Origin of the sequence: Ktedonobacter racemifer DSM 44963, from assembly GCF_000178855.1 — a bacterium.
Classification (GTDB): domain Bacteria; phylum Chloroflexota; class Ktedonobacteria; order Ktedonobacterales; family Ktedonobacteraceae; genus Ktedonobacter; species Ktedonobacter racemifer.
Genome location: NZ_ADVG01000001.1, coordinates 2668853 through 2725969, shown reverse-complemented (window position 1 = coordinate 2725969; position 57117 = coordinate 2668853). Strand labels below are relative to the sequence as shown.

General features: G+C 53.9%; 49 protein-coding genes and 6 pseudogenes (2 of these 55 only partly in view). 34 read left to right on the top strand and 21 right to left on the bottom strand.

All coding sequences use genetic code 11. The features are described from left to right. The 3 genes from KRAC_RS61330 to KRAC_RS11760 all read left to right on the top strand — a co-directional run. Window positions 1-573: the final stretch of a LuxR C-terminal-related transcriptional regulator gene (locus KRAC_RS61330; RefSeq protein WP_007907160.1), read on the top strand. It extends 2487 nt beyond the left edge of the window; the window shows 573 of its 3060 coding nt (coding positions 2488-3060); the start codon falls outside the window, past its left edge; it ends in the stop codon at window positions 571-573. A 381-nt stretch (window positions 574-954) separates the two neighbouring features. Further along, window positions 955-1512 carry a hypothetical protein gene (locus KRAC_RS11765; RefSeq protein ID WP_169460879.1) on the top strand — a complete coding sequence of 186 codons (558 nt, stop codon included), beginning with the start codon at window positions 955-957 and terminating at the stop codon, window positions 1510-1512. Between the two features lie 165 nt (window positions 1513-1677). Then, window positions 1678-2844 carry an aminotransferase class I/II-fold pyridoxal phosphate-dependent enzyme gene (locus tag KRAC_RS11760; RefSeq protein ID WP_007907153.1) on the top strand — a complete coding sequence of 389 codons (1167 nt, stop codon included), beginning with the start codon at window positions 1678-1680 and terminating at the stop codon, window positions 2842-2844. A gap of 111 nt (window positions 2845-2955) precedes the next feature. Here KRAC_RS11760 and KRAC_RS11755 read toward each other — a convergent pair whose 3' ends face one another. The 3 genes from KRAC_RS11755 to folE all read right to left on the bottom strand — a co-directional run bounded on the left by KRAC_RS11755 (window position 2956) and on the right by folE (window position 5350). Further along, window positions 2956-3690: an SDR family NAD(P)-dependent oxidoreductase gene (locus KRAC_RS11755; protein WP_007907151.1), complete on the bottom strand. Its 735-nt coding sequence runs from the start codon at window positions 3688-3690 to the stop codon at window positions 2956-2958. A gap of 149 nt (window positions 3691-3839) precedes the next feature. Continuing rightward, window positions 3840-4703 (bottom strand): dihydrofolate reductase family protein, encoded by an 864-nt coding sequence (locus KRAC_RS11750; RefSeq protein ID WP_007907149.1) that lies wholly within the window; start codon window positions 4701-4703, stop codon window positions 3840-3842. After that, the gene (folE, locus tag KRAC_RS11745; RefSeq protein ID WP_007907148.1) at window positions 4700-5350 is read right to left on the bottom strand and encodes a GTP cyclohydrolase I; all 651 of its coding nucleotides are present in this window, start codon (window positions 5348-5350) and stop codon (window positions 4700-4702) included. The genes KRAC_RS11750 and folE overlap by 4 nt, the downstream gene beginning before the upstream one ends. Before the next feature lie 1694 nt (window positions 5351-7044). Here folE and KRAC_RS11740 point away from each other — a divergent pair. After that, window positions 7045-7242, top strand: a complete 198-nt coding sequence (locus KRAC_RS11740; protein WP_007907147.1) for a helix-turn-helix domain-containing protein — start codon at window positions 7045-7047, stop codon at window positions 7240-7242. Between the two features lie 178 nt (window positions 7243-7420). Here KRAC_RS11740 and htpG read toward each other — a convergent pair whose 3' ends face one another. After that, on the bottom strand, window positions 7421-9307 hold the full coding sequence (htpG, locus tag KRAC_RS11735; protein ID WP_007907146.1) for a molecular chaperone HtpG: 1887 nt from the start codon (window positions 9305-9307) through the stop codon (window positions 7421-7423). 437 nt (window positions 9308-9744) lie between these two features. Here htpG and KRAC_RS11730 point away from each other — a divergent pair, with 437 nt between their 5' ends. The 5 genes from KRAC_RS11730 to KRAC_RS11705 all read left to right on the top strand — a co-directional run bounded on the left by KRAC_RS11730 (window position 9745) and on the right by KRAC_RS11705 (window position 15764). Continuing rightward, complete coding sequence (locus tag KRAC_RS11730) at window positions 9745-11310, top strand: response regulator (protein ID WP_007907144.1); 1566 nt, start codon at window positions 9745-9747, stop codon at window positions 11308-11310. A 361-nt stretch (window positions 11311-11671) separates the two neighbouring features. Beyond that, window positions 11672-12055 carry a DUF485 domain-containing protein gene (locus KRAC_RS11720; RefSeq protein ID WP_007907141.1) on the top strand — a complete coding sequence of 128 codons (384 nt, stop codon included), beginning with the start codon at window positions 11672-11674 and terminating at the stop codon, window positions 12053-12055. Next, window positions 12052-13674, top strand: coding sequence for a solute symporter family protein (locus KRAC_RS11715; RefSeq protein ID WP_007907139.1), 1623 nt, complete (start codon window positions 12052-12054; stop codon window positions 13672-13674). The genes KRAC_RS11720 and KRAC_RS11715 overlap by 4 nt, the downstream gene beginning before the upstream one ends. Window positions 13675-13931: 257 nt before the next feature. Further along, entirely contained in the window at window positions 13932-15125 is a 1194-nt protein-coding gene (gene xylA / locus KRAC_RS11710) for a xylose isomerase (protein WP_007907138.1), read from the top strand. 378 nt (window positions 15126-15503) lie between these two features. Further along, window positions 15504-15764 carry a GtrA family protein gene (locus KRAC_RS11705; RefSeq protein WP_040442386.1) on the top strand — a complete coding sequence of 87 codons (261 nt, stop codon included), beginning with the start codon at window positions 15504-15506 and terminating at the stop codon, window positions 15762-15764. A 236-nt stretch (window positions 15765-16000) separates the two neighbouring features. Here the strand turns inward: KRAC_RS11705 and KRAC_RS11700 are convergent. The 4 genes and pseudogenes from KRAC_RS11700 to KRAC_RS11685 all read right to left on the bottom strand — a co-directional run. Beyond that, a pseudogene (locus KRAC_RS11700) lies at window positions 16001-16378 on the bottom strand (AAA family ATPase); the annotation flags it as partial. A 33-nt stretch (window positions 16379-16411) separates the two neighbouring features. Next, a complete protein-coding gene (gene iscB / locus KRAC_RS11695) occupies window positions 16412-17701 on the bottom strand; it encodes an RNA-guided endonuclease IscB (RefSeq protein WP_040442381.1) in 1290 nt (429 codons plus the stop codon). Window positions 17702-17911: 210 nt separating this feature from the next. Next, window positions 17912-18613, bottom strand: a pseudogene (locus KRAC_RS11690) (nuclease/transposase family protein); the annotation flags it as partial. 239 nt (window positions 18614-18852) lie between these two features. Next, window positions 18853-19455 (bottom strand): annotated as a pseudogene (locus KRAC_RS11685) (transposase); the annotation flags it as partial. 266 nt (window positions 19456-19721) lie between these two features. Here KRAC_RS11685 and KRAC_RS11680 point away from each other — a divergent pair. Both KRAC_RS11680 and KRAC_RS11675 read left to right on the top strand, forming a co-directional pair. Continuing rightward, a complete protein-coding gene (locus KRAC_RS11680) occupies window positions 19722-20273 on the top strand; it encodes a hypothetical protein (protein ID WP_007907131.1) in 552 nt (183 codons plus the stop codon). A 67-nt stretch (window positions 20274-20340) separates the two neighbouring features. Next, window positions 20341-21210 (top strand): transposase, encoded by an 870-nt coding sequence (locus tag KRAC_RS11675; RefSeq protein WP_040442374.1) that lies wholly within the window; start codon window positions 20341-20343, stop codon window positions 21208-21210. Window positions 21211-21398: 188 nt separating this feature from the next. On the opposite strand, the gene KRAC_RS11670 is transcribed toward KRAC_RS11675, so the two are convergent. Further along, window positions 21399-22433, bottom strand: coding sequence for a P-loop NTPase (locus KRAC_RS11670; protein ID WP_007907129.1), 1035 nt, complete (start codon window positions 22431-22433; stop codon window positions 21399-21401). 310 nt (window positions 22434-22743) lie between these two features. On the opposite strand from KRAC_RS11670, the gene KRAC_RS11665 reads away from it, so the two are divergent. From KRAC_RS11665 to KRAC_RS11650, 4 genes are all read left to right on the top strand, one after another. Continuing rightward, window positions 22744-23430, top strand: a complete 687-nt coding sequence (locus tag KRAC_RS11665; RefSeq protein WP_007907127.1) for a Crp/Fnr family transcriptional regulator — start codon at window positions 22744-22746, stop codon at window positions 23428-23430. A 239-nt stretch (window positions 23431-23669) separates the two neighbouring features. Further along, window positions 23670-24686 carry a decaprenyl-phosphate phosphoribosyltransferase gene (locus KRAC_RS11660; protein ID WP_007907125.1) on the top strand — a complete coding sequence of 339 codons (1017 nt, stop codon included), beginning with the start codon at window positions 23670-23672 and terminating at the stop codon, window positions 24684-24686. A 12-nt stretch (window positions 24687-24698) separates the two neighbouring features. Next, window positions 24699-25763: a lysylphosphatidylglycerol synthase transmembrane domain-containing protein gene (locus KRAC_RS11655; RefSeq protein ID WP_007907123.1), complete on the top strand. Its 1065-nt coding sequence runs from the start codon at window positions 24699-24701 to the stop codon at window positions 25761-25763. A gap of 6 nt (window positions 25764-25769) precedes the next feature. Beyond that, entirely contained in the window at window positions 25770-26546 is a 777-nt protein-coding gene (locus KRAC_RS11650; protein ID WP_007907121.1) for a polyprenol monophosphomannose synthase, read from the top strand. 51 nt (window positions 26547-26597) lie between these two features. Here the strand turns inward: KRAC_RS11650 and KRAC_RS11645 are convergent, their stop codons facing one another. Both KRAC_RS11645 and KRAC_RS11640 read right to left on the bottom strand, forming a co-directional pair. Then, a complete protein-coding gene (locus tag KRAC_RS11645; protein WP_007907119.1) occupies window positions 26598-27137 on the bottom strand; it encodes an NYN domain-containing protein in 540 nt (179 codons plus the stop codon). A gap of 18 nt (window positions 27138-27155) precedes the next feature. Beyond that, window positions 27156-27902 (bottom strand): hypothetical protein, encoded by a 747-nt coding sequence (locus KRAC_RS11640; protein WP_007907117.1) that lies wholly within the window; start codon window positions 27900-27902, stop codon window positions 27156-27158. 306 nt (window positions 27903-28208) lie between these two features. On the opposite strand from KRAC_RS11640, the pseudogene KRAC_RS61325 reads away from it, so the two are divergent. Next, a pseudogene (locus tag KRAC_RS61325) lies at window positions 28209-28769 on the top strand (IS607 family transposase). Between the two features lie 583 nt (window positions 28770-29352). Next, window positions 29353-29559, top strand: a pseudogene (locus KRAC_RS11625) (PAS domain S-box protein); the annotation flags it as partial. A 110-nt stretch (window positions 29560-29669) separates the two neighbouring features. Here the strand turns inward: KRAC_RS11625 and KRAC_RS11620 are convergent. Then, entirely contained in the window at window positions 29670-31331 is a 1662-nt protein-coding gene (locus KRAC_RS11620) for a CocE/NonD family hydrolase (protein WP_007907115.1), read from the bottom strand. Window positions 31332-31708: 377 nt separating this feature from the next. Here KRAC_RS11620 and KRAC_RS11615 point away from each other — a divergent pair, with 377 nt between their 5' ends. After that, a complete protein-coding gene (locus tag KRAC_RS11615; protein WP_007907113.1) occupies window positions 31709-32755 on the top strand; it encodes a proline racemase family protein in 1047 nt (348 codons plus the stop codon). Window positions 32756-32832: 77 nt separating this feature from the next. Beyond that, a complete protein-coding gene (locus KRAC_RS71120; RefSeq protein ID WP_157506391.1) occupies window positions 32833-33009 on the top strand; it encodes a hypothetical protein in 177 nt (58 codons plus the stop codon). Here KRAC_RS71120 and KRAC_RS11610 read toward each other — a convergent pair. Continuing rightward, window positions 33006-33953 carry an ornithine cyclodeaminase family protein gene (locus tag KRAC_RS11610; RefSeq protein ID WP_007907111.1) on the bottom strand — a complete coding sequence of 316 codons (948 nt, stop codon included), beginning with the start codon at window positions 33951-33953 and terminating at the stop codon, window positions 33006-33008. The genes KRAC_RS71120 and KRAC_RS11610 overlap by 4 nt on opposite strands. 417 nt (window positions 33954-34370) lie before the next feature. Between KRAC_RS11610 and KRAC_RS11605 the strand changes: the two genes are divergently transcribed. From KRAC_RS11605 to KRAC_RS71115, 3 genes are all read left to right on the top strand, one after another. Further along, window positions 34371-34919, top strand: a complete 549-nt coding sequence (locus tag KRAC_RS11605; RefSeq protein ID WP_007907109.1) for a DinB family protein — start codon at window positions 34371-34373, stop codon at window positions 34917-34919. A 15-nt stretch (window positions 34920-34934) separates the two neighbouring features. After that, complete coding sequence (locus KRAC_RS11600) at window positions 34935-35996, top strand: LLM class flavin-dependent oxidoreductase (RefSeq protein ID WP_007907107.1); 1062 nt, start codon at window positions 34935-34937, stop codon at window positions 35994-35996. A gap of 172 nt (window positions 35997-36168) precedes the next feature. Then, window positions 36169-36477: a hypothetical protein gene (locus KRAC_RS71115; protein WP_157506390.1), complete on the top strand. Its 309-nt coding sequence runs from the start codon at window positions 36169-36171 to the stop codon at window positions 36475-36477. Between the two features lie 139 nt (window positions 36478-36616). Here KRAC_RS71115 and KRAC_RS11595 read toward each other — a convergent pair whose 3' ends face one another. Next, complete coding sequence (locus KRAC_RS11595; RefSeq protein ID WP_007907105.1) at window positions 36617-37435, bottom strand: MBL fold metallo-hydrolase; 819 nt, start codon at window positions 37433-37435, stop codon at window positions 36617-36619. Window positions 37436-37571: 136 nt separating this feature from the next. After that, a complete protein-coding gene (locus KRAC_RS11590) occupies window positions 37572-37766 on the bottom strand; it encodes a TetR-like C-terminal domain-containing protein (protein WP_040442365.1) in 195 nt (64 codons plus the stop codon). A 257-nt stretch (window positions 37767-38023) separates the two neighbouring features. On the opposite strand from KRAC_RS11590, the gene KRAC_RS11585 reads away from it, so the two are divergent. After that, window positions 38024-38536 (top strand): maleylpyruvate isomerase N-terminal domain-containing protein, encoded by a 513-nt coding sequence (locus KRAC_RS11585; protein ID WP_007907103.1) that lies wholly within the window; start codon window positions 38024-38026, stop codon window positions 38534-38536. Window positions 38537-38876: 340 nt separating this feature from the next. On the opposite strand, the gene KRAC_RS11580 is transcribed toward KRAC_RS11585, so the two are convergent. After that, on the bottom strand, window positions 38877-39389 hold the full coding sequence (locus tag KRAC_RS11580) for a recombinase family protein (protein WP_244422031.1): 513 nt from the start codon (window positions 39387-39389) through the stop codon (window positions 38877-38879). A gap of 875 nt (window positions 39390-40264) precedes the next feature. Here KRAC_RS11580 and KRAC_RS11575 point away from each other — a divergent pair. The 7 genes from KRAC_RS11575 (at window position 40265) to KRAC_RS11545 (ending at window position 48496) form a co-directional block, all read left to right on the top strand. Then, window positions 40265-40912, top strand: coding sequence for a TetR/AcrR family transcriptional regulator (locus KRAC_RS11575; protein WP_007907102.1), 648 nt, complete (start codon window positions 40265-40267; stop codon window positions 40910-40912). A gap of 103 nt (window positions 40913-41015) precedes the next feature. Further along, window positions 41016-41570, top strand: a complete 555-nt coding sequence (locus KRAC_RS11570; protein WP_007907101.1) for a hypothetical protein — start codon at window positions 41016-41018, stop codon at window positions 41568-41570. A 49-nt stretch (window positions 41571-41619) separates the two neighbouring features. After that, window positions 41620-42027, top strand: a complete 408-nt coding sequence (locus KRAC_RS11565; RefSeq protein ID WP_007907100.1) for a PPOX class F420-dependent oxidoreductase — start codon at window positions 41620-41622, stop codon at window positions 42025-42027. 236 nt (window positions 42028-42263) lie between these two features. Further along, complete coding sequence (locus tag KRAC_RS11560) at window positions 42264-42596, top strand: cupin domain-containing protein (RefSeq protein ID WP_007907099.1); 333 nt, start codon at window positions 42264-42266, stop codon at window positions 42594-42596. 486 nt (window positions 42597-43082) lie between these two features. Next, on the top strand, window positions 43083-46145 hold the full coding sequence (locus KRAC_RS11555) for a Tn3 family transposase (protein ID WP_052568171.1): 3063 nt from the start codon (window positions 43083-43085) through the stop codon (window positions 46143-46145). 230 nt (window positions 46146-46375) lie between these two features. Then, a complete protein-coding gene (locus KRAC_RS11550; RefSeq protein ID WP_052568169.1) occupies window positions 46376-46642 on the top strand; it encodes a hypothetical protein in 267 nt (88 codons plus the stop codon). A gap of 429 nt (window positions 46643-47071) precedes the next feature. Beyond that, window positions 47072-48496: a hypothetical protein gene (locus KRAC_RS11545; protein ID WP_007907096.1), complete on the top strand. Its 1425-nt coding sequence runs from the start codon at window positions 47072-47074 to the stop codon at window positions 48494-48496. Window positions 48497-48732: 236 nt separating this feature from the next. Here the strand turns inward: KRAC_RS11545 and KRAC_RS11540 are convergent, their stop codons facing one another. From KRAC_RS11540 to KRAC_RS70200, 4 genes and pseudogenes are all read right to left on the bottom strand, one after another. After that, a complete protein-coding gene (locus KRAC_RS11540) occupies window positions 48733-49131 on the bottom strand; it encodes a DUF3224 domain-containing protein (RefSeq protein ID WP_007907094.1) in 399 nt (132 codons plus the stop codon). A 390-nt stretch (window positions 49132-49521) separates the two neighbouring features. Next, window positions 49522-49776, bottom strand: coding sequence for a hypothetical protein (locus KRAC_RS75855; RefSeq protein ID WP_052568168.1), 255 nt, complete (start codon window positions 49774-49776; stop codon window positions 49522-49524). A gap of 312 nt (window positions 49777-50088) precedes the next feature. Next, a pseudogene (locus KRAC_RS79455) lies at window positions 50089-50538 on the bottom strand (pentapeptide repeat-containing protein); the annotation flags it as partial. After that, window positions 50495-50995: a pentapeptide repeat-containing protein gene (locus tag KRAC_RS70200; protein ID WP_007907091.1), complete on the bottom strand. Its 501-nt coding sequence runs from the start codon at window positions 50993-50995 to the stop codon at window positions 50495-50497. The gene KRAC_RS70200 and the pseudogene KRAC_RS79455, both read right to left, overlap by 44 nt. 489 nt (window positions 50996-51484) lie before the next feature. On the opposite strand from KRAC_RS70200, the gene KRAC_RS11530 reads away from it, so the two are divergent. Beyond that, window positions 51485-51808 (top strand): GYD domain-containing protein, encoded by a 324-nt coding sequence (locus KRAC_RS11530; RefSeq protein WP_007907090.1) that lies wholly within the window; start codon window positions 51485-51487, stop codon window positions 51806-51808. Window positions 51809-52117: 309 nt separating this feature from the next. On the opposite strand, the gene KRAC_RS75845 is transcribed toward KRAC_RS11530, so the two are convergent. Then, a complete protein-coding gene (locus KRAC_RS75845; protein WP_244422153.1) occupies window positions 52118-53593 on the bottom strand; it encodes a hypothetical protein in 1476 nt (491 codons plus the stop codon). Here KRAC_RS75845 and KRAC_RS75840 point away from each other — a divergent pair. The 3 genes from KRAC_RS75840 to iscB (KRAC_RS11515) all read left to right on the top strand — a co-directional run. Then, window positions 53504-54025, top strand: coding sequence for a transposase (locus tag KRAC_RS75840; protein ID WP_244422029.1), 522 nt, complete (start codon window positions 53504-53506; stop codon window positions 54023-54025). The genes KRAC_RS75845 and KRAC_RS75840 overlap by 90 nt on opposite strands. Window positions 54026-54268: 243 nt before the next feature. Further along, entirely contained in the window at window positions 54269-55222 is a 954-nt protein-coding gene (locus tag KRAC_RS11520) for an EamA family transporter (protein WP_007907088.1), read from the top strand. Window positions 55223-55917: 695 nt separating this feature from the next. Beyond that, window positions 55918-57117 carry the 5' portion of an RNA-guided endonuclease IscB gene (gene iscB / locus KRAC_RS11515; protein WP_007907087.1) on the top strand. It continues 180 nt past the right edge of the window, so 1200 of the gene's 1380 nt are visible here — the first part of the coding sequence; the start codon lies at window positions 55918-55920; its stop codon lies beyond the right edge, outside the window.

Sequence of the window (57117 nt, the reverse complement as noted above, 5' to 3'; positions counted from 1 at the left end):
CTGTCCTTGCTTGCTGTAACGAGCTATGAGTATAAAACCTTCGTCGCGTATGCACTAGATGGCCTGGCGCTGGCGGTTGTGGGCCAGGGGTACCCAGCCTGGGCCGCGCGTCTATGGGGGGCGGCCCAGGCTGTGCGCCAGGGGGGGCGTAGCGTTCCGGCTATCCCCGCCACAATCCAGAGCATTTTTAGTGAATTTGTGCAGCAGGCGCGCGCTTTGCTTGGCGAGGAATCCTTTAAACTGGCTTTTGCTGAGGGGCTGACTATGACGCCTTCACAGGTCCTCCAGGCTCGCTCGCAGGCTCCTCTCTCCCTCTCTTCGGCTTCTATCCCCAACAACGAAGAGTCTCACACAGCAGCTCCAAACTCAACTGTCCTGGCTGGACTAACAACGCGCGAAATTGAGGTATTGCGTCTGCTGGCAACAGGGATGACGAGCGCCCAGATAGCAGAGAAGCTCGTCATTAGTATTCTCACTGTCAATACGCATGTACGCTCTATTTATAGCAAGCTTGGTGTGACCTCGCGTAGCGCCGCAACGCGTTACGCGCTTGAGCATAAACTCTTACCTTAATGACCCCTCTCGATAACCAGGTGCGAGGGCTTTACGCCGCGATTAACTAGTTAAGTATATAAGCTCTACAGAGTTTTGAGTAAGCCTGCTTTTTGAGGTCCCTCGCACCTCCTCTGACAATTACCCTGTTTTAGGGACGCCACATGGACTTACTTTGTCTTACACTGTAAACACTGTTTGTTATATATGTGTGCATGAGAATATTTGGTAAGGGACATGTCGGTGATGGATGGATTCCGTTCTTTGTGTAGTGTTCAAAGCCCTGGGCTGGCGTATGTAAAGGATGCAGAAATGCAAAGTCAACAAAAAGATAGAAACGCCTGTATTTTGAATACTTTATCTATTTCTGAGCTTGCCGATGCATGCAAGCGGGAGTTTGACATGGTTGGGGAAAGTGGTGCCGTCTCTTTTGATAAAGCAAGTCTCGCGCTCCTCCGCCTGGCGACGATACGCGATAGCAAACAGGCCTGGCTCGCGCTTGAATATGGCTTTTGCCAGAAGCTCGTCCTCTGCCTGCGTCAGCACCCACGCTTTCAGGAGGCGCTTCGTCTACAGTCAGAGCAAGAATACATTACGCGAGCCTTTGCCCATTTTCGGCAGACAACCGTCAGCAAACAGATGGAGTTTGCTTCGCTCAGTGCAGCGTTGCGTTGCCTGGCCGTCTGCCTCAATAGCGTTATTTTCGATATGCTCCGTTCTGCTCAGCAGTCTACACGTGAGCCACAACAGGTATTCTCATCACCAGCGGAAATCTGGCGCGTTCTCAGCCAGAAGCTGACGGAGGAGCGTGAACGTCGTCTCGCCTATCTCCTTTTCCAGTGCGGCCTCAAGCCCACTGAAATTGTTGAGCGTTGTGCGCACGAGTTCCGCGACCTCGCCGAGGTGCAGCGTCTGCGGATCAATATTCTGGATCGTCTCGCTACGATCTCCCTCCGTTAACCTATGTAGACAACTTTCTTTTCTTTGGGATGGTGCAAGAGAGCCGTCTGAACCGCTGGGGTCCCTACCGCGGTGACAGACGGCTCTCTTGTGTTCTCCGCGCTTGCCTCTCACATTGTGGAGTATAATAGGGGGAATAATTCTTTTGCGTTGTGGGAGGAACCTATGTCGACTGTCGCTCAACGTGTCGCCTCATTTGGCACAACCATTTTTACCGAGATCAACCAGCTTGCCCAGCAGCATTCAGCGCTCAACCTTGGTCAGGGGAAACCAGATTTTGATACGCCGCCAGAGATTGTGGAGGCGGTCGTACAGGCCCTGCGCGCGGGTAATCTCAACCAGTACGCGCCTGGTGATGGAACGCCCGCGCTACGCCAGGCGGTGGCCGATCATGCCGCGCGTTTCTATCAGGTCGAGGTCGATCCTCTGCGTGGCGTGGTAGTGACCTCGGGAGCGACAGAGGGTATTTTTGCGGCTATTCTGGGGCTGGTAGATCCGGGCGACGAGGTCATTGTGTTTGAACCATTTTATGACTCGTATGTCCCCAATATCCTGATGGCGCAGGCGGTACCAGTGTTTGTGCCTCTCCATCCCCCTCATTGGCAGTTTGATCCTGACGAACTGCGGGCCGCCTTCAGCAAGAAAACGCGTGCGGTGATCCTCAATACGCCCCACAATCCCACCGGGCATGTCTTCTCACGTGAGGAATTGAGCTTTATCGCGGAGCTGTGCCTTGAGTATGATGTAACGGTGATCGCCGATGAAGTCTATGAGCATCTGACGTTCGGTGAGGCCCAGCACCTTCCCATCGCCTCGTTACCAGGAATGTTTGAGCGGACCGTGACTGTGAGCAGTTCAGGCAAGCTCTTTAGCGCGACGGGCTGGAAGATTGGCTGGGTCTATGGTCACCCAGCGCTAATAGATGGCGTGGCGCGTGCGCACCAGTTTATTACCTTCTCGGTGCATCATCCAACCCAGGAGGCCATCGCCTTTGCGCTTAACCTCCCCAACGACTACTACCAGGATTTTCGCCAGCTCTATGCCGAGAAGCGTGATCTCTTGCGCTCGGCGCTGGATGCCGCTGGCCTGCGCTACACGGTACCAGATGGTACGTACTTTATCATGGCCGACTATAGCGCGCTCTTTTCTGGATCGTCCGTGGCGTTTACGCGCTACCTGATTCAGGAGGCGGGCGTTGCCTGTATCCCCCCGGATTCATTTTATAGCCCGGCGCATGCGCATCTCGGCCAGGGCTATGCGCGCTTTGCCTTCTGTAAGTCTGATGAGATGTTGCACCAGGTGCATGAACGCCTGCTTCGCCTCCGCCGCTAGCTAGAATAGCCCGACGCTGCTAAAGCACGCGTCTACATATCATGGTACGGGGCATTTCGCGCCATGATATGTAGACGCGTGCTTTAGCAGCGTTGCCCCTCACAGCTCTGGCTAGATACCCAGGCCCCGCACTGGTAGCAGGGTTCCAGTGACGCCGCTACCAGTGTCCGAGATCAGAAAGAGCGCGGCTTCGATAATCTGCTCTGGATGAACCCATTGCGTTCGCAGCTCTTCCTCGCTTGGATGCATCGCCTCCAGATTAGACTGCGTGATAATAAGGCCAGGGCCAAGCGCATTGACGCGAATGTTGTGCGCCTTGCCTTCCCTGGCAAGGGTTGCCGTTAAAGCGTCTACTCCTGCCTTGGCGCAGTTATAGGCGAGCATGTTTGGGCTTGCGCTCCAGACATCGCCCGCGCGGCTAAAGTTGAGGATGGTGCCTTTCCCTTGCTGTTGAAAGATGGGCCAGGCGGCTCGACAGCAGAGAAAGGTCGCGCGCAGGTTGTTCTTGAGTTCGCCCTCCCATTGCGCGAGCGAGAGTTGTTCAAAGGGGCCAAACTGTGTCAGACCACCTGCCAGGTTAATGAGGATGTCGATCTGCCCATAGGTATGCCGGGTCTGTGCGATGACTTTTTGTGCGCCAGTCTCGCCGGTCAGGTCCGCGGGAATGGCCAGGACCTCTGCTCCTTGTGCTCGTAGCTCTGTTGCTCGCGCCAGAACGCGCTGCTCGCTGCGCGCGCTTATGGTCAATCTCGCCCCCTCGCGTGCGCAGGCTTCGGCTAGCGCAAAGCCCATCTGCCCTTTCTGGCTGACTCCAGTAATGATAACGCTCTTCCCATCCAGGCGCATAGTCTTGTTTCCTTTCTGTTACCCTCTCGTATTCTCTTGTGCTTAAGAGACACATACAAAAGATATACCGCCCTCTCTCTATTCTACGGGACAGAGTATATCCAGGTCGCATAGAGGTGCTGTGGGCGTATGGCGTGATTTTATCGTTTCTATTCGCGTTCGCGAAAGGCGTAGCGCAGAAAGAGGTGGCTCCCAACGAGCCTGACGCTCTGGAGGGTGCTCCAGAGTGGGCGCTCAGGCGCAAAATGCGCTCCCATGACAACTGCGGGACGTTGATCGTTATGTATATGCCCGGCGAGCTGGGGGGCAAGTGTCAGGAAGAGTTCGTCTAGCTGGCCTTCGCTAAGAAAGGCGTTGAGCAGTTGGGGACCGCCCTCGGTCAAAAAGAGCTGCCCATGACAGGCCTGCTCAACAAGGGTGAGGATGTTTTGCGCACGAATGCTGCCTCCTTGCTGCGGTTGTACGCTTGCAAGTTGTACCCAGGAGGGGATTTTTTTGGTGCGCACACACTTCTCTCCCTCGGGCGTGGTAATGATCAGGACCGGGACCTCTCCTCGCTGAAATAGTCCCTGGTTCAGATCGATATTCCCGCTCGCGGTTATCAGGACGGTGAGTGGAGGTGCCGTTTTGCCCAGGGCCAGGCGCAGATCGCGGTATTCCTGGGCGAAGGCTGGATAAATATACTCCGCTGTCCAGCTATGCCCTGGCTCATCGCGTAGTGTGCCTGCGCCAACAATGATGGCGTCTGCGGTTGCGCGTAGTACTCCCATCAATGCATGATCCGAGGCTAAAAAACCACTGATTGGCCCGCCACCTGTATGCCCCTGCTCATTTAGGGAGACAACACCATCAATGGTCGAGACGAAGTTTCCAATGACATAGGGTGGTTGAGTCTTGAGCGGAAGGCGAAAGTCACCGAGCAGCGCCGCAAGAGACGCTGGCAGTGGAAGCTTATCGCCTCGCTCCTTGCTATAGAGGGGGACAAATGCCTCTGGATGTTTGTCTGTGCTCATGGGCGAATATTGGCGGTAGAGAAGAACTCAGAGCGAAGTTCAGCGTTATGCTCGTACTCACCTCTCCACGCGGTAGTGCGGGTCAAGGCTGAGCTTTCACGGACGCCGCGCATGGCCATACAGAGGTGATTGGCTTCCAGGTAGACGGCGACTCCCTGGGGCTGTAAGATCGCTTCAAGTGAACTGGCGATCTGTTGCGTGATGCGCTCCTGGACGGAGAAGCGTTTGGCGAAGACGCGTACCAGGCGCGTCAATTTAGAGAGGCCAATGATGTGCTCGTCCGCGATATAACCTACATATGCCTGGCCAAAGAAAGGAAATGCATGATGCTCACAGAGGGAGAAGAAGTGGATTGGTCCCTCAATAACCTGGCTTAAGTGGCTGTTGGTGCCGTTAGGATGCTCGGCTGGGAAGACTTTGATCAGTTTGGGATCGCCGTCATAGCCCTCGGTCGCGTCAAGCATGGCTTTAAGAAAACGCTTAGGCGTATCCTCTGTCCCTGGAGTCGAGACATTCATTCCCATCGCGTCGAATATTTCTGCCATATATCCTTCAAATGTGCGCATCTGCTCCACCGAGATATGGCGTTGTTTGAGTTCTATTGCATCTTCAAATTCAAGATCATCCAGGTCTATATTTAGCGTCATTCTAATCCTCTTTTCGCTCAGAGACGAGCCATTTCTTTTCCTACAGCCTCTAACGTTCTGACGGCCGATTTTATTCTCGCCTGCCTCCTCACCACGCCTCCTCTTCTTTTTATCGACAAGTCAGAAACGCTGTCTCAGTCTGCGCTAACCTCTGACGGTAGGCGCGAGCATAGCTTATTGCCCAGGTACGCGCTTTTGCACCTCTGTGGATTGTGCCGTACTTCACTGTATTCTTGACGCTCTCTTGCCTGTGCACGGGTAGGAGATTCGGCGGCGTATTCCTCTTCCATGCCCTTTCTAGGGAACACTTCCAATTGCTCTGATTGGTAACACTCTTGTATTATCACACATCAAAACAAGAATAGAGCGCCGCGAGCCGAGGCAAAGAGTAGAGAAGCACTGGAAATCCTTGCACCAGGCAAGAAGCCAAAAGTAAGGGTCTCACTACAAAATTCCTCTCTTACTGCCGATGTATTTTCCTAGACATCGAATGTGACAAGTTGCATTGACTCATGTCAGGCATGATTCTGTACTCCTACCGTTGTAAGCACGGCGGAATGTCATCTTTGCCATTCTGCGTCATGCTTCTGATGAGGCTTTTATATATATTCATTCGTGTTTGTAGGCAAGGTTGTGTAACGAGCTCTTTTCTTGTGTTAAGGCGAGTTGACCGTGCTTTTGCGGTATGAAACGAGATGAAAGCCGCCAGATGTTGCCAGTTGGTAATTTGTGCCAGGCTTTCACCAGTTGGCGCAGAAGGTTAGGCGTCTAAGAAGGCATGATTCCTGAACCTGCCGTGCTCTAAGGCTTCTCTTCATGCCAGCATAGCTTGCATGTGCCTCTAAGGTTCAGTGGTTATACCAGTAGTACTACTTGCTTGCTGATTACTGGACATCGTACGCTTGCTTCCGGTACATTTATAATGCTCGAGGGGGAGTAGAGATAAGAAAACCGCCTGCGATAGTACTTTCGGCCGTATGTCCTTCCTCGCTTACCAGGTTGCAGCGTGGATATGTGACCTTTCAGTCCTCAGGTTCGTCTAGAGTCGCATGTTTGATTTGTCTGTTTTCTTGTGCCTGGACCCATTTTATTTGTACAAAAGAGTAATCTGTGTCCTTTGCAGTAGGGAATAAATTTAACCGTAGAAACGTATTATATATGTGGAGAGCATAATCAGGTACGTAAAAAGCCTGGTACTGTTTTGGGTAGGAGTGCTTTTCCTGCGCTCATATTACGAATACCATGTGTTTTTCCTGTCATTGCACTCTGCTGTTGATAAGAGAACCCCTTGACAAGAACTCCAAGCACTGGTAAAGTTCAATTAATAGATTTCTACATCTAATAATCGTTTCTTCAGGCTAACCGGTATGAAGTGGGATTTTCGCTTTGCCTGGCTGGTCTCCCTCTAGAATGATGTCGCGCTCTTCAAAGTTTATAGTGGCGCCGTATCCCTTAGCGTCTTATAGCTTTGGTAATGTAGACGACAATTTGTAATGGCAGTAATCCCTCTGCCCTGGTTTCATTCTAGACTTACTCTTTACAAATCTTCTGCATTGTTATACAATGCAGTCGACCTGTTTTCTTGTGTATATATCATCGGTAAATTTCACTGCATGCCCCTGTGCCCCAGGGTTATTTGACCCTGATGTGGGTAATGCAGGCGTATCAAGTACAAAAGGAAGTGAGTAGTTTCCATGAGCAACAGTGAGCTTTTAACCGTTTCCGAGGTCGCCCGCATTCTTCGTGTCGATGATACCACCGTTCGCCGCTGGGTGAAACAAGGTGCGCTCGAGGCCGTCGTTCTGCCACACGTCAATGCTCGCCAGGCCTATCGCATTAAGCGTGAGACCTTGAATAAGGTTCTGGGTTCGAACGGTCAGATCATCGCCTAAGCCTGTTCGCGCGTTATTCGCGGCCAATTGGCTTACACACTTCCCTGGCTCTTCCAGATGCTTCTCTCGTCAATTAGTATCAGGGCCAGGGAAGCGTTTTTTTGGGGTCTCATACGAACAAAACGCGCCATGGCTGATCAGCCATGGCGCGTTTTGTTCGTATGATGCCAATCTCCGTTTACAAGCTGGCGAGCAGGTTGTTTAAGCGATTGACGAAATCGATAGGATCTTCGAGGGCTTCACCGCTGCTGAGCACTGATTGCTCAAAGAGCACGTTGGCCCAGTCGTTGAAGCGCTGCGTATCGCTCTCGCTCTTTATGCGGTTAATAATGGGATGCTGGGGATTGATCTCCAAAATCTGTTTGTCATGGGGCACCTTCTGTCCCGTTGCCTCCAGCAGGCGTTTCAAGCTTGGATCGATTCCGTACTGGTCAATAACCAGGCAGGCGGGCGAACTGGTCAGGCGTTGGGTAATGCGTACATCTTTGACCTTCTCTTGCAGGGTCTGTTTCAGGCGCTCCACCAGGCCTCTGGCCTCGTCGGCTGTTTTCTGCTGCTCTTCTTTCTCCTGCTCGTCGGTGAACTTGTCCAGGTCGATCTCACCCTTTGAGACGGATTGCAACTTTTTGCCTTCAAACTCGGAGAGTTCGCTGCCCAGGAAGTGATCCAGGGGATCGGAGAGCAAGAGGACCTCGACGCCTTTCTTCTTAAAGATCTCCAGCAGAGGACTATTTTTCGCTGCGGCATGGCTCTCGGCAACCAGGTAGTAGATGCTATCCTGCCCATCCTTCATCCTGCTGACATAGGCCTCCAGCGACACATCCTGGGTCTCGCTCTCTGTGAGGGTGCTGGAGAAGCGCTGAAGTTTGGCGAGGGTGTCGCGGTTGCCCCGATCTTCAAGCAGACCCTCCTTCATGACACGCCCAAACTCGCTCCAGAAGCTGGCATACTTCTCCGACTCATTTTTAGCCATATCCGTAAGCAGGCCCAGCACCTTCTTGGTCGCGTTTGAACGGATCTGGTCAATCTGGCGGTTCTGCTGCAAGATCTCACGCGAGACATTTAGGGGCAGGTCATTTGAGTCGATCACACCACGGATGAAGCGCAGGTAGCGCGGCATGAGTTTTTCAGCATCATCCATGATGAAGACGCGCCGAACGTAGAGTTTGACGCCGTGATGAAATTCGCGTGTATACAGGTCAAAGGGGGCATGTGCTGGAATATAGAGCAGGAGCGTATACTCCTGAGTGCCCTCCATTTTGCTGTGCAGGTAGGCCAGGGGATCGCCAAAGTCGTGGGCGACATGCTGATAGAACTCGTTGTATTCCTGCTCGGTGATCTCGTTCCTGGGGCGTGTCCAGAGCGCGGAAGCGCGGTTGACGACTTCTTCCTCTGGCTCCTTTCCCTCTTCCTGCTCCTCTTTCTGCATGATAATAGGGAGCATAATGTGGTCGGAGTATTTGCGGATGATCTCACGTAGGCGGGAGCCACTCAGAAATTCATCTTCGCCCTCGCGCAGGTGTAGTGTGACCTCTGTGCCGCGCGTGGCCTTCTCTACGTTCTCAATTGTGTACTCGCCCTGCCCCTCGGACTGCCAACGAACACCTTCATCGGCCGTTGCCCCCGCTCTGCGGGTTGTGAGGGTGATATTGTCGGCTACCACAAAGGTCGAATAGAAGCCAACGCCGAACTGACCGATCAGGTTGGCGTCTTTCTGCTTATCTCCCGTTAGCGATTTGAAGAACTCACGCGTCCCCGATTTGGCAATCGTCCCGATATGCTCAATGACTTCCTGCCGATTCATGCCAATGCCATTATCGCTGACTGTGATGGTACGAGCCTCTTTATCGTAGTCAACACGGATCTTAAATTCAGCATCGCGCTCGTAGAGCGAAGAATCGGAGAGTGCATCAAAGCGTAATCGGTCAATAGCATCCGAGGCGTTTGAGATTAATTCGCGTAAAAATATCTCTTTATGGCTATAGAGCGAATGGATCATGAGATCCAACAATTGCTTGACTTCGGCCTGAAAACCAAGCTGCTCCTTGTGAGTCTCTACTGTCATGAATAATTCCTTCCGTCAACTGTATGTGGCGTGAGACATGTGGTTGGCCTTCTCTGACCTCAGGTAAACGATATATGGCCTGTGACGTTCATTCTACACGTTTATATAGCATAGGAACTATTAGAAAACCGTAAGAAAACTATTAGATTTCTGTTGGAGCCCATAACTGCTTGCCCTCGTCATAGCAAGCTTGCGAGCAGAGGTGCGCCTGGTGTGCCCTCCGGCTCTTTTGGTCATGGTATAAGAAAAAAGCATTACGCGCTTACTCCTTGCCCTCAACTTTGTTCTCCTGCTAAGGAGAAAGCTATCCGAATGCCTTAATGTATGCTTTTGCGCCTACTGTATAGAATGTTCGTATACTATGTGTCCTATTCTGTCACTTATTGGCCATGTTCATACGTATCTTTAACAGATAGCACAAAAATGGGAGCACCTGGATGCCGAAACAGCAACCATCATCAACGTCACAATCACAGACATTTCCGCAGGGAACGCTTGTCTATAATAGTAGCTCAAACTGCCTGGAACTCGATGGCCAGGAATTAAAGCGCGGGGAGAGTATCGAGATCCGTGTCTTTAGTTCCTGGATTCCGGGTCAGATTGCGATGGACACTGGCGGTTGGTACCTCTTTACCCTCGACCATGTCGGTATTCGCCTTCATACCGGCTTGCCTGCTCGCTATAGTATTACGCAGCAGGCACAATTCGCAACGCTGATGCCCTCTTCGTTTGCGCCCCCACCCCATGTGCTCATCGTCGACGACGACAAGGCATTGCTCAATGCCTTGCCCCATACCGTCTCGTTGCGTATTCCAGGCATTCATGTTGAGACAGCCAGTACGGCTGAGAGTGCGCTGCAACGTATTGAGGCACAGCGCTTTGATGCTATTGTCAGCGATATTAAGATGCCTGTGATGGATGGCCTGGCATTGCTAGCCAGGGTCCAGGAATTGCAGCCAGAGACGCCTACCCTGCTTATCACGGGCCATGGTGAGCATGACCTGGCTGTGCGTGCACTACGTGGTGGCGCCTACGACTACATCCAGAAACCAATTGACCGCGATGCCTTTATTGCGGCACTGCTACGTGCCATCCAGTCCTGCCAGCTGCGACGCCGGGTGGAGGAGCAGCAGCTCGCGCTGGAAATTCATGCTCGCTCGCTTGAGATCCAGGTGCAGCAACGCACAAATGAGCTCTTCGAGGCCAATGCGACCAAGGATAAGGTCATTAGCCTGGTTTCGCATGACCTCAAGCTACCTGTGGCGCGCCTCAAGGAGATGACTCAGTTGATCAGGCGCAAACTCGATCATGCAGATGTGGCTGAACTGGTGAGTCGTGGTTTCGCTGACATTGAAGCCTCGCTGGGGCGTACTGAGGAACTGGTGCAGGAGCTCTTAAATACATCACGCATCGATGCGGGACAGTTTATTCTGCATTGCCAGCGCGCCAATCTGGTCGATCTCTGTGCCTCCTGCCTTGAGGTACATGCCGGTCAGCAGGGGCTGCAACTGACCTGTGACTTCCTCGGATTACCACTGGAGGCTGATATTGATGACGTGCAAATTTCCCAGGTGTTGCGTAATCTGCTCCTGACGGCTCATGTCCAGGCGACCTGGAGTGATCCTGTGACGCTAACGATTCAGCAGGCAGGCCACGAGGCGATTATTACCATCCGTAACCTTGATGCTCAGACGCGTGCGGGTATGGATATGTATGTCTCGCGCAATATCCTGGAGCGCCATGGCGGTCATCTGGAGGTGCAAAACTTTCCTGGTGATCGTTGTACCTATTTTGTGATTCTTCCGCTCTCTCAAGAAGCCTCTCCCTCGCAGGCTGATACTCTGACCCTCTTACCGCGCACACATGCTGTCTGGTCAATTCAGCCGCCTGGAGTCGTGCCTGGCTCTGCGTCTGAGGATGACGATGAAGAAGATGTAGCCTTGCTCCTGGATGACGATGACTACTCGCATGTTCCCGCTTCAACAGAAGATATTTCGGGATAGTCGCATCTTCCCTTCTACTCCCGAAATGGCCTATGCCTGCCTACGCCTCTTTTCCCTCTTGAGTTTTAAGGCTAGATATGGTACCTTCTGTATAATACAGCGCGTGGTGTTCAGGGCATTGCATCATCTTCGCGCCTGAGTGCTGAAGAGCGCTTGTATTTGTGACAATGATGTTCACACCGTTTTACCATGGAGGTACGCTTTGAGCCTGGCTGGCTGCTCACCACTCTCCCTAATGAGGTCTGGCGCATACGTTTCGCGTGCCTGGTCTCGCCCGTTCATCTCTCCTCGCGATCTGGTTTCCCTCCCTGGCAGGTGTCTCACTTAGTGCGTCTGTTGTTTCTGGCTGGAGGTTTTTGCTATGGCTGATGCCATTTCCCCTCAAGATGAGGGGCACTCCGTTCCTAACTCTGACGCGGTTGCGGATCAGCACACGTCTGCACATGATTGGCAGGCGATTGAGCGTGATGCTGATTTCCGTGAACTCGTACGCACCAAGCGCAATCTTATCATTCCTGCGACCATCTTCTTCCTGCTCTACTACTTCGTCTTCCTGATCGTGGTTGGTTACCTGCCCGATGTGGCGAATGCCAGCGTCATCGGCAATATTAATGTCGCCTACCTGTTCGCGCTCTCCCAGTTCTTTATGACCTGGATCTTGATGGGTATCTATGTCTGGCGTGCCGGTACGTTTGATGCGTTGGCACAGCGCATTGTAGCGCGTGTGAGAGGGAACAACGAATGAACGCAAAAGAGCTCCAAACCCTTATTATGTTTGGTGTGATTGTCCTGATCACGCTTGTGATTACCTTCTGGGCCTCGCGTCGCACGCGCACGACAACGGACTTCTATGCCGCCGGACGGCGTATTAGTGGCTTCCAGAATGGCCTGGCGGTTGCGGGCGATTATATGTCGGCAGCCTCTTTTCTGGGTATCGCGGGCTTGATCGCGTTCTTTGGCTATGACGGATTTATGTACTCGGTTGGCTTCCTGGTAGCTTACCTGACGGTGCTCTTCCTTGTCGCGGAACCCCTGCGCAATACCGGCAAATTTACCATGGCCGATGTGCTCACCTTCCGCCTGCGAAATCGCTCAGTGCGTACGGTGGCTGCTATTTCAACCCTCGTTGTGACCCTCATCTATATGATCGCGCAGATGGTTGGGGCCGGTTCGCTGGTGAGCCTGCTGATTCCCAGCCTGGACTATAACTGGGCCATCATTATCGTGGGTGTGTTGATGATTATCTATGTCATCTTCGGCGGCATGTTGGCCACGACGTGGGTACAGATCATCAAAGCTCTCTTGCTTATTGGCGGAACGATTGTGCTCTCGTTCCTGGTGCTTAGTCATTATGGTTTCTCGCTTGGCAATTTCTTTGACGCCATACACGGCGTTGTGGGCAAGTATTGCACCAATGGAGGCGTGTTGAAGGATGGCCAGTGTACCGCTGGCACTGTGGTGACGCAGGACTATCTCATGCCGGGCCTGCGCTATCACGGCACCTATGGCCAGCTTGACCTGATCTCGCTGGGCCTGGCCCTGGTGCTGGGTACTGCTGGTCTGCCCCACATTCTGATGCGCTTTTATACTGTGCCTACGGCGCGTTCCGCGCGCTCCTCTGTCGTCTGGGCAACCGTGATCATTGGCGTCTTCTATATCCTGACGACCTTCCTGGGCTTTGGGGCCGCGACTCTGGTGGGGAAGGCACATATCGCTAACCAGAATCTCGCCGCGCCCTTGCTGGCTGAGGCTGTAGGTGGAACGCTTTTCCTGGCCTTTATCGCGGCCGTGGCCTTCGCGACCATTCTGGCTGTCGTCGCGGGCCTGACGATTGCGGGTTCCTCAGCCTTCGCGCACGACATCTGGCTGAATGTGGTTAAGGGGGGGCGTGAGGATGAGCGTGAGCAGGTCCTGGTCGCCAAAATTACGGCGGCTGTGATTGGCGTGCTCTCCATTATTCTGGCGATTGCGCTGCGCTATAGTAATGTGGCCTTCCTGGTTGGCCTGGCCTTCGCCGTGGCGGCGAGCGCCAATGTGCCTTCGATTATTCTCTCACTCTTCTGGCGTCGCTTTAACACGGCGGGTATGGTCGCCAGCATGCTGGTTGGCCTGATATCGTCGGTGCTCTTGATTATTATCAGCCCGGCGATTATGGGCATTGATCCTCCAGGAACAGCCGCCACCGCCGCGCATCTCATTCAGGCCAAGTCACTCTTCCCGCTTGAGAATCCTGGCCTGATCTCTATTCCGCTGAGTTTTATTGTCGCGATTGTGGTCTCGCTCGCCACGCGAGATGCGTCCGCAGTTGAGACCTTTAGTGAGACCAATGTCCGTGCTAACCTCGGTATTGATGCCGAAGTCTAAGTTCTATTGCTCGTTTGAGACGCTCTCCGATCTTTGTAGCGGAGGGCGTCTTTTTGTGTTCTCTTGCGAGGCGATTTGTGATACTGTATGGAGAAGAGCAGTTCCTCTGTTTTGTGCATGTGCCCTCTTGCAATGACGCATGACTGGAGCTACATGTCTGCTCGAATTGCCAGGAGCGTTTCCTTATTCATGGTATGACTTGCAATGTATAGCAAGGCGTATTGATGTAAGTCTATCAACGAAGGAGTGTATGCAGAATGTCCATTATAAAGCAGGAGCTAACCAGCGATCAGTACAGACCCCAGAAAGAGGACAAATTTACCTTTGGTCTCTGGACTGTGGGCAATCAGGGGCGTGATCCCTTTGGCGACTTTGTGCGCCCGGCTCTCGATCCTGTGAAGAGTGTGAAGAAGCTCTCTGAGCTTGGCGCCTGGGGCGTCAATTTTCATGACAACGACCTGGTGCCCTTCGGTGCGACCCCTGCTGAGCGTGACCGAATTGTGCGCGATTTCAAGCAGGCCCTCTCGGATTATGGGATGATTGTGCCGATGGCAACGACAAACCTCTTCTATCATCCCGTCTTCAAAGATGGTGCCTTTACAGCGGTTGATCCCGCGGTGCGTGCCTTCGCCTTGCAGAAAACGATGTCCGCTATTGATCTGGGCGCTGAGGTTGGCGCGACAACCTATGTCTTCTGGGGTGGTCGCGAAGGTGTCGATGCCGAGGCCAGCAAAGATCCCGTTGTGGCCGTGCAGCGTATGCGCGACGCGATCAATTTCTTCTGCCAGTACATTATCGACCAGGGCTACAACATGCGCATTGCCCTTGAACCCAAGCCGAACGAGCCGCGTGCGGATACCTATTTCCCCACTATTGGCCATATGCTTGCCTTTATCTATACTCTGGACCACCCTGAGATGGTTGGTGTTAACCCCGAGGTGGCTCATGAGCACATGTCTGGCCTGAACTTTGTGCACGGGATCGCCCAGGCGCTTGACGCTGGCAAACTCTTCCACATCGACCTCAACGACCAGAAGGGGCCGCGTTACGACCAGGACTTCCGTTTTGGTAGCGAGAGCATTAAGAGCATGTTCTTCCTGGTGAAGCTCCTGGAGGAGAAGGGTTATGATGGCCCACGCCACTTTGATGCCCACTCTTATCGCACCGAGGACGAAGAGGGCGTATGGGACTTTGCACTTGGTTGTATGCGCACGTATAACATGCTCAAAACCAAGGTCCAGCAGTTTAATGCCGACGCCGAGATCCAGGCGCTCTTGCAGGATCTCAACGGTGGCGACCAGACGTATGGCGGCCTGCTTAGCGGCTATAGCAGCGAAACCGTTAAGAAGTTGAAAGAGACTCAGTTCGACGTCGATACGCTCGCCAAACGCGGCTATCGTTATGAGAAACTTGACCAGATGACCATCGAGCTGATTCTCGGCCTCCGCTAATTTTTCACCAAGAAATAATAGGGCCTGCTACTGACGTACGCAGCTACTCCAATCCCGGCAAGTAGCCGCGTATGCCAGTAGAAGGTCCGACTTACAGCAACAATTCCTGCCCGCGAGCCAGCGCGATGGCTCCAGCTCACGATTGAACTCCAAGCTTACTTACTATAGAGGCTGGTCAGGCGGGCATGGTTGTAAGATTCTCCTGTGTATGTGGTTGCGGGCTGGTACTGCCAGCCCACAACCACATACATAACCCTTTGCGAAGTACCGCCGCAGGTGCTGAGGCGAGACGCAAGAAATTCATCTGCATACATCTATACGGTAGACTAAATGAGAGATAGTTAGGTGAGGATCAACGTGACTACATCTGTGGAGGCTATGCAGAAAAAAATACAATATACTCGTCAACGTTACAGTAAGTGGCTCGTAGAGCGTTTGCGACCAGCTTTGCTCTGGCTCTTCTCTGATGTCACCCGTCCCATTCGTTTCGTCTGCATTGGTGGCTCTGCTGCCCTGATTCAGCTCTGCCTGCTCGACCTCTTCTTACAACTTCACATCCATGCCTGGCTGGCAAACATTGTCGCTTTTTTTCTCGCAGCTCAGTTTAACTTTCTCTTTAGTTCTTTTTTTACCTGGTGAGATCGTACCGTTTCCCGTTCTGGAAAACTGAAGCCTGGGGCGCAATTCATCAAACGGTGGTCAACATTTCACAGCTCGATTTTAGTCACCACCTTGCTCAGTCAACTGGTCTTTATGTTGGCCGGAACTGTTGTGCCCTCGCTCTAGGCTCCGCGCTTGGTATTCTGGTTGCGGCCTGTGTCAATTTCTTTGTTATGAACTGCCTGGTCTTTTGCCGGGACTGAAAGCTCCCCGTGCTAAAGCGGCGGGGGTTCCAGGGGTTCGTTCCACGCTTCCAGTTCTTCCCACTCTAGCAGGAAGGCTGGCTCTAGTGTCGGTTCCCCAGGACTTTTGGGCAGACGCGCTCCAGCTCGGGCCAGGCCCAAGCTTCGGGGCAGAGCCTGCCCCTCTTTCGCGCGTTGTGCTGTACACTCATGTGCTGCCCGCAGGCGCGCTTCCGCACCCTCCCAATACCCCTGGTATCGGGCACATGAGGGAATGGGATCTGCTGGATCAAGATAGGCGGCTAAAAAGGCCGAGTAGAGGTCGCGTTGGACGGGACCCACGCCACAGGCACACTGGTGCCAGCGCTGGGAGAGCGGCTTTTTGACCTTCTTGCCGCAGCCATGGCACCATCATAAAATTGCGCAATGCGGGGACCCCTGGCTTTAGACATGGGGAGGAGCATTGCGCACTCCTTTCTGTGTGTACTCATAGCCATCTGCTCGATGGATACAATGCATATATTTGGGATGGATATCGACCTTCCCAAGGCGAAACGACGGACGATGGCGAATGGCTATTCTTCCTTCAAATGTTCCTTTGGAGGTAATGGCTTTTACCATATCACCTGTGCGATATCCAAGAAACGTTTTTCTTCGTTGTTTATGTTTTTCTGGGAATCCGTACTTATCAGGAACGCACATTTGTCTTCTTCCATGACCATTGGCAGTAATAAGCAAAGGAACCACCCCTTTGTGGGAAATGGCAGAAGGGGTGCTCTTGCCCACGCAGGTGGCATCGAGCCAATGCGTCTTGGCTAGCCCTCTTGTGGTTCGGTTGTACTTGGTCAACCCACCACTGCCGCACTCGACAGGCAAGCCAAATGCTTTGAGCCGTTCAAGCAAGGCAAAGCGTGTAGCATTCACTGCACTGGCATCCTTGAGAGGCTTTTTGACCTGAGCCAGAATGCGCTTGAGCACATCAGGCTTCTTCGCAAGAAACACCGCAATATCCTGCGTCCCTTTGGCAATATTGCATGGCTCGCAGGCCAGGGTAAGATTGCTTATCCTATGGGTGCCACCGTTGGCGCGAGGATGAATGTGCTCAATTTGCAAGGGCACATCTTGCTTGCCACAATAGGCGCATGTTCGCTTCCATTTTTCGAGTACGTATTCCCTTACCTCGTAGCCTTGCAGCGTGCCTTGCTGGTATTCCACTCCTGTAATATCGGGATTCTCCATCAGTTGCAGATCAAACTTGACCAATTCCTGGCTCAGAGCAGTAATGGGAGCAGAGCGACACAAGCGAGCTACCCACGTCAGAATATTGGCAAGACGACTTTCCAGCGATGGTGGCAACCACCCTTTCTTACGCCTTCTATTCTGAAATCGCGGTTTGCGATACCTTGTTTTGCGGTTGCGTCGTCTGCGACGAACACCACGGCGACTATCCAGGCTATCTTTTATAGCGTGCCCACGATGCTCAAGTTCAGCCGCAAAAACAACTTTCCCGTTGGTATCGTTCACCAGGGCAATACCCGTGGTTTTGCTGCCAGGATCAAGCTTGAGGCGCAAGGGGTGCACCTCTGGCTGATCTACCACCCGTTTGAGCACAATGGTAAATGGGTATCTCCTGTACACGGCTGCGTTGCCCTGTGTGAGCAAGAGCCTTGCACGTGCTGGATGCACCGGATTTAAGGGCTTATAGTCACTATCAATCACGAATACATTGCTCAAGTTGAGCCTCCTGTCTTCCAGGGTAATGTGTGCCTCGTCAATGTTAGCAAACGGTTTTACGTACAACACACGTCCTTAACCCTCTAGGGATGTTTAATGCTGTACCGTAGCGGCAAAGCACCCCAACGTACCTATTTCGTTCCTAACGTAGCCCGATAGCCTTGATGATTCTATCCATCAAGTCTGCTCTGGCTGAGACTGGTCAGGTCCAGGCTTACTTACGCAAGCCCCTGCCTTTAGGCATGGGGTTCCTGACTGACTGAGGGCTGTCGTGCGTGTGGGAACTTCGATGAGGATGCCGCCCGTGCTTGCAACGGTGCGTCTCAAGAGATCTACAAACATCCCTGGTGCTCGCAATCCCACACTCTTGCCAAACTGCTTTTGCCATGCCTTGTAGGAAATCTTCTCAACGATGATGGTGTTGCCCAGCGCGACGATCTCGTGCACCTTGCATCCATGCAGGCTCTTGCGGTGGGCTGCCAGCTTGCGCTCTTTGGTGGCTTTGCATCGTCGCGTGGCCTGATAGCGCTTACTCTGTTTCCACCGCAGCTTCTTTCGGCCTTGCTTTTTGATGCGCCCCTTCTCGTCATAGTGCTCAGGATTGGCGGCTCGCCTCTGCCGATCCATCTGCCGTTGCAAACGACGAATGGCACAGGCCTCAGGAGCCAGTTCAGCACAAAACACCTCCAGGCTCGCCTCCCCTTCCTGGGGAACGAGGGCCAGGGTTGAGGGTCCCAAGTCCCCTCCAATGGTGCCCGTGCCAACCTTGTGCTTGGGTTTGTGGTGGGGCTTGCCTTCCAGGGCCAATTGGACCACGTAGCGAGAGCCCTGGGCATCAGCTCCGGCAGCTCGGGGGCTACTGGCCGGACGTTGGATGAGGCGGGCATACTTAATCCGGTGCCTGAGGCCATGTCAGAGCCGGTGAAAATCCGAGCCGGTTTAGGCGCGTTTTGCCTCAATGGCTGAGCGAGTGTAGCACGCTTCTCACGCGGCATCAAGGCCGCTTCGCTTCCCCTTGACGCCGCGTGAGAAGCGTGCTCAGAAAAAAGATGCGCCATTGAAGCGAAAAAAATGGTCATTTCTTTCGCCCTCGAAAAGCAGCCATTCCGGTTCTAAATCGGCTCAGAATTACGTCGGCGTTAATAGCCATGGGTCGCCACCTCATCGTTCCAATCGATGAGGGCGGGCAACCGGTCTCCGTTCCAGAGGAGAAACCCTGCATTTCCAGCTTCGGGCGGCTGCAGGACAAAGCGCAGGCTGGTGTCATTGCGTTTGTTCTCGATACTGGAGAAACCGCCCCCTCGGCTCTTGAAGCGCACGCGTGTGGCCTTGCCCAGGCAAACGCGGTTGAGGGCGCGATAGGCACGAGTGGCCAACGTTTGCGCCAGCACCGCCTCGATATGTTCGGCAATCCAGCCCACGCGCAGCCCTTTGACCGCCTCGTGTAGGGCGGCTTCGGAGAAGCCATACCTCTTGCGCAAGGAGGAGAAGGCAGCCGCTCGTTCCGTCTTGTGGGTGCGAGGGAGGGCACGTGCCTCTTGCCAGGCGAGATCAGCCCGCATGCGCCTCAAACGTTTCTGCCCTTCGGAGAGGATGGCATTGTAGAGCTGGCGAGCGGCTTCTAGGTGGGCGCGCAGGCGGGTCGCTTGCCCAGAACCGACGACCAGGGGCAGTTCGAGCAGAAAGGTGGGCGTCGCAGCCCGCTTCTCCTGTTGTTCCTTCTGCTTGCGCTGTCCCTGACGTTTATTCGGCATCTTCGCTCCTTCTTCGAACGCACACGTGTTCTCGATACGTTGACGTCTATTCTACCAGAAAGACCGGAAGAACACAAGTTCTAGGTGTATGTCTCCTGCTCTCTTTCCCCCCATACAACAGAGGCGGCGATTCATCCCCGGCATCAATGAAACGCCATGCGCCGGAGGCCACTGAGATGAACTAAATTGAGAATCGAGTTGCCAGAAAGAGAAAAAAAGAGGATGATCTTTTCATCACATATTGCACGAGAAAGGATCATTCTCCTATGTCACCTCATGATACCGCTCTGGGAGAAGCCAACCAAGCATCTGCGGGGAAGTACTCAGCCATTATCGCTCAAACGAGCGACGTATTGCTGCAGGCTTGTGGATTGGGTTCCGAGGCCTGTGTAGATCGATTGCATGCCACTCTCGTCCGTGGGCGGGGGCGCCCGCAGCAGGTGGGCTGGATCCACTTGTGGAGCAGTTTGTTGCTCTGCGCCCTCCAAGGGATGCACTCATTCGCAGACTGGCGCCGTTTGGTGGGGTTGCAGCAGATCGGTCCTTTTGCTCCGGTCTGGCTTACACGCAATGGCCTGGTTAAACGGCTTTTACAAGCCGGCCTGGATCCCTTGCAAGATGTGTGGGAGGTGGTCAATCTGCGTCTGGCTCACATCGGCTCCTGGGCAGTATCAGCAGATGTAGCTGCATTTGCCAGTGGAATTTTCGCTCTCGACGAAACCCGTCTGGATATCATAGGGAGGTATCTTAAGCCTTTGCGTGGTTTGAGCACCCAGGACGAGAGCCTGTTTTGCTGGCAAGTTAGTGGGTCTCTTTGATCTGCGCCACCAGCGATGGTCACGACTGGAGTGGCGCAAGGATGTTCATGAAAACTGTCGAGTGGATATGCTCGATTTCCTTCAAGGGCTCTCGATTGGCAGCTTGCTCCTCTTCGATCTCGGCTATTTCAGCTTCCCTTTCTTTGATACCTTAACGCAACGGAAGATGTGGTGGGTCAGTCGCTATCGGGAGAATACCTCCTATTCCATCGCACATGCGTTCTATCGACATCACGAGAAACTTGATGCTCTCATCTGGTTAGGTACTGGTAAGAAGCAAGCACGCCATCTGATCCGCTTGGTGCGGTTAGGTGATGGGATAGGTGTTCGCATGTATCTTACGAATATCTGTGATCCACAGATGCTCTCACTAGGAGAGGTAGCTCAACTGTATGCTCGGAGATGGGATATTGAAATGGCCTTCCGCTTACTCAAAGAGTATCTGGGAATGTCGCACTGGTGGAGTAGTAAGCAGGAATTGATCCTGGTACAGATCTGGGTGGTGCTTATTCTCTCGCACATCATTTATGCCCTGCGTGAACGGATTGCGCTGGCGGCAGATTGCGACCTCTTTGAGGTATCGGTACCCGTTTTGGTCGAGCTGCTGCCTCGGCTTTGCAGCCCTTCAACGCTCCAGCTCGAACAGCTCATTCAAGCGGGCCGTCATATGGGTCTGCTGCGTGCGAACCCACGTCTCGCACTGAGTCTGCCCCAGGTGGATTGTTCGTGCTATCAACCAGCCCCGCCTGATTTGCCCAGACAACGGCCGGGACGCGCACCTTCGCCTCCGCGTGCGCGTCCCCCAAAACCAACCAAACGCGTATGTGGTTATGAAGTACAGCGGCAGAGGCGACAAGCAACCAAAGAAGCCAAGGCGATGAAAGCATCCCAGGCCAAATCTCCTCGGGCTATTCAACCGCCAACGGGCGTCACCTGATCTACTTTTAATTTAGTTCATCTCAGTGGCCAGCGGCGCATGACGTTTCATCAATGACCGGGGCTTTCTCGCCACGTTCTCTTTTAACAGGGGTAGAGGATGTGCTGTGGAAAGGTCGTAGGCCTTTCCACAGCACATCCTCTACCCCTGTTAAAAGAGCATCGCTCTCGTATGGTTGTGGGAAACGCTTAGCGTTTGATCTTGAGCGTGCTCACAAAGTTGGCGGCCAGGGCCTCATAGGCGTCGGAGTAGTACTCTTCGACGCGACCAGCGTCACACAGCGAGGTTAACGCCGAGTCGATCGGCATCTGTCCTAGCAGGGGTGCGCCCGTGACCGAAACCAGTTCCGTTGCGTTGCTGGGGCCAAAGATCTCATAGCGCTCGTGATTGGGAGTCTCAAAGTAGGACATATTCTCAACGACGCCCACGATTAAGCCTTTGAGCTGCTGTACCATGTTGACACACTTCATGACGACCATGGTGGCAAGCATCTGTGGTGATGAGACAATCACGACGCCATCAAGCGGCAGCGCCTGCATAACGGTCATGGGGGCATCCGAGGTCCCAGGAGGCAGGTCGACCAGCAGGTAATCGAGCTGGCCCCAATCCACATCGCTATAGAATTGCTTGATGGCGCTCGATATCATCGGGCCGCGCCAGACAACGGGATCGCTCTCTTTTTCAAGGAACATATTCATAGACATGACTTTGATGCCGCCTTTGCTGCGTAACGGCTCAATGCCTCCACTCGCTGACTTGGTGGGCTGTCCCCTGGTGCCAAACATGCGCGCAATGCTGGGGCCGGTAATATCGCCATCTAGAATACCCACGCGCTGCCCCTGTCTGCGCAGCGAGACCGCCAACAAGCCTGTGACAAGCGACTTGCCTACGCCGCCCTTGCCGCTCATAATTGCGATTACTTGCTTGATTTTTCGGTCGGGATCAGACGAGAGCATGTTAAGCGGAATGCCCTTGCCCACAGGAGCCTTCTTCGGAGCCACTGAGGTCGGCTCTCCATTCGCGGCCGCATTGAGATCTTTTACCAACAGTTCAAGTTTCTCTGGAGAGAAACGATGCGTTCTTGCCCCGCCCGCGACACTTTCACGTGCTCCAACCGCACAGGCGGTACATGGGAGACCATGACCATGAAATACCTTGACTGTTGCTGGATACCTGGTCACGACATCATGAATAACCATGTCGGCAGTAATAGTTTCCGCCATCTCTTATCCTCAATAGCGGCAATAACAGTGTAGACACGTGTTTGCCGCCCTGCAATTTGTAAACTAACAAAGCTCAAAAGACACTGCTTCATAGATAAAAAAGTGTAATTCCTACCTATTTACTCCGATTATTATAGCACACATCAATCCAACCGGCTATATTTCCAGTGCTCCAGGGCAGGGTTTTGAGAGGCCTCGCTTGATCCTTTTCGCTACATTGCACGCAACTATGGCTTATGTTATGATGGCTGCATCAGGTAGATAACGTGCAGCTGACACACACAGCAAAATACACAGAAAAGGAATAGCGATGGAGGCAGACACCGAAAGCTATTTTAAGCAAGTGAATCTCTTCGCGGGTCTAAGCGAAGATGAAATTCGCGAACTCTCCAGTGCAGCTCGTAAACGCTCCTTTCGCTCTGGCGAGGTCATCTTTCATCGCGATGATCCCGGACAGGTTCTCTACGTTATCAAAGAAGGGAAAGTGAAAATCTGTCTTATAAGTCCTGATGGGCAGGAGATCTCGCTTGTTGTCCTTGGTAAGGGCGAATATTTTGGCGAACAGGCCCTGCTTGATGGACTGGGGCGTTCGGCCGATGCCATTGCGCTTGAAAAGATTGAGTGTTATACCTTACAGCGTAGTGATTTTCACAAAGCGATCCTCAAAAATCCAAAGATTGCGATCTCTGTGCTCGAAGTCCTCTCCAAACGCCTACGCAATACTGATCAGCAGGTAGAAGATCTTATCTTCCTGGATGTATATGGGCGCGTGGCGAAGAAGCTTCTCGACCTGGCTGATGCGCATGGTATTCAGGCCAGCGATGGTGTGCGTATTGATGTCCGCCTGACGCAGCAAGAGCTTGCTTCGATGGTTGGAGCCTCTCGGGAAAGTGTGAACAAGGTGCTTGGCTATTTTACCGACAAGCAATATATTAGTACAGATCGTCACCGTATCACCATCCACCGCATCGCGGACCTGCGCCGGCGCGTTTATTAGATAATGTCATGTCTGTTTGAGACCTCGCTCAGGTTGGTGTGTTAGTGGCAGCCTCAGGTAGCCACCACGCATCCAATACACCAACCTGAGCATTTGAGTACCCAGAATATGCCTACATACCTCCTGGACTTTTGGCCTACTCGTTACTGCTCCAAGCGCTGAACCGTCTCGTTAATAACTTATCCTGTTGGTAACATATCAGACATGATATTGAAAGAGAGCGTCTTTTAGGGAAATCTATGCCAACTACTAGTGAACCTAGCGTAAATACATCACAATCTCCACATGGCGGCTTACCGCAACTGACAGCCCAACAACCTACACCGAGCACCCTGGGGCGCCTGCGGGCCCTGGTAAAGGCGATGCGGCTGAAACAATGGACTAAGAATGCCACTCTTTTTATCGCTATTGTATTTGCCAGCCACCTCTTGCTAGTAAATGAGTTTGAGCGAACCGCTCTGGCCTTTCTCGCATTCTGCCTGGCTTCCAGCACGATCTATCTGCTCAATGATTTGCTTGATATTGAGCAAGATCGACAGCACCCGGTCAAATGTAAGCGTCCCCTGGCATCGGGACAACTCCCCGTCTCCTGGGCTATTGGGGCCATTGTCGTCCTGGTGCTAGCGTGTGCGGCCCTGTCCCTGGCGATCTTTTTCCTTCCCGTTGCCAAATCTCAGGATGTGTATGCCAGCCTGGGGGGGGCAAATGTTCTCTTCTCGCTCTGTGTGCTCTCTTACCTGGTGCTCATGGTTCTGTATGGCATCTGGCTAAAGCATATTGTTCTGATCGATATTTTCGTGATTGCCTGCGGCTTTGTCTTGCGTGTGATTGCGGGTGCGGTCGTGACTCCCGTTTCGATCTCCCCCTGGCTCTATATGGTGACCTGCCTGCTCTCGCTCTTTTTGGCATTGAGCAAGCGGCGCAATGAACTGGTACTCTTGCAGGGGCGAGCTAGCTCTCATCGCCAGATTCTGAAGGAATATAATATTCCTATGTTGGATCAGATGATTACGGTTGTGGTTACCTGCACCCTGATGGCTTATAGCCTCTATACCATCGAGGCGCCTACTGGTCACCACAATATCATCCTGACCCTTCCCTTTGTGCTCTATGGCATCTTTCGCTATCTCTACCTGGTCTATGTACGCAACGATGGGGGGAGCCCTGACGAGGTCCTGCTACGTGACCGCCATATGCTGATAACCGTTTTGGTGTGTGCGACAATTATTCTGCTTGTATTCTACTTACCACACTGATGGAGCTGGCTTTTGCAAACTCGTAAGATACGTAACGGCATTGTAGTCTCGTTAATATTTGCCTTCGTGGTCATGCTGGTCATCGCGCTCTATGCCGATGTTCCAAACATGCTGGCGGCATTTGCTGGCTTTCACTGGATCTACCTGCCTGTGATCCTGGGCCTGACCCTGGTGAACTATGCTGGACGTTTTGTGAAGTGGAGTTATTATCTTAAGCGTCTGCGGATTGTTGTGAGACCCTCCATCAGCCTGCTCATCTTTCTCTCGGGCCTGTCAATGGCTATTACGCCTGGTAAGATTGGTGAACTGCTCAAATCCTATTTGCTTAGGCAATATACCGATGCACCTATTAGCCACTCGTCGCCTATTATTGTGGCTGAGCGGCTCTCTGATGGCCTGGCTATGCTGGTGCTGGCCTCTTCTGGCCTCTTGCTCTATCGCTTTGGTTTGCAGTTGATGCTTCCCCTCCTGATCGTTGGCCTGGCTGGTGTGCTGGTCATTCAGAACCGCACGCTCTCTCTGCGCCTCTTGCGCATTTGTGAGCGGCTCCCTTTTCTGGGGCGCTTTGCTCAGCATTTCCAGGCTTTCTATGAGAGTGCCTATACATTATTGCAGTGGCGCCCTCTGCTTCTGGCCGTTGGCATTGGTATTGTGTCCTGGTCAGGGGAATGCCTGGCATTCTATTTTGTCTTCCGAGGTCTAGGGATTGCGGCAAGTATGGATCTGGTGCTGAAATCTACCTTTATCCTTGCCGTTTCTTCCCTGGTTGGCTCTGCCTCTGGCTTGCCTGGTGGGCTTGGTTCCGCTGATGGCAGTGTGCTGGGGCTGACCCGCCTTCTGGTAACGTCATCGTCGGCATTGGGAGGTGCTGCGACTCTGCTCATTCGTTTCTGTACTCTCTGGTTCGGGCTACTGATCGGAGTTGGTGCGCTGATTACGCTCCGAACTGTGCCTGCGCTCAAGGCCGTTCCCCGTGAACGCGCTGAGGCTGATCGTTTGCCTGATTCCCAGTCCCTTTCTATTGCTCATCAATCTAACGCCGATCTCTCATCGGTATCGGCGACTCGCGGAGAATAAGTTTCCATGAAAACGTTGATTATCATTCCTACCTATAACGAGTACGAGAACCTGCGCCCTCTGCTGGAGAGCATCTTTTCCTTCGCTCCTCAGACGCATATCCTGGTTGTCGATGATAACTCGCCTGACAATACTGGCAAGCTTGCGGATGAGATTAGCGCGAATGATCCTCGCGTTCATGTGCTGCATCGTGCCGGGAAGTTGGGCTTGGGTACTGCCTATATCGCGGGCTTCAGGTATGCTATTGAGCATGCCTATGATGCCGCTTTCGAGATGGACGCCGACTTCTCACATGATCCCAAGTATCTGCCAAACTTCCTGAAGGAGATCGAGAACGCCGATCTCGTCATTGGCTCGCGCTATATCCCTGGCGGTAGCACGCCTAACTGGTCGATCACGCGTCGCCTCATCAGTGGCTGTGGGAATATTTTTGCACGCTTCATGCTTGGTATTCCCGTGCAAGACTGTACCGCTGGTTATCGCTGCTATCGTCGCCGCGTGCTAGAGACGATCAATCTGGATACAATTGAGTCGCAGGGCTACGCCTTCCAGGTTGAGCTGGCTTATCGGGTGATGAAGCATGGCTTTAAGATTGTTGAGACCCCCATTACCTTTATGGATCGCCGCGTTGGCTCCTCCAAGATGTCCAAGAACATTGTTTTTGAGGCATTCACTTTTGTCATTCGCACGCGCTTTGGTAAGCAGCAGCATACGCCTGTGATTAAGAGTGCCGTTCAGGAGAGCCAGGCCGAGCAAGAGCCGTCCCCTGTCGCTCATAAGTAGCCTTTACATCTATACTCGTCAACACGAAAATAAGGGCCGTCGCGACGGCCCTTATTTTCGTTTCTTCTTTTTCTTTTTGCCCCCAGTGTGCTGTTGCAGGCTCATTTCCTCATAGTCCCATTTTGCTTTGTCCGCTGGATTGAGTCCATATACCTTGCGCACCTCGATGCGGTGCCTGGCCCGGGCCTCAACGTCTCTTGGCCCTGCCTTTAGCTGCATGGCTAAATGTCCCGTTGAGCGTGTTTGGCCCCCCTTCTCTCCCACGGCGTCGCGAATTTCTCCGTCATCGCTATACATCTCTACCTCTCGCCCCGCCTCTCTTGCCTGGGCTGCCATCCTGATGATGACTGCGTCAGCCTTCTCCCCATAACGCGAGAAGACAATACGAATATGCTCTTCGTGTCTGATCTCTTCTCGAGCCCCATTCCCATCAAAGACGACAATCAATGTGTGTTCACTGTTGCGGTATCGATTCCTCAACTGTTGAATCAGGACGCGGCGCGCGTGCTCCATGTTGTCTATGCCCAGGGATTGAAACATAGGATTCTTTTTGATGACGTTGTATCCGTCGACGAGAATATCACGGCTCATGACATTGGTGTGCCCCTTTTATTTGAAAAATGGAGGATGGTGCAGCCAGTTCCAGAAAGCAGCCATGTATCCGCGCACATCAATGTGAAGTATCTGCCATAAAAATGTATTGACCTCCATTGAGAGCGTGGCTGCTATGATTCCTCCTACGAACAGTGCTAGCAGGATAATTCCAACGCTGAAGACGGCTTTGCGTATGCAGCTGAAGTGTGGCCTGGGTCGGCGCCCTGGGAGGGTCGCGATCTCATCAAGCGCTACCTCGCCTGGTTTCTTCTCTCCGCGGGCCAGGATTGTGCTTGCTTTGAACACAGGTGGCTGCGTCGTTCTCTCATGCACTCGACCCCCATCCTCATCCACCTCTTTCCCCGAAACACTGCGTATGCGTTTCCCTCGTGTGTGCGTTGGATGTGTGGAACTGGTCTTGTTCGTCCATTCCCTATGATAGCGCCCTTCTACTATACAGACCAGTCCCTCCTGACTATCCTCCCCCCAGGCTGTGTTTCGCTCCTGCACCTGAAGTACTAACCCTGCTTCCTGCACGCAGGCGGCACACAGCGCATAGGTCCTATCCCAGCAATCTGGGCAGGCAGGTTGGCGGCAGCGATAGCAGAAGTGGCTGATGTTGAGGAGCAGGTGCTCGCGCTGCATGGGCGTCAGTGGCTCCCACAACTGCCATGCGCCCGTCACGGTGTAGCGCGCCGCACAAATGCTACAGGTCACCGACCTCTCGTTCCTCTGTGCCTCTGGATTTGTGTAATTGCTCATATCGGCCTCCTGCTTATGCCGGTGTAAAGAGCACAAAAATGTTAAAGTGTATTTTGAAAGCGAATTGGAAAGTGTAACTTGTTTTTGCCTTTATTATACGTTCTCACTGCCCCTCCCAACATGCTCAAGCAAATTTTTTGAGTTGGCGAAAAATTGCGAAAGGATTTTTTATCACATCTGTAGAACTCTCCGAAGGCCCTACGCAAGTACGAGGAACGTTGATTATGTGTAATATGGTGTAATGAACGTTCGCAAGAAATAATGCTATATGTTGACAAATAGAGTTATTTATGGCACACTTCCTACATGAAGTTGAGTCAATACGCCAAACAACAAGGCATTCGTTCCCGAACGGCGTTTCGTTGGTGGCAAGCCGGACAGATTCAAGGGTATCAGGCCCCCTTCAGGAACCATTATTGTGACTGAAGGGAAAACTCCTTCGCCTCTCTCTGAGAAAATTGCCATGTATGCTCGTGTCTCCTCGCAGGAGCACAGAGACAACTTAGAACGCCAAGTTGAGCGGCTGCAACTCTACTGCCGTGCGAAAGGCTATCAGGTAGCCATCTTCGCCAAAGAGGTCGCATCTGGTGTCAATGATAGTCGCCCCAAGCTCTTGAGCCTCCTCAAGGATACAAGCATTACGCGTATTGTTGTTGAACATCAGGATCGGCTTACTCGTTTTGGAGCCAACTATATTCTTACCTTGCGGAGCTCGCTCAAGGCCGTTGCGTTGAAATTGTGAATCTGGCTGATGATGACAAGGAAGATTTGATACAAGATGTGAGCAGCATTTTTTACAGTTTTTGTGCTCGGATGTATGGACAACGACGTGCCAAGCGCAAGACAGAGAAAATGGTGAAGGAATGAGAAGCGAAGGAAGAGTAAGGATGCAACTGGTTGAACGCCATTTCATCCCTACAGATGATGCCCGCTATGCTGCTCTCGACGCGGCTTCCTTTGCATCCAAGAACCTCTACAATTTGGCGAACTACCACCTGCGCCAAACGTTCATCAAGACAGGTACGTATCTCGGCTATGCTGAGGTCTATCATCTGGTAAAGGACACCGATGCCTACCAAGCCTTGCCGCGTAAAGTGAGCAATGATGTCCTTCGACTTCTTGACAAGAACTGGAAGGCGTTTCGTAAAGGGCTTGAAGCGTGGTTTGAAGACCCCTCGAAGTTTCAAGGTCGTCCCAAACTACCAAAATACAAAGACAAGCAAAAGGGACGCAATATCCTCGTTTACGATCTGCAAGCCATCTCAAAAAAAGCCCTCAAAAAAGGGAGTATTCCTTCAAGTCTTCTAAGTAGTCTCCTTGAGGCCAGAGTTGGGACGCATCTTTGCTACCAGGGATGGGGCAGGTGTAAGGGAGAGGAACCGCAGATATGTCGAATAGAAAGCACACCAAGCGTCTCACGCCTGTCTCACATGAGACGCTCCTCACTATCCAGATCCTCAAGTGGTTTGGGACCGCCACCGACATCGAGGAGCGGAAACGGATGGAGGAAGCTTTGCGCCAGAGTCAGGAACGAGCGAGCGTCCTGATGAACTCCAGCATTATCGGGATCTTTGTCGACGAAGGCGAGCAGATTGTGGATGCCAACGACACGTTTCTGCGCATGACCGGCTATACTTGCGAAGACCTCCGCGCGGGCGCATGAACTGGGTGCAGTCGAACGTTCACGCTATTGACCAGGGGACGAGGGTGATTGCAGTCCACTCGCTCAAAGCGCGAGTGGACTGCAATCACCCTGGAAAGGTTCATTTACCCATTCCGCTTTGGTACTACGGGCAATACTAACGCGGAGGGGTGTACCGCACCGTGATAAATCCTCTGGTGAGCCGTAATGTATTCGCTGGTCTTACCCAGAGGTGCACCGGTATTCAAATTGCGATCATATTTGGGGAATGCGCTGGAAGAGACTTCCAGCCCGATGCGATGCCCCTTCTTAAACAACTGCGCGGTATCCCAGCATTCGATAGTGTAGCGATAGATCTTGCCGGGTTCAATCAACGAGGGCCTCTCCATGCCATCGCGGAAACGAGCTCGTATCAGGCCATCACATAAACGCTGCCTGAAGCCGGTCGGCCAGACATCAACCAGCTTCGCTGTAAAGTCGGTATCTATGGCAGAGGATTCCGCATAGAGTTCGAGGCGCACCGGACCTGTTACCTCCACTTCTTCCGCAAGCGGCTCGGTGACGTAAACAAGCACATCATCGCGGCGCTCCACAGCCGCGTAATCATCGGGACCACCAATCTGCGATGATGTCGGTTCGGAAATAAAAGGGACGGGACGAGCTGGATCATAACGGTATTCGTCTACCGGCTCTTCACCTTCCGGCATGTGCGTGGATAACGTGCCATCTCCAAATAAGCTATTGGCGTTGCCACCACTGTGCAGGTAGTAGTGCGTCCATTGTGTTCGTGCCAGAGGCCATTCCTGCTCGTCGCGCCACGTATTCTCGCCCATAATAAAGATGCGTACAGGAGCCTCCTGGGTAGCGTGCGGCTTATTTTTCAGCCAGCGATCAAACCAGCGTATCTCTTCGCTACGCATATCGATCAGAGAACCCGGGCCAAAATCGATCTCACCCAGTTTGCTTGTTGTATTTACCGCGTGCCCCCACGGTCCCATCAGTAGACGCTGACCGGCGCGTATCTCAGGCGTTGTCCCCCTGGTAGACATGCCGTGAAAGTTCAGAGGAGTACCAATTTCCTCGTCATCATACCAACCCGAAATGTGCAGCACGGGAACATTGATGCTATCGAACTTGTTCTGGTAGCGTATACGTTCCCAATACTCATCGAGCAGAGGATGCTCGATATCCTCGCGCCAGTGCCGATTAGGCCGCCCCGCTCGCTCGTCCATAGTCGATAAGGGGAGATGCCAGTAGACTGACCCCCAGTCCACTGCCTCCATCACCTGATTGACCTTGCCACTCACGTAGTGCAGCCAGCATAAATGCATGGGCGAAGCTAGACCGGTCGGTGTTTCTACAAAAGGATCGGAGGGCGTCACGCCTACTATCATCGCTTTCAAGTGAGGAGGCGAGTGTAACGCTGTAAGCCACTGAATTCGACCCGGATAAGAGCCACCGATTGTCCCTACAGCACCGGTTGACCACGGCTGAGCCGCCAGCCACTCGATAGCATCGTACCCATCGATACCATCATTGAAATACGGCGTAAATTCACCCTCTGAATCGCCGCGCCCGCGCACATCCATACCGACGAAAACATATCCGCGTTGTACATATGCCTCAGCACGTTCTAACATTGCCGTGTTGGCCTTGACATAAGGGGTGCGCATGAGAATCACCGGCCACTGTTCGCCGGTCGGAGGGAAATAGATATCAGCTGATAGGGTCACGCCGTCGCGCATTGGCACGCGCTGGTCAAAAGCAATCCGCATATCTGAGGCCATTGCATATTCCTTCGTTCTACCGTTCTACGGAATACTACCTGGAAACATCGCTTCAAGCTGCCCTATAGTCCAGTCTACGTTGCTCTTTATGAGAAGTCAACCGGGAAATGGCGTAGCATACCGGTAATGAACCCGATGTGCAAGCTTTTGACCGTCTGCGGTAGCGCTTTCCCTGTGGTTGTGGCCTGCCGGCACTGTTTGCCGGCAGGCCACAACCACACTATAGAGGAAAGGAAGCAGTCTCGAGCAGAAATGGAGCAGTTCGCAAGAGCATGACGCCTACCCTGATCAAGAGAGAAGCTCATTGTGCGTCTTCTTGCTGTATACTGAAAAACAAGCCCCTCTACACATGGCATATTTTCGCAAGGAGGAGATCGATGGATCTCGATTGGAAGCAGTATCGTCCGGCAGAAGGGACCGTCATTCTCAGTACCATAGATGCACATGCAGCTGGTGAGCCGCTGCGCATAATCACTGGAGGGCTTCCCCCTTTACCGGGCACAACCATCCTGGAGCGGCGACGCTTCATGCAGGAGCATTACGATCATCTCCGGCAGGCATTGATGTGGGAGCCACGTGGACATTTCCATATGTACGGGGCGGTGCTAACACCGCCAGTCACGCCGGAGGCCGACCTGGGCGTGCTGTTTCTACACAATGAGGGATATAGTACCATGTGTGGACATGGCGTCATAGCACTGGTGACCGCGCTCGTGAAAACCGGCGCGATCCGCCCGCAGGGACCACATACGCCTGTCACCCTCGACACGCCGGCCGGGCTGGTTCGCGCAACGGTGCACCTTGACGGCAGTGGGCAGGTAGAGCGTGTCTCTTTCCTCAATGTCCCTTCGTTCGTGTATGCACGCGAGGTCGAGCTCGAGCTGCCGGCATATGGGAAGCTGGCGGTCGATATCGCCTTTGGTGGAGCATTTTATGCGATTCTACCAGCCGAGCGAGTGGGATTGCGGGTGGTGCCAGAAGCAACCGCACAGCTCGTGGCCGCCGGTGAAGCTATCAAAAAGGCTGTGAATACCAGGCTCTTGATCACGCATCCGTTTGAAGAGGACCTGGGCTTTCTGTATGGCACGATTTTGACAGATGTCCCGCAAGATCCAGCACACCAGAGTCGGAATATCTGCGTCTTCGCCAACGCCGAAGTAGACCGCTCTCCAACCGGGACTGGCGTGTCAGCTCGTCTCGCGCTCCACGCGGCCCGGGGTGAAGTTGCCGACGATCAGCCAGTAGTGATTGAGAGCCTTTTAGGGGCCAAGAGCGCCTTCAGTGGGAGAGTAGCAGGCCGGGCAGTGGTGGGGCCCTTTGAGGCCATCATTCCTGAAGTCAGCGGAACAGCCTTTCTCACTGGTCGCCACGAATTTATCATAGAGGCCACGGATCAACTGGGGAAAGGGTTTTTGCTTCCCTGAGTTGTCACTCTGGTAAATAGGCATTCGCGGATGAAAACACGCTCTAATGGACTGTACATGGTACAATTGCGTGGCTGATGGCTACCGATGGTGGACTCGACTTCTTCCTTGCTGCGCTCTCACATGGCACAAACCTCACGCTCAATTTTCAGGGCGAACCTGAGCGTATCGCCTCTGATGATGGTGGGTTCCCGTGTTGTCGGCGGCAGTCGAGCCCCGGTTACCCACCCTTTCTCGTCTTGCCAGCCTTTTAGAGTGCCACGCTACGACCAACACCCTCCTGTTTCGCACGGTGATAGACGAGGTTGGCAGCAGCCATATCCTCGCAGGCGTGCCCCATGGCCTTGTAGACGGTGAGTTCGTCTGTGGATTGCCGGCCCTGGCCCAGTCCCAATAAGACCTCGCCAAGCTCCGTGCCGAGGCTCGAATCCAACCCAGCCAGTTCAGCACAGCCAGCCGGTGGGGGCTCGAAGGCCTGTCGGGTCTCCACGAAGAGGCGCGCCTCAGCGATCACCCTTCTGTCCAGTTCTCCGCCCGGAGGCGCATAGCCAACCGAAGTGATATGCATCCCGGGTGCGAGCCAGTCGAGACTGATCACTGGCTCAGTTGCATTCGTGCACAGGCACACCACGTCGGCTCCACGCACGGCCTCCTCAGCGACCTCCACCGCGTGTGCCCTGGCATCGATGGTCGCCAACTGCTCGGCATGGGCGAAATGGCGCGAGGCCAAACGAATCTCGGAGAACGGACGCGCGTGGGGAAGCATCAGGAGATGAGCATGGCCCTGCACTCCAGCGCCGATAATCGCCAGCACACGAGCATCTGTGCGCGCCAGAAGTCGGGTCGAGAGGGCAGCAGCCCCGGCCGTCCGCAGCGCAGTAATGTAGGTCCCGTCCATGAATGAGAGGGGAGTACCCGTCTCTGGAGAGAACAAGCAGATGAGAGCCTGGTGCACAGGAAGGCCGAGCCGCTTGTTCTCGTGAAAGAGGGTGACCAACTTGACGGTGACTTCTCGGCTCTGCTGATAGGCTGGCATGGCAAGCAGAAGCCCGGTATTGGGGACGGAGACCCCAATGCGTTTGGGGGCATCAACCAGGCCGCTACTTTGCGCCCTGAAGCCCTCGGAAAGCTGGTCCAAGAGCGCCTCAGGGTCCAGCAACCTCCGGACCTCCGCATCGTTGAGCATTAAGATGTCCATAGGAACCTCTCCCAATCAGTATGTACAGGTTTTGGAAAAAGTGTACCAGAATGGGAGCGGTTTTTCCAGGAAGTTTTGATAACATATGGGAAATGAGGCCAATCTCCACGCTGGTAGGTGCGCCGTTTACAAGCATTTTCACCATATCTCGATGGCTATCATTTTCGCACCCGTGGCGCTCATATATCGCTTTCCTCTAAGCCAAAATGATCTACGAATATCTGCACGATCAGTACAAGCACCTGGAGCTATATGTAGATGAGTTAAATAAAGTTTTTTACAGTACTGGCGGTTTGAACTCTGTGATGGGCGAATCACTCTGTTGCTGTGAGCATGTGGCATAATAGGAGCATATAAATCCCTGAACGGGCTCTGATAATGTTTGCAAAGCAGTAAGCGTCGATATGAGGATGAACTATGTCTCAAGGCAAACAGGAGACGCGCGAGGAAGAGGTTGCTCGCGTTCGTAGTTATCTGGCGAGTCAGGCGATGCGTCGTACAGTAGGGCAGCTCGTTGAAGCGCTGCGAGAGGCGCACCATCAGTTTCTAGCTGCGACTGCTGCTGTCCCTGATGCTGCCTTTCGCACAGCTCCAAGGGAAGGGGAATGGTCTGCGGCTGATGTCCTGGCGCACGTCCGAGCCATTGCTGCCATTGACGAACGTTCGATCTGTGGCGTGCTTGAGCGTGGCGAGCAGCCTGCAAATGTGGATGATGCGCTTGAGCAGGCTTCACCCAATGCCACACGAGAGCAAATGTTGGCAGATATCGAAGAGTTCCGTGAACAGTTGATAGCTGTCGTGCTTCAAGCCGACTCCCAGGCTCATCTCGATATCCTCTGGGGACACAATGAGTTCGGCAACATGAACTGGCGAGAATGGCTCCTGTTCGCTCGTGTCCATACGCTCGATCACGCACGTCAGATGCAGGCAATCGCAGCGGTATTGGCATCAACGTCACCTCTATAGAGGAGAGAGAAACAGATGAAACTGGCAATACAGTTTGGTGTCTCTACCTATACCTCCTCCAACGAAGACTGGGCGTCGGCACTCACCTATGCGGTTGAAGCTGAGCGTTTAGGGATAGATTCGGCCTGGACTGCAGAAACGTGGGGCTATGACGGAGCGACGCCTCTGGCATATCTGGCGGCAAAGACTACCAGGATAAGGCTTGGCACAGGCATTCTGCAGGTCGGCACTCGTACCCCTGCTCTGACGGCGATGACCGCCATGGCCCTGGCATCTCTCTCTGGAGACCGTTTTCTTCTTGGGTTGGGTGTCAGCGGGCCACAGGTAATCGAAGGATGGCATGGAGTGCGTTTTGCCCGACCACTCCAGCGTTTGCGGGAAACCGTGGAGATTGTGCGCCAGGTCACCCGAGGAGAACGCCTTGTCTATCACGGGGAAGCGTATCAGATACCTCTTCCCGAAGGTGAGGGCAAAGCGCTGACCTCAAGTGTCTCAGCGCGACCGGGCCTGCCTGTTTACCTGGCAACGCTCGGTCCCAAAAGCCTGGAACTCACCGGTGAGCTGGCCGATGGCTGGCTCGGCACTTCCTTCATCCCGGAACATGCCTATCTGTTTTTCGATCCCATCGCAGCTGGGGCTGCACAGGCAGGCCGCACCATCGCTGACCTTGATCTACAGGTTGCTGCCGGAGTAGTTGCGTTCTCTGATGACGTTGAGAGCCTGATTGTTCCTCGTAAGCCGGGTCTCGCATTCACGCTTGGGGCTATGGGATCACGGCAACATAACTTTTATAACGATGTGTACCGACGCGCCGGGTATGCGGATGTAGCGCTTGAGGTGCAAGATCTGTGGTTCAAGAAGCAGCGCGAAGCGGCGGCGTCGCGTATCCCCGATGAACTGATACTCAAAACCAATCTCATCGGCACGGAAAATATGGTACGTGAGCGCCTTCGCGCCCATCGACGCGCTGGAGTGAACACGTTGCAGGTGGATCCTGCTGGGCAGACACTGGATGAGCGACTGGCAACATTGGCGCGCTTGGTAGAACTCGTTAAAGAGATCAACGCTGAGCCTTGAGGCAGAGATTATATTGCTCGCCAACTCCCGGTGCCGTAAGGTATCGAGGACACATCGGTTTACTCAAATCCTTGAGCCTCAAGACGTGTGCAACACTTCCTCGATGCATGCTGCAATTTCCTTCTGCTTGTGACTGCCCATCCCGTAGAGTCGCCCAGGAAAGGAGGTCAGAATGGCAATGCGGTCGTCGGCCAACTCCTGCTCAGGCGTCTTCCTATCGTTGGGGTACAGCACAGTGAAGCGAACACCGTCAGTGGTCGGTAACGGCTACGATTTCATGCGCTGTCTGGCTGCCCATCTGCGCTATAAAGGACTGGAGGGGCAAAGGCCAGAATACGGCAGCGTTTCTCTCTCCTGGCAGGCGTTCGGCAAGAGGAGGCCGATGGATCGCTACAGCTCCGATCTCGCCCTTTGGCACCTCTGTCCTGCACGCCATCGAGCATCGCCCGCCCGCTGTACAGTGCAGGGGGCTTGGCAATAAGACGGTGACCGGATCGAGTCTTTCCCTGAAGAAAGGATCTTTATGGAGCAGAAGGACAAAGCACCGCCATCACAACAGGGAAAAAGCGGCAACGAGTAAAAGGGAATGAGGTGAGCTATGCACTCACCTCGAATAAAGTCTAATCCAACGGCCGCTCAAGGGCCTGGAGATATCTATCGGCAGAGCGCAGCACGGCCTGATGAGCATCTTGCATCACAACGCGCCCGAACCAGGCCCCATAGAGGCGCTCAAAACGATAGGGGGCAATAGTATCGCGAATACGGTTGACCTCGTAGGCCGGTAAGGGAATTAGATTGGGATAGCTGTACATGAAGGAAACCCATTGCCGGTCGGCCACAACGGTAATGATGTCGCCGGACAACAACGCCCCCTTGCCATCGAAACCGGCAGGCCAGTGCAGAACAGTGCCACCGCGAAAATGCCCTCCCAGGCGGATCAGCGTGAGATCTGGCTGCAGAGGATGCGTTTCGCCTGACCAGAATATGATGTGTTCGTCGGGCCGCATCACCCACTGGCGATCAGCCTCGTGTAGGTAGATCGGTGCATTGAAGTGCCTGGCCCACGCCACCATCGAACTATAGTAGTGAGGATGAGAGATGGCAATTGCCGCGATGCCACCACGCTGCTGCACTTCGGCCAACGTCTGCTCATCCAGCAGACTAATGCAGTCCCAGAGTACGTTTCCCTGCGGCGTCTGAACCAGCAAGGCGCGCTGCCCTATGGCAAAAGAAGGCTCGGTGCCAATGCCGAGAAGATTCGGCTCCTCTTCCTTGAAGACATTACGAAATCCATTGCGGGGCATCTCGGCCAGCGTTGTCCATTGCTGTCCGTTGTATCCCACATATTGCCGTTGATCGTTACAGATCGGGCACGCGAGAGGCTCAGCCTCTCGCGCCGCGAATTGAGAACCACAGGTAACGCAGATCCAATGTTCCATCGTACCCCTTCCTTTCCAGAAAAGTTGCTCTCTTTTTGATGACATAGATCAGTATAGAATGATGGGAAGCCCGCTGTCATTGTCCAAAAGGTGTAATTTTTCTTTCGTACAAAAGGACAGGATTTGAGCGCCAGGATCAAATTACAGCACGTACAATCTCGTGGGCAAACTGATCATCGAGGGGGCCGTGTTGCACCAGCAGATGGTACCACATGGCTCCATAGATTAGATCGGCCAGCACCTCAATATTGCTATCAGGCGGCAAATCGCCCCTCCCGACGCCATCACGCAACAGAGTGATGGCGTCGGCTGGCGTCGAGTAGCAATACATCTGGGCATTGCAGGAGGGGCAGCTCTAGTCCCTCTTTTGTCAGAACGGGAGGGAGGCGTGAAAGCCGTTCATGAAGGAAATAAGCGTGGCGAAGCCGGAGTGGAGATCAGGGATGTCGAAGACCATCAGCCAAGGCAAGAGCAAGCAGGAGAAGACGTAGGGCTGGAGAATGAGCCTCACATTGTTCAGGAGGTTTTTCCATCCCTGCCCCCGATCCCACCACACATGCTCGGAAAAATGCTCAAAAGGAGACGGCCATGGATAAGCAGACGTTTCTTGATACGCTGCACGGTGAACGTGCGCAATGGGATGCACAGGTGGCGCAGGTCGACGAGGAGCGAATGACGCAACCTGGTTTTGCCGGGAAATGGTCGCTAAAGGATGTCATTGCACATATCGCAGTGTATGAAGAATGGACCGCAAATGAGATCCAGCGCGCACTGCGAGGCGAGCAGCCAGAGTGGGGCCCGGAGTTGACGGGGGTGAGCGACGATGAGCGAAATGCGAGATTATATGAGCAGCAGCGCGGGCGGACGCTCGCCGACACGCTGGCTTTCTCTCGGCGGGCATACCAGCAACTTGTAGAGGCAATACAGGCGCTCTCCAACGAAGAATTCAATAGCACCGATGGATTGGGCGGACGGCTGCATTCGTTTTGGGTGGGACGACCGCTGTGGAAAGGGCTTGTCGGGAATGCGTATCAGCATTATCGAGAGCACTCACCAGATCTGAAAGCGTGGCTGGATGGTCAGGCAGAGGTTGGTAAATAGCGCCCGGTTGAGAACCTCTATCGAGCTTTCACTTCAGTTTTTTGGCGATTCAATCTGTTTTGTCTGAACCGATCTAGCCTGTTTTTGCGGTCTCACCAAGCACCAGAAAGTAGCACGCTGACCATCCGAATTGACAACCATCAAGTATTATAGATCGCCTCCTGGGCGGTTTCTCTGGTGTACGATAGTTGTGCTGCTCAACCTTTGCGCTTTTTACCAATTGCTCTGGATGAGCTCGACGCAAAAAAACTTGCCGCACCCGTTCGCTGGTTCGCTGCCGGCGGCATGACGATTGCTCTTTTTTTCGTGATCATGACGCCAATTTGGGAAAGGAAAACGATCATATTTCCTTCTCTGCATTGACGACGTATTTGTAGAATGTGCTGCGGTTTTTAAAGCCAGTCAACTGCATAATCTCCGCGACGGTGTTCTCTCTCGCTGCGTAAAGCGCCCGTGCTCGTGCGAGATCGCCAGGACGAATGGTACTGGTCGCTTTCGGTCGGCCCCCTTTGCGGCCACGAGCGCGAGCGGCTTCGAGCCCGGCCAGGGTGCGCTCCTGGATGATGTCTCGCTCAAACTCAGCCAGGGCTGCGATCATATGAAACATCAGCTTACCTGTCGGCGTACTGGTATCGATATTTTCCTTCAGGCTCCGTAACTCAATCCCGCGTGCGGCCAGGTCACCTACGACCTCGATCAGTTCTTTGAGTGAGCGGCCCAATCGGTCCAGTCTCCAGACCACAATGATGTCCCCCGCGCGGGCCTGCTCCAGCATCTTCAAGAACTCTGGCCGATCAAAGCGCTTGCCGGTCATCTTATCTGTAAAGGTCTTCTCGCACTGCTCACGGTTCATAGCGTTACCTGGAGTGCTGTGGTCTGCTTGTCTCGTGAGACGCGTATGTATCCAAATTTCATGAACGATTGTTCCCTCTTCTGTAAAATGTTTGTGGCCATAGTGTACACAAACTCATCTGACAAAACAAGTTTTTAGACGTTGATTAGCAGATGGCAAAACAAACAGATTGAGAGCCAAAAGTGCCCGGATGCAGGGGATTGGAGGTGTTGTGTGTAAAACGCTCGTTTTACAGACTCATCAAGAAGATAAAGCAAAGCGAGATAGCCCACTTCTTTTTCCCAATGTGAGGGAGATCCGGGAGACGTGGAAAACTCGATCACAAGGCCATGTATTCGCTCGTAAAATTTGTAGAACTTTGTGGCGAAAAGAGGCGCGACGTGCTTCATAGATACAATAGCAAGAATTGCGAAACTTCGGTGATTTGAGTTGAAAGGAAACTGTTCTCGATCTCTCGGGAGGCTCGGGCGCGCAAGGTTACATCCCCACTCCTGCTTTTTTGTCTCTTCCCTTCACGTATGTACTTTGTCAGAATTGTAATCGCGTTTGCCATGATTATCGTCGCTGCACCAGCGCTGAACAGGAGACAAAAGCGGCGCTCTTTGCCAGGTAAATTGTCGTTGCATTATCAGCGATCGTTTTGGTAAATTAACTCAAGGGTGGTCAGATTGTGAACTGAAGGATGGGAATTTGACGTGAATCATGGGAATCATTGGTTTGCGTCCAGGCAATACCGCTCTCGATCTGGCTTTCTCCATTGACACCGATGTTTATTGGCCTCCAGAGCAACCGCCCAGAAAGAGGCTTGACACCTCCTTTTCTTTCTGTTATATTATTAGTAACCATTGGTAAATAAAAATAACGAAGGTAAATTTATGGGAAGGAAAGAACGACGACTGCGAGATCGGCAAGAACTCAAGCTGAGTATGTTGGAGGCGGCACGCGCCATCGCTCTGGCCGAAGGGTGGAGCAATGTGACGATGCGCAAAATCGCTGATCGCATTGAGTACAGCCATGCCGCCATTTATGCCTACTTTGAAAACAAAGATATACTTCTCTTAGAACTCGTGCACGAGGGCTTTCGCCTGCTGGAGGCAGATCTGAAGCGAGCCCGAGCACAAGCTCATGATCCAGAGGAGGCGATGCGACTCCTCACTCATGGCTATCTCGAATTCGCCTGGCGCTATCCCGAGCTCTACCGCCTGATGTATGGTCTGGACGGCGTCACTTTCAGCATCTCAGAGCCAGAGAAAGAGGGACTACAAATAGAGGATGTGGCGATTCTGACCGTCAAAGATGTCCTTGATTTTCATGGCTGGTCAACAGAGCACCTCGCTGACCAGGTGTATATCCTCTGGGGGACCGTGCATGGGCTGGTAACGCTCACGCTGGCAGACCGCATTCGCGGTGGGCAGGCAGCACAATTAATCGAGCAAGCAATTCAAGGCATGCTGCTGGCCTGGAAACACGAGACGGATACCGCCCACTCGACTTCCCCTTCCGAACATGGAGCTCCACTCTAGGTCCATTTCATCCGTAGCGAACCTGAGGAAAATCGTCGCTTTTATTTACCAAAGGTTACTAAATAAAACAAAGGTAAGCAACACTACTCATGGAGGAGACAACATGCTTTATCCTTATCTGCTTTTACTCCACATTGTCGGCGTGTGCGGCCTGTTTATCGCTCTCAGCCTGGAAGTGATTATCGTGTCTCGTCTACATGCGGCGAAGACGACGCTGCAAGTCCATGAATGGCTCACTCTCAGCCGTGTGATTGATCTGGTTTTGCCAGCCTCTGCTGTCTTCATTCTCATCAGTGGCCTTGTGCTGACCTTTTCGGTATGGGGATGGGGGCACGCCTGGATCGAGCTTTCGCTGGGCTTGCTCGTTCTCCTGGGTATCCTGGGACCCGTGATCAACGGACCTCGCATGAAGGCGATTCAGGTGACAGCGCAAGCCGCACCCGTGGGCGAGATCCCTCCCGCTCTCAGAAAGGCTATCTCTGACCCTGTGCTACAGGCTTATGCACCTATCCCGGGTTTGGCCGCGTTGGGCGCCGTTATCATGATGGTCTTGAAGCTGGATTGGCTTGGTTCGGGGATGGTGATTGCTCTGGTCCTCATTGTAGATCTCATCTTTGCCTTCGCGCGCAAAGGGGAGAGCATACATTTTGTGAAATAACCTTTGTCAAAAATAGTCGCAGAGAAACATTGAGAGAAAGAGGAATAAGATGTTTTCAGAACAAGAGCTCGCGTTTTTGCGCACACAACCACTTGCCAGACTGGCAACGGTGGCCGTCAATGGTCAGCCTGATGCGGATGCAGTCGGCTTCGCCTTTGAGAATGGGCGCTTCTATATTACCGGGTGGTATCTCGAACGTACGCGCAAGTATAAACATATCGCTGCCGGACAGAGCAAGGTGTCATTGCTGATTGACGATCTGCGCTCGCTTGAGCCCTTTGAACCACGCTCGATCAAGCTTCATGGAAAGGCCGAGATTTTGCAACTTGAGGAGGGATTCCGAGGTCCTGGCACCTATATTGTGATTACGCCGAAGGTCTCCTGGAGTAGCGGCATTGAAGGACCGGCTTTTCAGGGTGGCAAAGCGGTTATCAAGAAAATCACCTGGGAAGAATGATCTGGTTTTCAAGAATCTTTAAGAAGTTTTTTTGTTTTTCCGGGCTGCTTTCACGGATTGCGCAACGAGATTCAAAAAACGGAACAGAAAAGGAAACACATGCCATCTCGTGCCCAACACGCTTGCCAGTCTGGAGGGGTTCCGCGTCAGTTCTCGATCTGCAGGACCAGAGTGAAGGGTGATTCGCGCCGGAAAGGCGTATTTTCAACAAAGAGAAAGCAAAGGAGAAAGAACCTATGGCAACCATTCTTCCCAAAGAGCAGCTTCAGAATGGCTACCTGTTTCAAGGAAAGGACTATGGAGATATACCCATTTCGTTTTTCTGGATGCATCTTCCGCCTGATGAAGGACCCAAACTACACTACCACCCGTATGACGAGATTTTTATCGTTCTGGAGGGTCGCGCCACGTTCACGGTGGGTGAGACTACGTTAGAGGTCGAGGCAGGAAACGTCGTGATCGGGCCAGCCAATGTGCCTCACAAGTTCAGCAAGGCGGGTTCGGAGAGCTTGAGGATCGTCACGATCCATCCGAGTCCAAAGACCATCGGAACGCGAGCTGAGGACTGAGACGAGGAGGGCATCATGAACCGGTGAAGCATATATTGACACTGTGCAGCGTATTGTGGCAAGGGAATCGAGGAAAAGTGAGCGAAAAAGCAGAAAGACAGCATTCTCTCGACCCGACTTTCACGATATGCTACGCAATGCAGAATGGCTGCCAAAGGATGCTTCACAGCATCATGTTACCTGATTGCCCTCGATCAGCCTGGGAGCGTGAAACAGTGCCAGGATATGCTTCACAGACACTGCCTACATGGGGGTAAAATCACAGCTCGCCATGAGAAGAAAGGAGCCCATCAAATAGTCGGTGATGGGCTCCTTTCTTCTCATGGCGAGCGAACACATGGCCTTGTGATCGAGTTTTCCACGTCTCCCGGATCTCCCTCACTATCAGAACAGCCCTTTCTCCTACAGGAATTGCATTCAGAGCCTCTTCTCTGCTATGGTAACAGCGGTAACTTTGGAAGAGGAACGTGTGGGGGGAAAAGCTTCATGCCTGTTGAGTATCTCACCGAGGAACAAGAACAGCGCTATGGGCGCTACATTGGTGAACCCACGCCTGAGCAACTCGCTCGCTATTTTCACTTCAACGACGACGATCGTCAACTGATCGGTCAGCGTCGGGGAGACCACAATCGACTTGGCTTTGCCTGCCAGATTGGGACGCTTCGGTTTCTGGGGACCTTTCTGGCTGATCCCGTGAACATTCCAGTAGGGGTCATCGCCTATGTGGCCTCCCAGCTCAAGATCAAAAATCCGCAGTGTATTGTACGCTACGCAGAGCGCGTCCAGACCCAACAAGATCACGCCCAGGAAATCCGCCAGCACTATGAGTACAAAGAATTTTCCGATCGTCAGGGCGGGTTTGCTTTGATGCGCTTCCTCTATGCACGAGCCTGGGTTGGCATCGAGCGTCCCAGCGTCCTTTTTGATGTGGCCACGACCTGGCTGCTCGACAAGAAGGTGCTCTTACCTGGGGTAACGACCTTGACTCGTCTGATCTCTTCGATACGCGAGCGGGTGGCGGAACGCTTCTGGCAACAGGTCAGTGTTGTGGTCACTCCTGAGCTACGCACTGACCTGGAAGGACTCCTGGCTCGTGCTGGAACCTCTCGCATTACTCATCTCGAACGCCTGCGCCGATCTCCTTCACGTCCAAGTGCGCCCGTCCTAGTCCAGGCCCTTTCGCGCCTGGCAGAGGCGCGTTCACTCGATGTTGGTCCACAGGCACTGATCCATGTGCCTGCGAATCGCATAAAAACGCTCGCTCAGTATGCGGTGACCACCAAAGCCCAAAACATTGCCACCTTAACCGAGCAAAGTCGGACCGCCACCCTGGTGTCTTTTGCGCGTCAGTTGGCAGTGACGGCCCAAGATGATGCGCTCGATCTGCTGGATATGCTGATCCGCGACCTGCTGGCCCGCTCCACCAGCGATGGAAAGAAAGTACGCCTGCGCACCCTCCGTGACCTGGATGCAGCGGCCTTGTCACTGGCGGAGATCGGCGAGAAACTCATCACGCCGGAGTGGACGGATAAACAAATCCGAACGCTACTCACCGAAAAGCAACCCAGGATCACCGAGGCAGTCACGACCATTTACGCGTTGGCGCGCCCTGCGGATGACAACTACTATCAGGAAATCGTCGCGCGCTATCCTGCGGTCCGCCGGTTTTTTCCGGCACTGTTGCGCACCATCGAGTTTCAAGGCAATGAGGCGGGCAAACCCCTCCTCAACGCACTCACGTTCCTGCGTGAGCAAGAGAGGCAGAAAACTCCCGACTTTTCTGCCGCGCCTCTGGAGGTGGTTCCCGCCAGTTGGAAGCGCCTTGTCGAGCCGAAAGACGCGCCCATTGATCGTCGCTACTATACCTTATGCGTACTGGAACGCCTTCACGAGGCGCTGCGCCGTCATGATGTCTTCGTGGAGGAGAGTATCCGCTGGGGTGATCCCCGAGCCAAACTGCTGGCTGGGGAACAGTGGGAGCGTGTTCGCCCCACCATTTGTCAGTCACTCGGAAGAAAGGTTGAGGCAAAGATGGAATTTGAAGAACTTGCCCGTCGTCTTGATGAAGCGTATCGCGCAACTTCCGCGAGATTTCCTCAGTCCGGTGTGCGGATCGAGATGGTGAAAAACAAAGCTGGTCAGGAAGTAGACACGCTCATCCTCACTGGCTTGGACAAAGTCGAGGAACCAGAGAGCTTACAACAGCTCCGTCACCGCGTAGCACGACGCCAACCGCTGATCGACTTGCCAGAACTCCTGTTAGAGATTCAGGCCCGCACGGGTTTTGCTTCGGAGTTTTCTCATATCAGTGAAGCGCGTTCACGCCTGGACGACCTGGCTCTCTCTGTGTGTGCGGTACTCCTGGCCGAAGCGTGCAATGTCGGACTCACTCCGATGGTCCGTAAAGGGATTCCCGCGTTGGAGCGAGACCGTTTGCTTTATGTGCAACAGAATTATATTCGGCCTGATACCATTTCTCGTGCCAATGCGCGGCTCGTGGACTATCAAGCGACCATTCCACTGGCCCAGGCGTGGGGTGGTGGGGAGGTCGCTAGCGCCGATGGTTTGCGCTTTGTGGTCCCGCTGAAAACCTTGAATGCTGGCCCTAATCCCAAATACTTTGGCACCGGGCGTGGCATCACGCTCGTCAACTATACCTCAGATCAGTTCAGCGGGTTCAAAAATATTGTGGTTACGGGGACGCTGCGAGATTCCTTGGTGGTCCTGGAAGGGCTCCTCAATCAAGAAACGAAGCTTCAACCCAAGGAATTGATGACCGATACGGCCTCGTACAGCGATGTGATTTTTGGACTCTTCCATTTGTTAGGATACCAATTCAGCCCTCGCCTGGCTGATGTCGGAGAAGCGCGCTTCTGGCGCATTGATCCGTCCGCCGATTATGGCGCACTGAATGGCTTGGCCCGCCACACCATCAATCGCAATCTGATTACCGAGAACTGGGATGATCTCTTGCGCGTGGCTGGTTCCCTCAAATTAGGGACGGTGAACGTTACCGAGTTGCTCAAATCACTGCAAGGGAATGGGCGTCTGTCCACCCTGGCTAAAGCGATCGCGGAGCTTGGACGCATTGCCAAAACGCTTTACCTCCTCTCCTCTATTGATGACCCAGCCTACCGCAGACGTATCCTGATCCAGCTGAACAAAGGAGAAAGTCGCCATAGTTTGGCACGGGCCACCTACTTTGGGCAAAAGGGGGAAGTGCGCCAACGCTATCGTGAAGGGCAGGAAGAGCAACTCGGCGCGCTGGGATTAGTAGCCAATGCGATGGTCCTCTGGAATACGCTGTATATGAATCAAGCATTGGAGGACATGCGCGCACGGGGGATGACCGTTCTCCCAGAGGATGTGGAGCGCCTCTCTCCGCTCGGCTATGATCACATTAATCTGCTGGGGCGCTATACCTTCTCGCTCTCGGAGGAAGTCCGTCAGGGAGCCTTGCGTCCGTTACGTGAAGTCGAAGAACAAGAGGAAACGGCACAAGAAAAAAAGCCAATCGCCATCAATGTGGAGACCCAAAAAGAAGCATAACGTTTATTTCTTGGGTTTGTCATCCGGGGTTGTCTACTGCCTGTGCAGTTCGCCAGCCCCTTCCTCATGCTTCTCTGCTTTTCTCCCTAGACATAACTCTCGCGGTAGAATAAACACCTGATCAATCAGTCTGTTTTGATCCAGTTGCCTTAGCGTTGTTTTTCGTTCCATTCATACTCAAGGGCCATGTCCACTATGGCTACCCAAGGACTACTCAAGTAGACCATGTTGTGGGCCACGAGGTCGATCCGCGAGTCCTAACACACTTCACCGCCCTCAATCTCAAAGGTCAAGTGATGATTTTTGAGGTGCCCGGCGGCGACCCAGAACATACGCGACTCCTGCAAGGTCCACACCTTGTTGGCCCTGGCGCTGACCTGGCGCCGGTCATGCTCACCTTCTCAGGCAATGCGAGCCATCCCGACCTGGTGGTGACCGTAAGCGGTCTCCAGGTGGTCTTCCACAACACCGGAACGAGCTATGCGCCGATGCGATAAAGCCGATGCGTGACGCGATCGGCAGGTCACGCTCTCAAATCAGCCGGAGGAGCGCTATTGGGGTCTATGGCGCAATGGAACAGAAAAGTGGTTTAAGGCCGATTCCGGCGTGAGATAGCCTCATAGAAGCTGCAATGAATGCATAAAGAGCATAGATGCAACGAAATCAGCGATGCAACTCTTTTTTGTGCTTCCTGTTAACCCGCTCTGGAAACCAATTCAGAGCTTAAACCACTTTTCTGTTCCATTGCACCACAGACCCCGTCTTGCAAGAGGCGGCTTCGGCGAGCGAGCGTCGGACATGGAGCCAAGCAACGGACACGCCTGCTCCGTTGTGCCCCACCTGCGCGGTTCCGCTGCAGGCCCGAGGCCAGCGAGAGCGGACATTGCACGGCAATGGAGGCCAGAACGTGACCTTGAAGCGAACCTATGGCATCTGCCCCAGGTGCGGATCCGGTCTTTTCCCCCCTCGATGAGGAACTCGCCTTGTTGCCAGGTCGGCTGGCACCTCGACAACAAGAACACCTGACGCACCTGGCGTGCTTCATGCCCTTCGAGAAAGCGGCCCAGATGCTCGAAACGCTGCTGGGGGTGCAAACAAGTAGGGAGACAACCCGTTGCCTGACCGAGCGCATGGGGGCGTACATGGAAATTGCTCCCATGGCCGAAGGTGAGACGTCCTCCTTCTCAGCGCCCACCGCGCAGCCTGCTCCCGCACAGTATGTCGTGAGTGCTGATGGGGCCATGATTTCTTTGGTCAACAAGCAGTGGGTCGAAGTACGCACCCTGGCCATCGGAGAACCCACAGTGGAGACGAGTGCTGATGGCCGAGCAGAGATCCACGTCCATCAGCTCTCGTATGTGTCGCGTCTCTGTGATGCCTTCACCTTCACTCAACACGCAGCAGGGGAGCTCCGACGGCGTCGGGTCGGGGAGGCCAGGCAGGTTTGTAGCGTCACCGACGGAGCCGAGTGGTGCCAAAGCCTGATGTCGATCTATCGACCGGATACGCTGCAGATACTGGATTTTCCATATGCGGCAGAACACCTGAGCCCGCTACTCGAAGCCTTGGAGCAAGCCGGCTTGTGTTTTCCGGATCGGATGCTCTCGCGCTGTTTGCATGTGCTCAAGCATCGAGGACCTGCGGCGTTGCTGCGTATGGTCAACCGATTGGGCAACGATCTCACGCAGCAGAAGGGCATCGGGGAACATCTGGAGTACCTGCGCAAACGTGAGGCACTGATGCAGTATCCAACATATCGCGCAGCAGGCTGGCCCATCGGCTCAGGGATGGTGGAAAGCGCCAACAAACTGGTGGTGCAAGCGCGCCTGAAAGGCTCGGGCATGCATTGGCAGCGCAGCCATGTCAATCCTATGCTGGCCCTACGCTTGGCCGTCTGCAATGAGCGTTGGCAGGAAATGTGGCACAAAGCCGTTCGTCAGCAACGCTTTGTTCAAGCCCCCCATCAATCAGCGCCCACGAAGCCTCTGGCCCAGGTGTTGCTTACTGATGGCTGCTGCGCTCAGACGTCGTCCCCTCCTCCTCACGCTGCAGCGGCATCGATGCCTCGCACGCTTCCCATGGCTTCCCAACAACGCTCGGTGGCAACACCACGTGCTCCGGTGTCCGCTTCTCCCGTGCTGAGAGTATGCTCCTCTCGCCAAGGCATCGACTGCCCATCGGAGAACACGCCACCGCACCCATCAGACAGGTGCCCATGCGGAGCGCCTTTGGTGCGGTTCAAGGGACACCGGACCAAGGAGTACTGTTCTGATCGCTGTCGCCAACGGGCCTACCGTCAGCGACAAGCCATGAAGCGCTGGGAACACTGGAGACTGATCGTGCTCTCATGATCTGGATAAGGTCGGCGCAAAAAACTTGCCGCACCCGTTGACCACGAGGTGTGCCAGAAACCTCGCCATGACCTTCTTGACATATACCTTTCCTACCCATTGAACTAAAAACCTTATCAGGACAACATAAACCGGGTAAGATGCTTACAGAGGAATATCCAAGTTTTGCATCGAAGTCTGGTATGTTGTCCTGAAAGGAGAGCTATGCCCAAACGGAGATACGAGCATGAGACGCGCTATTCGATGTCGTAGTCGAGGGTGAACGTCGCCTCGTGCTCATCGTGATGCCATACACAGTGCCCGCGCAACCCTTGCAATTCGTCTGTGCCTGAACCGGGGACAACGTATCCGAAGGAATCTGTAACGTTGCCACTCGCTACCGCCCCACCATGTTGAATGACGAAACTCCCAGAGCGGCTTCCGATGCGCCCTACGACTTTCTCTGTGGCAACGTAACCAGCTGAGCCGTCGTCTGCTTGGCACATGAGGAGGACAGCTATACTCTCAGCTTCGATGTCACCCTGGAAACTCCTTTTCACGTCTGTTTGCAAGAGCTTAGGACCTTCCTTCGGCTCGTCGTAAGGGCGTTGATCCCAAGAGCTAATCTTGAAGTCGGATTTCGTGTGGATACTCATAACAGTTTTCTCTTTCCCTTTATCAGTAGTGACTCTTTGTCAGAACTGTTCATTATAAACCTCTTTGAGTCTACCACCGATTTAGGAAAATTTCGGTCCTCCATTCTGATTGGGTTCCGCTTGTTTTGCTGAGTCTCTCGGTTATCCTGACAAGGATTTTAGTCCAATGAGTAGGTCAGCTATATGTCAAAGAGGTCGTGGCGAGGTTTCATGTTTCTTTGCCTCTCATATCCACTCTTTGCGTTCGGCGCAAAAAACCTTGCCGCACCCCCGGCGCGATCTGGCGTGACGATTGCTCCTTTTTGCCTGGTTTTGACGCAAAATTAAGAAGGAAAAACGAGAGATTCTCACCCTGCTGGAGCAGCATCCACGGCGCTCATCACCTGGCTCCTATGGATCAGCATCGAGATAGCCCAGGATGACGTTGAGCTGTGGATTATCTTTCCCACCTGCGGAGATATCGACCACGAGCGCACGGCCTTCTCGTTTTCTGAAGATGACCCGGAGCGGCTTGACCTTACTCGTCGGATCGTTGAATGCGTCGATATACGCTCTGAGGTCGTCTGGATCAGCGAGCCATCGTCTGAAGCCATGTCGGCTTCCATCATCCATAACCAGAAGAATCTCGACAATTTCCTTATCCATAGAGAATGTCTTCTGTGCAGAAGAGGCTGGTGAGGATGGGGCTTTGGGCGTGCTGTGCTGCCGCTTCCCTTTCTGTTCTCTCCATCGGCGTTCAACCACATCGAGTCCCTGGATGATCGAGGCAAGCGTGGCTGCCGTAACGAGGATATTGGTTCCTACCGTTGTGACCTGACTGAGCCAGTCGGTGATGGAGGACGACTGACTCGGGCGAGGCCCAGGCGTGGCACTCTTGGAAGAAGGGGCATCCCGTTTGGCTCCGGTGAGATCGGCATCGGTGAGATCAGCCCCTCTCAGATCGGCATCAGTGAGGTCGGCTCTCCTGAGAACGGCATCCCTGAGGATGGCTTCGCTGAGGTCGGCTCTCCTGAGAATGGCTCTCCTGAGAATGGCTCTGCTGAGGTCGGCTCCGCTAAGGTCAGATCCGCTGAGGTCGTTTCCGCTGAAGTCGGCTTCCCTGAGGTTGGCCCCCACAAGATTGGCACTTATGATACCGGCGACGCCGGGGTTGGCTATGCTAAGGTCGGCTCCGCTAAGGTTGGCTTTGTGAAGGTTGGCTCCGTTGAGGTTGGCATTCCTGAGAATAGCTCTGCTGAGGTTAACTCTGCTGAGGTTAACGTTCACGAGCCAGGCTCTGCTGAAGTCGGCTTCGCTGAGGATGGTTCTGTTATCGAGGTTAACTCCGATGAGACTGGCTCCCCTGAGGTCGGCTCCCCTGAGGTTAACTCCGATGAGGTTGGCCCCCCCTGAGGTTGGCCCCCACAAGGTTGGCTCCCCTGAGGTCTGTTATGCCGATATCGGGGATGTTGAGATAGGCTCTGCCGATGTCGGCATAAGTGAGATCGGCTCTGCTGAGATCGGCTCTGCTGAGATCGGCCCCGATGAGGTCGGTCCTACTGAGGTTGGCCCTACTGAGGTTGGCCCTACTGAGGTTGGCCCCACTGAGGTTGGCCCCCCTGAGGTTGGCCCCAACGAGGTTGGCCCCACTGAGGTTGGCCCCAACGAGGTTGGCCCCACTAAGATTGGCCCCAACGAGGTTGGCCCCCTTGAGATGGGATTCCCTAAGATTGGCTCCACTGAGATAGGTATTACTGAGATCGACACTCTCAAGAGTGATAGTTATTCCAGGAGAAAACCAACGCCATGCATTCCATTCTGCAACGCTCCGCTTGAGTCGTTCAAGCTGTTTCTGATCTAGTACGGGCTGATCTTCTTGGGCCATAGTCACACCTCTCTTCTTCTTGTGCCCTGCATCTCTATTGAAATAGACGATAAGAAGCAGAGAAAACCACACACATCATGCGAGGCAGAGCGTCCGATCATGACGCCAATCTGAGAAAGGAAAACGATCGTTTTCCTTTCCCAAATTGGCAATTTTACCCAAAACGAAGCAATGAAATGGCGAAAATGAGATTTTTATCCCCTCCTTGTCCTTAACGAGGATTTTTGGGGGGGAAATGTTGGGAGCCCGTATTGGTGATATCGATTCCATCTTCCTGCTACACTGAATGTAAGGTGACAACAATGCACTGACAACAATGTAGTGAACTCGGCTTCAGTTCACAGGTGGACCAGAATAAGGGGGTATCTGCTGCTCACCTGTCACATCACACGAACAGCAGACACCTCAACACCTGTGAACGAACTGAAAGAAATGTGATCTTCGCTCTCGCTGCATGGATTCTGACACCCGCGAAAGGAGGTGACAGAGATGCCTCTCTACATGACACGTTTTGCCTACACGCCCGACGCCTTGGCTGCGCTCGTCAAACATCCACAGAACCGTGAGGACGTTCTCCGCGCGTTGATCGAGAAACTTGGAGGACGGTTGATATCTTTCTACTACTCCTTCGGGACGTACGATGGTTTGTTTATCGCTGAGATGCCCGATGAGACCACGATCACGGCAGCTATCTTCGCCGTGGTCTCCCCAGGCCATATCAAAAGCGTTGAGACAACTGTGCTGCTCACGACCGAGCAGACGATGGAGGCGATGCGCAAAGCGGGCACCCAGACCTACCCAGCACCAGGGTAGGCATCCGACCTTGGAATCCCACCATATTTCCCCCTCTAGATTCCGCTAAGGGCAGGTGCATCTGGTCATGATCTCAACGCATATTCCGCTAAGCTTGAGATTCAGGTGCTCCAGCCCTGATCTTTTTGAGAGACCGAACAAGGTCGCACGAAAGATCCCAAGTATCGCAACACGGGCTCCCAACATTTCCCCCCCCGATTTCCCCCCTAAGTAGGGGTTGCTGACAGTTGCAACATATGTTGATATTTCGTATACTTCAGGTATCGAGGTCAACGCATCGTTGACCCGGCAGCGAATCGTCTCGCGGGGTCAGAACCCAGGAGGACGCAGGTGGTCAAAACGCAAACGCTCTCGTTCCCCATCCGCTTGCCCGATGGCATGCAAGCTCAGGCCCTGCGCCTCCTTGATGCCAGCCGCCCCGCCATCAACCAGATCATCACCGCGTTGTGGCCGCAGCTTGATGTGTTTGCAGGCGAGAGGGCCGGTCCTGCCTGGAAGCAGGTCGAGCGCCACCTGCTCACCCGCTCGGGTCACGGCAGCCGCCAGGAGCGCTGCGAGATGGAGCAGGCGGGCCGCATCCTGCGCGCCCAGGCCAGCCGCAAGCGCGTCTTCGAGGCGATCGTGCCCCTGCTCTCCGAGGGCTTGATCATCCCCGCCCAAGGCAAACGGCCCGCCAGAAAAGATCACCGGCAGATCAACGAGCAGGTCAGCGCCCTGCGCGCGCAGCTGCAGGATGCCGGGGAGGATGCCGAGGCGTTTGTGGCCATGACCAACCTCATGGAGCAGGCCTGCAACTGGTACCTGCAAACCGGAGCGTTCCCCAGCACCTATGAAGCCCTTCAACCCGTGCCCATCCTCTCCGTCGGTCACCTGACCTTCGCCGGAGACGACGGTATGAAGGCCGGTCAGGCCTATCGGGCACGTATCGAGCTGGCCCCAGGCTGCGATCTTGAAAGCAGGCAAGAGCGACACCTCGCATCGCTCTCGCTGCGACTGCGCACCCCCGATGACCAGGGGACATGGAGCTGGGGAGCCTGGAGCCAGGCCATCGCGCTGCCCCCTACCGTCTGTGCGTCCCTCGCGCAAGGGGCTCTCCCCCAGGCGCCGACGTTGCGAGAGATCCAGGGCGACGATGGCAGCCGCGTGGCCGTGCTCGATCTCACTCTGGAGGTACCGGCCAGGTACGTCTCTCCGCTCGAGCAGGAGACGCGCGTGTTGGGCTGGGACTGGGGGGTGCGCTCGCTGATCACGGTCTCGATCCTGCAACGACCGGAGGAGGGCGAGGAGCGGTCCCGGCAGGTGAGCCGTCCGGTCTTCCTGGAGACGGGGGGCATCGATGGCAGGCAGGCGCGCTTGCGCAGGGAGATCGATCGGCTCAAGGCCTGCCGCGATCACTACGGGCAGCTCGTCAAGGAGGCCCAGGCCGCCCAGCAGGAGCATGGGGTCCCGCTGCCCGCGCATCTTGCGGGCTGGCAACGACACGTCCAGGAGTACGAGGCACGCATCAACCAGTGCTGGAAGGCCTACGAGCGGAGAAACCGCGAACTGGCGCACCTGGCCTCCAACCTGTTGATCCTGCTGGCGCTGCTGTATGACTGCCGGCTCATCTGCGGAGAAGACCTCAGGACGCTCAAAACGCAGGGGCGTGGCCGTGGCGTACGGGGACGCTTCCGCAACTGGCGCAACAATAGCACGGTGCGAGGCGAGCTCTGGCGCGTCCTCAAGTACAAGTGCCATCTGTTGGGCATCCGGGCGCGGCAGGTGGAAGCGCGTGGCACGACCCATACCTGCCCGCGCTGTGGCCAGCCGGCCAAGACGTACGCCTCTGCGGCTCCAGAGGATCGCAAGAAGGCCATCTCGTGGGGGGCGATGCTCTGCTGCTCGAACGCCGAGTGCCTGTGGAACGGGGCGAGGGATTACGCGGCGTCGCTCAATATCGCCCGGCTGGGCATGGCCTTTCTCCTCACCTATCAGCAAACCAGGCGGTACGAGTCGTACCGCGTGACTTCTTCGGAGGTCAACTCCTGCTTGTATAGCGGGCAGGAGGCGACGCTGCTGTTGCCGTCGCAGGGGATCACACCCCGCCCGCCTGAGGGCAAACAGGTTTCCTATGCCGGATGGTCCTACACCATCGCACTGCGCACGTCTCAGCCCAGAGAGGTGCTTGCCATCCTTTCGACGTCTCAGCTGAGGAAGGACGTGCTCTCCAGTGCGTGAACATAGCAGAGTATCCTGTTTTTGCAACGGTAGAGTTAAGGTTGCTGTCACCAACCGGAAAGTAAGCCTATCTCAACCACTACTAAATCAAAAAGGACACGAGTTGTGTCTCGATAACCATTTTCAGTTCGGGTTCTGCTCGCGCTTTCATTCACAGCGGCCACTTTCAAACACCCTCATGCTCGTGCTACGATAGAGCGATACACTTTAACGTCGATACTACCCACACAGCAAGAGGAAATCATGAGTTCATTTTTCGACCCCCCTAATACAAAGAACACGGATGGAGGCAACACAACAAATCCCCATGTTCCAGGAGAACAATCAAGGCAACCAGGACACTGGCAGAATTTTGCACAGAAGGTACCTGCACAGTTGCTGGCATTGCTAGCGATTATCTCGGTGCAGATGGGGGCGGCGATGGGCAAAGAACTCTTTTCGGTCATCGGACCGCTGGGAACAACCTTCTTGCGCCTGGGTTTCGCGGCAATCCTGCTTCTCATCTTCTGGCGACCACAGATACGCGGGCTGACGCGGACACAATATATCAACGTTCTGTTATTTGGCATTGTGCTGGCAGCGATGAATGGAGCATTTTACTCCGCGATCCGCTATATCCCGTTAGGCATCGCAGTGGCACTGGAATTTGTGGGTCCGTTAGGACTGGCCCTCATGCAATCGCGCAGGGTGAAAGATCTCGTCTGGGCATTGCTGGCTGTGGTCGGCATCTTCCTACTCGCGCCGATCGGGCAAGGGGCAGTGAACCTGCTGGGGATGGGGCTGGCAATACTGGCTGGTATCTGTTGGGCAGGCTATATATTGTGCAGCGCAAAAGTTGGGCACTCGTTTACGGGCGGACGAGGACTGGCACTGGCTGTGGCCGTGGCAACGATTGCTATTGCGCCGCTTGGAATAAGTAACGGAGGAGTGGCGCTACTCAGTCCGCAGGTACTCTTGACGGGCGTGGGCATCGCTATCTTCTCCAGCGTCATTCCCTTCTCGCTGGAACTAGAGGCGCTCAGGCGGCTTCCCTCGCGCGTCTTCGGTATCCTCATGAGCGTCGAGCCAGCGGTCGCCACCCTCATTGGCTTCTTCGTGCTGCACGAGGCCATAGGACTACGCGAGATACTGGCTATCGCGCTCATCATCTCGGCTTCGGTCGGCGTCTCGCTCGACGCGACGGCACAGCATCAATGATGATCTGATGGAAATTGGTCAAGCTTTGTGTGTAATCTGGGTCGACCTGCTCCAATTAATATAGTAAAACGTATGCATGCATAGCCTTACCACATCTTTTGTTGTTCCTGCTTCGCTCCCAGTTGCGCTCACACCGAAGTGGGAGTCGTCTTACACCAAGTCCACAGACACGCCCATAGAGCGCTACCACGGAACTCACCCGGCTCCGAGCGAGGACTTCTCCATTCTTTTCTCCACAGAGCTCGTGAGTACATCGTGAATTTTCGTGACGTTACGATACGTTTCATCTGGTATGATATCTTATGCACCGTGACTTCCAGAAGTCGATAGCGTGCGCACAGAGAAGCAGGTGGTCATGAAACAGAAAACGAGAGACCTGATAGGGCAGGTGCAAGACGCGCTCCTTGCCCTTCCGGATGCGATGCTGGTCAGGTACCCCATGCCTAAAGGCAGGGGCTTGTGAAAGCAAGCCTGGACCTGACCAGACTCAGCCAGAGCTGATGGATATAATCATCAAGGCTATCGGGCTACGATAGAGGGAAGTGTTGAAGTTCCTACCTACGGGTGCGTGCCAGCCGGTAGCTCTAGAATTCCTGGGTTAAACAGCAAAACGGGGTGTTATGCAGTGCTCAGGGAAAAGTACCGCCCTCTCTCATTGTCGAGGCAAACATTACCCTGGAAACAGGAGGCTCAACGTGAGCAATGTTTTTGTGATTGATAGTGACTATACACCGTTAAATCCGGTGCATCCAGGACACGCGAGGCGCTTGCTCAGGCAAGGGAAAGCAGCCGTGTTTCGGAGATATCCCTTCACTCTTGTGCTCAAACGGATTGTAGAGCAGCCAGAGGTACAGCCATTGCGCTTGAAACTCGATCCTGGCAGCAAAACCACGGGTATTGCCCTGGTGAATGATGCTAACGGAAAGATTGTTTTTGCGGCTGAACTTGAGCATCGTGGGCACGCGATTAAAGACAGCCTGGATGATAGAAGGGCAGTTCGTCGCAGCCGACGTCACCGCAAAACACGGTATCGTAAGCCAAGATTTCACAATCGAAGAAAAAAGAAGGGATGGTTGCCGCCATCGTTGGAAAGTCGCCTTGCCAATATTCTCACGTGGGTAGCTCGCCTGTGTCGGTATGCTCCCATTGCTGCTATCAGTCAAGAACTCGTGAAGTTTGATATGCAATTGATGGAGAATCCCGACATTGCAGGCGTGGAATACCAGCAAGGGACGCTGCAAGGCTATGAAGTGAGAGAATACTTGCTCTTCAAATGGGAACGAAAATGTGCCTATTGTGGCAAGCAAGATGTTCCCTTGCAAGTAGAACACATTCAGGCACGCGCTAATGATGGCACCAACAGGGTGAGTAACCTTACGCTCGCTTGCGAGCCATGCAATACCGCCAAGGGTACTCAGGATATCGAAGTCTTCTTGAAAAAGAAGCCTGATGTGCTCAAGCGGATTCTCGCTCAAATCAAGAAGCCACTCAAGGATGCCAGTGCAGTCAATGCTACGCGCTTTGCCTTGCTTGAACGGCTGAAAGCCGTGGATTTGCCTGTTGAGTGTGGTAGCGGTGGGTTGACGAAGTTTAACCGCACCATGCGGAAGTTGCCCAAAACCCACTGGTTGGATGCCGCTTGTGTAGGTACAAGTACTCCCGTTGCGCTTTTGAATAAAGGGACTGTGCCACTGCATATTACAGCCACAGGACATGGCAGAAGGCAAATTTGCTCAACGGATAAGTATGGATTCCCGAAGCAGCACAAAGAGCGCAAAAAGAAATTTCTTGGGTATCAAACGGGTGATATGGTCAAAGCCATCACCCCCAAAGGAACATTTGAAGGGCGTATTGCCATTCGTCACCGCCCTAGTTTCCGGCTTGGCAAGGCCGAT

Excerpts from the sequence above, each read along its gene's own strand:
- KRAC_RS11765 (WP_169460879.1), top strand. The coding sequence starts at position 955 with ATGGTTGGGGAAAGTGGTGCCGTCTCTTTTGATAAAGCAAGTCTCGCG.
- KRAC_RS11760 (WP_007907153.1), top strand. The coding sequence starts at position 1,678 with ATGTCGACTGTCGCTCAACGTGTCGCCTCATTTGGCACAACCATTTTT.
- KRAC_RS11755 (WP_007907151.1), bottom strand. The coding sequence starts at position 3,690 with ATGCGCCTGGATGGGAAGAGCGTTATCATTACTGGAGTCAGCCAGAAA.
- KRAC_RS11750 (WP_007907149.1), bottom strand. The coding sequence starts at position 4,703 with ATGAGCACAGACAAACATCCAGAGGCATTTGTCCCCCTCTATAGCAAG.
- folE (WP_007907148.1), bottom strand. The coding sequence starts at position 5,350 with ATGACGCTAAATATAGACCTGGATGATCTTGAATTTGAAGATGCAATA.
- KRAC_RS11740 (WP_007907147.1), top strand. The coding sequence starts at position 7,045 with ATGAGCAACAGTGAGCTTTTAACCGTTTCCGAGGTCGCCCGCATTCTT.
- htpG (WP_007907146.1), bottom strand. The coding sequence starts at position 9,307 with ATGACAGTAGAGACTCACAAGGAGCAGCTTGGTTTTCAGGCCGAAGTC.
- KRAC_RS11730 (WP_007907144.1), top strand. The coding sequence starts at position 9,745 with ATGCCGAAACAGCAACCATCATCAACGTCACAATCACAGACATTTCCG.
- KRAC_RS11720 (WP_007907141.1), top strand. The coding sequence starts at position 11,672 with ATGGCTGATGCCATTTCCCCTCAAGATGAGGGGCACTCCGTTCCTAAC.
- KRAC_RS11715 (WP_007907139.1), top strand. The coding sequence starts at position 12,052 with ATGAACGCAAAAGAGCTCCAAACCCTTATTATGTTTGGTGTGATTGTC.
- xylA (WP_007907138.1), top strand. The coding sequence starts at position 13,932 with ATGTCCATTATAAAGCAGGAGCTAACCAGCGATCAGTACAGACCCCAG.
- KRAC_RS11705 (WP_040442386.1), top strand. The coding sequence starts at position 15,504 with ATGCAGAAAAAAATACAATATACTCGTCAACGTTACAGTAAGTGGCTC.
- KRAC_RS11680 (WP_007907131.1), top strand. The coding sequence starts at position 19,722 with ATGTCACCTCATGATACCGCTCTGGGAGAAGCCAACCAAGCATCTGCG.
- KRAC_RS11675 (WP_040442374.1), top strand. The coding sequence starts at position 20,341 with ATGCTCGATTTCCTTCAAGGGCTCTCGATTGGCAGCTTGCTCCTCTTC.
- KRAC_RS11670 (WP_007907129.1), bottom strand. The coding sequence starts at position 22,433 with ATGGCGGAAACTATTACTGCCGACATGGTTATTCATGATGTCGTGACC.
- KRAC_RS11665 (WP_007907127.1), top strand. The coding sequence starts at position 22,744 with ATGGAGGCAGACACCGAAAGCTATTTTAAGCAAGTGAATCTCTTCGCG.
- KRAC_RS11660 (WP_007907125.1), top strand. The coding sequence starts at position 23,670 with ATGCCAACTACTAGTGAACCTAGCGTAAATACATCACAATCTCCACAT.
- KRAC_RS11650 (WP_007907121.1), top strand. The coding sequence starts at position 25,770 with ATGAAAACGTTGATTATCATTCCTACCTATAACGAGTACGAGAACCTG.
- KRAC_RS11645 (WP_007907119.1), bottom strand. The coding sequence starts at position 27,137 with ATGAGCCGTGATATTCTCGTCGACGGATACAACGTCATCAAAAAGAAT.
- KRAC_RS11640 (WP_007907117.1), bottom strand. The coding sequence starts at position 27,902 with ATGAGCAATTACACAAATCCAGAGGCACAGAGGAACGAGAGGTCGGTG.
- KRAC_RS11620 (WP_007907115.1), bottom strand. The coding sequence starts at position 31,331 with ATGGCCTCAGATATGCGGATTGCTTTTGACCAGCGCGTGCCAATGCGC.
- KRAC_RS11615 (WP_007907113.1), top strand. The coding sequence starts at position 31,709 with ATGGATCTCGATTGGAAGCAGTATCGTCCGGCAGAAGGGACCGTCATT.
- KRAC_RS71120 (WP_157506391.1), top strand. The coding sequence starts at position 32,833 with ATGGCTACCGATGGTGGACTCGACTTCTTCCTTGCTGCGCTCTCACAT.
- KRAC_RS11610 (WP_007907111.1), bottom strand. The coding sequence starts at position 33,953 with ATGGACATCTTAATGCTCAACGATGCGGAGGTCCGGAGGTTGCTGGAC.
- KRAC_RS11605 (WP_007907109.1), top strand. The coding sequence starts at position 34,371 with ATGTCTCAAGGCAAACAGGAGACGCGCGAGGAAGAGGTTGCTCGCGTT.
- KRAC_RS11600 (WP_007907107.1), top strand. The coding sequence starts at position 34,935 with ATGAAACTGGCAATACAGTTTGGTGTCTCTACCTATACCTCCTCCAAC.
- KRAC_RS71115 (WP_157506390.1), top strand. The coding sequence starts at position 36,169 with ATGGCAATGCGGTCGTCGGCCAACTCCTGCTCAGGCGTCTTCCTATCG.
- KRAC_RS11595 (WP_007907105.1), bottom strand. The coding sequence starts at position 37,435 with ATGGAACATTGGATCTGCGTTACCTGTGGTTCTCAATTCGCGGCGCGA.
- KRAC_RS11590 (WP_040442365.1), bottom strand. The coding sequence starts at position 37,766 with ATGTATTGCTACTCGACGCCAGCCGACGCCATCACTCTGTTGCGTGAT.
- KRAC_RS11585 (WP_007907103.1), top strand. The coding sequence starts at position 38,024 with ATGGATAAGCAGACGTTTCTTGATACGCTGCACGGTGAACGTGCGCAA.
- KRAC_RS11580 (WP_244422031.1), bottom strand. The coding sequence starts at position 39,389 with ATGAACCGTGAGCAGTGCGAGAAGACCTTTACAGATAAGATGACCGGC.
- KRAC_RS11575 (WP_007907102.1), top strand. The coding sequence starts at position 40,265 with ATGGGAAGGAAAGAACGACGACTGCGAGATCGGCAAGAACTCAAGCTG.
- KRAC_RS11570 (WP_007907101.1), top strand. The coding sequence starts at position 41,016 with ATGCTTTATCCTTATCTGCTTTTACTCCACATTGTCGGCGTGTGCGGC.
- KRAC_RS11565 (WP_007907100.1), top strand. The coding sequence starts at position 41,620 with ATGTTTTCAGAACAAGAGCTCGCGTTTTTGCGCACACAACCACTTGCC.
- KRAC_RS11560 (WP_007907099.1), top strand. The coding sequence starts at position 42,264 with ATGGCAACCATTCTTCCCAAAGAGCAGCTTCAGAATGGCTACCTGTTT.
- KRAC_RS11555 (WP_052568171.1), top strand. The coding sequence starts at position 43,083 with ATGCCTGTTGAGTATCTCACCGAGGAACAAGAACAGCGCTATGGGCGC.
- KRAC_RS11545 (WP_007907096.1), top strand. The coding sequence starts at position 47,072 with ATGGCATCTGCCCCAGGTGCGGATCCGGTCTTTTCCCCCCTCGATGAG.
- KRAC_RS11540 (WP_007907094.1), bottom strand. The coding sequence starts at position 49,131 with ATGAGTATCCACACGAAATCCGACTTCAAGATTAGCTCTTGGGATCAA.
- KRAC_RS75855 (WP_052568168.1), bottom strand. The coding sequence starts at position 49,776 with ATGGATAAGGAAATTGTCGAGATTCTTCTGGTTATGGATGATGGAAGC.
- KRAC_RS70200 (WP_007907091.1), bottom strand. The coding sequence starts at position 50,995 with ATGGCCCAAGAAGATCAGCCCGTACTAGATCAGAAACAGCTTGAACGA.
- KRAC_RS11530 (WP_007907090.1), top strand. The coding sequence starts at position 51,485 with ATGCCTCTCTACATGACACGTTTTGCCTACACGCCCGACGCCTTGGCT.
- KRAC_RS75845 (WP_244422153.1), bottom strand. The coding sequence starts at position 53,593 with ATGGGTCGTGCCACGCGCTTCCACCTGCCGCGCCCGGATGCCCAACAG.
- KRAC_RS11520 (WP_007907088.1), top strand. The coding sequence starts at position 54,269 with ATGAGTTCATTTTTCGACCCCCCTAATACAAAGAACACGGATGGAGGC.